The organism is Paenibacillus mesotrionivorans (assembly GCF_046098205.1).
GTDB classification, from domain to species: Bacteria; Bacillota; Bacilli; order Paenibacillales; family NBRC-103111; genus Paenibacillus_AR; species Paenibacillus_AR mesotrionivorans.
In genome coordinates this window covers 57,672-115,342 of the sequence record NZ_JBJURJ010000011.1, presented here as the reverse complement: position 1 = coordinate 115,342, position 57,671 = coordinate 57,672, and the positions used below count along the sequence as shown (strand labels likewise).

Here is a 57,671-nt window from a genome sequence, read left to right as displayed (position 1 = left end):
GAGCAAAGGGGATAGTGCATGAAAAGAGACGCTCGCCCTGAGCAAAGGGGATAGTGCATGAAAAGAGACGCTCGCCCTGAGCAAAGGGGATAATGCATGAAAAGAGACGCTCGCCCTGAGCAAAGGGGATAGTGCATGAAAAGAGACGCTCGCCCTGAGCAAAGGGGATAGTGCATGAAAAGAGACGCTCGCCCTGAGTAAAGGGGATAGTGCATGAAAAGAGACGCTCGTCCCTGAGCAAAGGGGATAGTGCATGAAAAGAGACGCTCGCCCTGAGTAAAGGGGATAATGCATGAAAGGAACGCTCGTCCCTGAGCAAAGGGGATAGTGCATGAAAAGAGGCGCTCGCCCTGAGCAAAGGGGATAGTGCACAAAAGGGGCTCCCGGAGCCCCTTTTACGCGTATACAAAACGCTGCTGGCACCAATAGCTGAAGAGGAACAGCATGGCCTCTGTCAGCAGCTTGGCTGCCAGGAGAGGGAGCCCTGCTTGTCCGAATAAGAGGGACATCAGGCCGTAATTCAACAGCAGGATGATGCCTGCTAAGGCGATATATTTGGGCATGGACCGCCCCATCGGTGTCGGTTTGCCGCTGGTGAATACGAAGGTTTTGTTCATGGCATAGTTAAAAGCTGCGCTGCACAAACGCGCCCCCCATACGGCTAGCAGCAAGCTGCCGGTGCCGGATTGGATCAGCATCAGGAGGAGGATGTCCAGCAGGGCGGAGATCAGGGATATGGAGCCGAACTTGGCGATAGGCCAGTAGATTTTCAGGGAATCTGCCAAGGGGCGGAAGTGGGAGGAGCTGTTGTGGTCGATATAGACGGTTTCTATGGGCAGCTCGCGGAAGAAATAGCCTGCTCCGGGGGCCTGTAGCAGCAGGTTCATTTCGTATTCGAACCGTTCTCCCGGCACTTGGCAGAGCCACTCCAGCATCTCCGGCGGGTATCCCCGCAGCCCGGTCTGCGTATCCTGCAGGGGGATACCCGAAAGGAAGGAATAAATCTTCCGGGTGGCCGTATTGCCTACGCTGCTGCGCAGGGGGACCTTGCCGGTAAACTGGCGGCTGCCCAGCACCATCCGGTCCGCCGCCTCCTGGGCAGCCTGGGCCACCCGCATAATATCCCTGGGCAAATGCTGGCCGTCGCTGTCCGCACAAACCACCGCATCCGCCCGGCCCATATCCAGCAGGTGGCGGAAGCCGGTTTTGAGCGCCCGGCCCTTGCCCCGGTTCACCGGATGGGCCAGTACGGTGCAGCCCTCCAATTGGGCGGCCCGGAATAAGGAGGCATAGTGTTCCCCACTTCCGTCGTCTACCACCAGAATGTCGGACATTCCGGAGGCTTTTAACTGGAGGATCAGCTCCAGCAGACGTTGGTCGGGTTCATAAGCCGGTATCAATACATGCATCTATGCCGCCTCCATTCATGTTGTGATATGCCGAACACGCGTAGGGGAAAACGCCGGAATCGGCGCAGGAGTGGGTCTCGTCAGCCAGGCCGTGGACCTCGCGAGCAAGTCTCGAGTAAGTGCAAAGCCGCCATCAAGGAGTGGCGACGTATAGAATGTCGCTGACGCCGCGTTCGGTTTCTTTGCCCAGGGGATTGTTCACTACCCGGCCCTGAAAAACCATGGTGGACGATCCTCCGCCGTCCAAATTGTACGCTTCGGTCGCCCCCAGCTCCTTGAACAGCTGGGCGAATTGGCTCAGCGTCATGCCGGCGCTGTAGCCCTCCTTACGGCCATCCACCACAACGAAGAGATAGTGGTTAGCCGAGATAAGACCGATGCCGGTGCGGGGGTTGGCCCCCTGGATGGAGCGGTTGCCGAAGTTAGTGTCGATCTTCACCTGTTCCAGGTCACTGGCTACCTTACCCTCCAATACCAGCGCAGGGCCGAAGGAATAGGTTTGCGTGACGCCGTCCGCTAAAAGAGAGGCTGCGGTTTTTTTGGTTTCGTCGTAGGATTTTATGGTGCCGTCGGCGTAAAGAGCCAGCCCTGTACGGGCAGGTTCATTCCGGTACAGGATGCCGTTGCGGATGATAACCCCGTCGCTGCGGAATCCGTAATAGTCCCCGTTGATGGCAAACAGAGCGTTGTTATTGGCGGCAATCACGGATGTATGCTCGATAATGTTGCGGCCAAAGGCGTTTTTGGCAAAGGCGGAGCTGAGACTTGCCCCATTCTGGAGCTGGACATCCGCTACATAGTAGGTGATTTTCTCCTTGCCTTCGCCGGTCTCCACCTGGCGGATGCTGATGTTGATATCGCTGCTGCGGTAGCTCCAATCGTCGGAGGAGCCTCCGCCGTTTTCCTTACCATTGGCCAGTGTGTTCTCCGCCGCTGTAACCCTCATTTCCACATGCTCGATTAAATAACGGTCTGCCAGCTTGTAGAGCACTCCGCCGATGGCAAGTAATATCAGAAGGGCTGCCAGCAGCCCCTTCTTTTTGAAGTTCCACGATTTCAAACCGGAACCCCTCCTCTCTGATGACTGTCCTTATTCTACGGCTGTGGACTTAACCCGCCCTGAGTCCCGGCTGAATGTCCGCTTAAAGAAATAGAAAAAAGCCGCCCTCCGAAGAAGGCGGCTTAACACCGTCATTATACTTGCTATTCTCCTGCTAAACGCACCAGAACTCTGCCGCGGGTGGCGGATTTGAGTATGTCCGAGAGCGCCTGGGGCAGCTCCGCCAGAGTCACCTCGCGGTTCACCAGCTTATCCAGCTGCTGCGGCTTCCAGCTGCCGGCCATGAGCTTCCACAATTCCTCCCGCTCGGCGGCGGGACACATGACTGAATCGATGCCCAGGAGGCTTACGCCCCGCAGAATAAAGGGCAGCACGGTGGCGGGCACGGCTGTGCCGCCGGTAAGTCCGCTGACGGCTACTGCGCCGCGGTATGCGATCCGGCTCAGCACTGCGGCCAGCTGAGTGCCGCCAACAGGGTCCACCGCTGCCTGCCACAGCTGCTTGTCCAGAGGCTTTACGTTCCCCCCGGCATAAACCTCCTCCCGGGACAGCACCTCGCTTGCGCCCAACTCCCGCAGATAACCGGCCTCTTCGCTGCGCCCGGTGCTGGCTGCTACCGTATAGCCCTTCTGCGCCAGCATCGCCACAGCCGCACCACCAACTCCGCCGGAGGCTCCTGTTACCAGCACCTTGCCCTTACCGGGGGAGACGCCGTTTTCCTCCAGACGTTTGATGGACAGCGCGGCAGTGAAGCCCGCGGTTCCGTAAATCATGGCCTCCCGCAAAGACAATCCCTCCGGCAGCGGCACGACCCACTCCGCCGGCAGCCGGGCGTATTCGCTGTAGCCGCCAAAATGGCTCACGCCAATCCCATAACCGGTGGCCAGCACCTTTTGACCCTCATAAAAACGCGGATCCGCCGAGGAGACCACATACCCGGACAAATCGATGCCGGGGATAAAGGGATAGCTTCTGACGATATTCCCGTCCGGTATGGAAGCCAGCCCGTCCTTATAGTTAACGCTGGAATATGCCACCTTGATGACAACTTCCCCCTGGGGCAGCTCATCTTGGGTCAGTGAGCGGATACCGACAGTGAATGCTTCGCCTTTGTTAACCTCCAGGGCCTGAAATACAGCTGTCATAACCTTCAAACTCCTTTCAACGTGCACGGTATACATAGCTGTACCCTTTATACACCTTTTGGTTAGGGGGGTCAAACTTTTTTGCGTGTCCGCCTTCTAAAAATGTGAACTTCCAAATACACTATTTCGTCTAATAAATACAGGTGGCGGTAGAGGAAACGAAACATTTGTTACGCCTCTATAAATCTATAGACCGGTCAGCCCATATCCGGTATGCTAGAGGGAACTCTGGTAGAAACCAGGCTGTCCGTTTCATCTTGCAACATCCGTTCCAAGAGGCGCTCCCTGATTTTGTAGCCAACTAAGGCAGGTAGACTAACATGAAGAAATTAGCGCAAGCGGTGCTGATCTGTGCCTCGGCAGCCCTGCTCGTAATGAGCGGATGCAGCCGGTCCGGCAACCAGGCTGCGGCAGCACCCCAGGAAGCGGCTTTATCTCCGTTCCCCACCATCAGTTCCACTGCAACACCCGCCCCGCCGGCTGCATCAGCGGAGCCGTCGCCTCTTGTTCCTTCGCCGGAATCGGGCAAGCCTGTAGAGGAGACCGTCCAGCCGGACAGCGGCAAACCCGCCCGCCGGGAATCTGCGCTGAAGCCTGTGTACGCCGTGGGTAAGAATCAGGTCGCTATTACCATCGATGACGGCCCCACCAAGGACACCGGCAAGCTGCTCAAGGTGCTGAAGGATAACGACGCCAAGGTGACCTTCTTTTTTCTGGGACAGAATGTGGAGAAGTACCATGATTCCGTCACCCAGGCTGTCTACGAGCGACATGGGATCGGGTATCACTCCGATGTACACCCGCAGATGACGAAAATGAATTATGACAGCCAGCAGAAGGAGTTTGAGACCGGGCTCAAGAAGCTGGAGAAGTGGAGCAAAACATCAGTAAAGCTGTTCCGTCCCCCTTATGGCAGCTATAATAACGATACGAAGCTGATTACCGAGGAGCACGGCATGAGCATGATCCTGTGGAATGAGGACCCCAAGGACTGGGAAGCAGGAGATGCCGCCAAAATTACGAAGAATGTTCTGTCGGAGGTCCGGTCAGGCAGTATTATTGTGATGCATGACCACCCGTCTACCATTGCCGCTTTGCCCGGTATTATCGAAGGTATCCGCAAGAAGGGCTACACCCTTGTTACGGTGCCGGAGCCCAAATAAACGACTATTTCAAAGTCCGTGCGTGCTGCGCCCCAAGCGCCGCCGCCGGGCTTTCGTTATAAAAAAGGAAGAGTGATGATGCATTATACCCGTACAGTGGAAGGGCGGTTTCTCCACCGGCCCAACCGGTTTATCGCCCTGGTGGACATCGGCGGCACCGTGGAGACGGTGCATGTGAAGAATACCGGACGCTGTGCCGAACTGCTGGTGCCCGGCGCGCGGGTGGTGCTGGAGCAGGCTGCCCCCGGCGCCCCCAGACGTACGGCCTACTCCCTGATCGCCGTGTACAAAGGGGAGCTGTTGATCAATATGGATTCCCAGGCCCCCAACCGGGTGGTGCTGGAGGCGGCTTTGTCCGGCCAACTGGACAATGTGGCAGGAGAGCCGCTTGCGGCGGTCCGGCCGGAAATGCGCTTCGGGAGTTCCCGTTTTGACCTGTATTGGGAAACCGTGAGCGGAGTGAAGGCCTTTATGGAGGTAAAGGGTGTGACCCTGGAGCAGGACGGTATTGTCCGCTTTCCCGATGCGCCCACAGCCCGGGGAACCCGTCATGTGCTGGAAATGGTGGAGGCGGTGAGGGCCGGCTACCGGGGGCATCTATTGTTCCTGATCCAAATGAACGGCGTCAGCCTCTTCGAGCCCAATGCGGTGATGGACCCTGCTTTTGCCCAGGCCCTTCGGGTGGCGGCGAGCTCCGGGGTGCAGGTGCTGGCCTACGATACATGGGTGACGCCGGATTCCATGGTGCTGGGGGAACCGGTGGAGGTTGTGCTGTAGCATCCGCTTGTACTCCTCCTTGGGCTGTGGCACAATATTCCATAGAACCTTAGAAAGGGCCAAGGGCCACAGGAGCGTGAGTTTTGATGAGTGTGTATCTCTTTTCCGCCAATAATATCCGGGGTGTGCAAGTCCCGCTGGAAAGCTATGAGGGCAAGGTGCTGCTGATTGTGAATACGGCCAGCCGCTGCGGCTTCACACCCCAGTACAGCGACCTGCAGAAGCTGTATGAAACCTACTACGACCGCGGTTTTGTCATCCTGGGTTTCCCCTGCAATCAGTTTGGGGAGCAGGAGCCCGGGGAGAATGAGGAGGTGCATACCTTCTGCCAGATCAACTACGGCGTCACCTTCCCGCTGTTTGAGAAGCTGGAGGTAAAGGGGCCGGGCAAACATCCGCTGTTCGCCTATCTGACGAAAACCGCGCCGTTCCAGGGCTTCGACCAGTCCCAGCCTACCGGCAAGCTGCTGCATAATATGCTTGCGGAGAAAATGCCGGAGGAGCTGCATAACGATGAGATCAAATGGAACTTCACCAAGTTCCTTATCGACCGCCAGGGCCGGGTGGTAACCCGGTATGAATCACCGGTGGACCCGCTGGATATCGGGCCGGATATAGAGAAGCTGTTATAGGAACTGGAAGGACCTGCCGGAGACGGTGGGTCTTTCTTGAAGAGAAGGAGGTTAACACGCGTGGCGGCAAAAGGGGAGCATTATATTCTGGCCATTGACCAAGGCACAACCAGCACCAGAGCGATTCTGTTCGATAAGAAGGGCAGGGCGGCTTATACCGCGCAGAAGGAGTTTCCCCAATATTTCCCGAAGCCGGGCTGGGTGGAGCAGAATGCGGATGAAATCTGGATATCGGTGCTGGCGGCAGTGGGCGCCGTGCTGACAGAGAACCGCATCGATCCCGTGCGGGTCGATGCCATCGGCATTACCAACCAGCGGGAGACCACGGTGGTGTGGGACAAGGCTACCGGCATGCCTGTGCATCATGCCATCGTCTGGCAATCCCGGCAGTCCGCCGGAATTTGCAGCAGGCTGAAGGATGAGGGGCTGGAGGAGCGGTTCAAGAAGAAAACGGGACTCCTGATAGATGCGTATTTTTCCGGGACCAAGATCAAGTGGCTGCTGGATGAGGTGGAGGGGGTACGGGAGAAGGCGGAGCGCGGGGAGCTGCTATTCGGCACCATCGACACCTGGCTGGTTTGGAAGCTGACAGGCGGCAGGGTTCATGTCACCGACCCTTCTAATGCATCCCGGACGTTATTGTACAACATCCACGAGGAGTGCTGGGATGAAGAACTGCTGGATATCCTGGGAATTCCCGTCTCCATGCTGCCGCAGGTCCGATCCTCCTCGGAAGTATACGGGGCAACGGCGGGGTACCACTTCTTCGGCCGGGAGGTGCCCATTGCCGGGATAGCCGGGGATCAGCAGGCGGCCTTGTTCGGACAGGCCTGCTTCACGCCCGGTATGGCTAAGAACACCTACGGCACCGGCTGCTTCGTCTTGAAGTCCACCGGACAGCAGGCAGTGGAATCGGCCCGTGGCCTATTGACCACCATCGCCTGGCGGGTGGACGGCATAACTGAATACGCCCTGGAGGGCAGCGTATTCGTAGCAGGCTCCGCCGTGCAATGGCTGCGGGACGGGCTGCGTATGTTCAAACGTGCGGGAGACAGCGAGGCTTATGCCCGCCGGGTGGCTTCCACCGACGGAGTATATGTGGTGCCGGCGTTTGTCGGGCTGGGCACCCCCTATTGGGACAGCGAGGTGCGGGGCGCTGTATTCGGGCTGACCCGGGGCACGGCCAAGGAGCATTTTATAAGGGCGGTGCTGGAGGCCCTGGCTTACCAGACCCGGGATGTGCTGGATGCCATGGAGGCGGATTCGGGCATCCGGCTGTCGGCGCTGCGGGTGGATGGAGGGGCGGTGGAGAACCGCTTCCTCATGCAGTTCCAAAGCGACATGCTGGGCGTTCCCGTGGAGCGCTCCGCCGTCCGGGAAACCACCGCCCTGGGGGCGGCTTTCCTGGCCGGACTGGCCGTTGGCTTCTGGACGGACCGGGAGGAGCTGGCCCGCCTGTGGGCGGTCAAAGAGGTCTACCAGCCCGCCATGGAGCCCGCCCGCCGGGAGGAGCTGTACACCGGCTGGCAGAAGGCGGTGCGGGCCGCCATGGCTTTCAAATAATGGATGCCCAAGCACCTTAAGGCTGAAGCAAGGCGCGGATGGCCGGGTCCAGCAAACGTATGGAATCGGGGGAAAAGTAAGCCTGTACTCCGTCATCAAACAGGGAATAGGAATAGGCAAGGGAGCCTCCGCTGTAAAACACCACCCGGTATTGGGCAGGGTCCTGATCCCTGCTCTGGGGCATGTAATTCTCCACATCCCGTCCGCCGTCCAGCAGTTGAATGAACTGGCTTTTTTTCAAGTCCTGCAGCGTTTTGTACGGCTTGGTTTCCTGGCCTTTGTACAGCTCAATATGCGTGATTGTTTCCCGGGGTATTTCTGTGTAATGGCGTTGGACGGTTTTGGCGAATTCAATCTCGGCATAAAGCCGGAAGCCCCCGATGCGTTCCGAATCCCGGGCAGCAATCAGCTCATCCTTCTTGAATCCCTTGACCTGATACAGCTCTGTTCCAATGGGGAGGAAGGCTGCGTCCCCGTTTTGGATTTTGTAGCCCGGATTGGTCACCACATCGGCTACCTTGAAGGTGGTCCGGCCTGCTTTTTTGTCCGTCACCGTCTCCGGGTCGGCTATGACGGTTTCATATAACCCCGTATAGGAACGGCCGTCCAGCATGAGAAAATCCACCCAGTCAATTTCGGCATTGCCGTGGATATTGTCTCGTCCCCCTTGGGTACAAGCGCTGAGGAGCAAACAAACGGCGATAATTGCGATATATCGGATCTTCACGATAAACCACCTCCTGCTTTTGTAGACGGAAGAAGCGAACAATATGTTACATGGCCGTACCCTTCTATATATTCCCTGACAAATTTGTGTATAATAGAACAAACGTAAAAAGTGGACATTATCAACCCGTATGAAAAGAGGTTCCTATGGAGAGCAAAAGCGCCGCATCCAATTTTATCAAAACCATTATGATGGACGACCTCAAGGAAGGCCGTGTCACCAGCATCAAGACCCGGTTTCCGCCTGAGCCCAACGGCTATCTGCATATCGGGCATGCCCGGGCAATCACTATCAATTTCGAGCTGGCCGACGAGTTCGGCGGCAAAACCAACCTGCGTTTTGACGACACCAACCCGGTGAAGGAGGACGTGGAATTCGTCAAGTCCATCCAGGAGGACATCAAGTGGCTGGGCTTCGAGTGGGACGGGCTGCATTTCGCGTCGGATTATTTCGAGGAGATGTACAACCGGGCTTTGGTCCTGATCCGCAAAGGGCTGGCCTACGTGGACGACCAATCGGCGGACGCTATCCGCGAAACCCGCGGCACGCTGACCCAGCCGGGCACTGAAAGCCCCTTCCGCAACCGCACCGCAGAGGAAAACCTGGACCTGTTCATCCGCATGCGGGCCGGCGAGTTCAAGGACGGCGAACGGGTGCTGCGGGCCAAAATCGATATGGCTTCCCCGAATATCAATATGCGGGACCCGGTGATTTTCCGGATTTCCCATACCCATCACCACAACACCGGAGACAAGTGGTGCATCTATCCCATGTATGCCTACGCCCACCCGTTGGAGGATTCCATCGAGGGTGTGACCCATTCCCTGTGTTCCCTGGAGTTTGAGGACCAGCGTCCCTTCTATGACTGGGTTATCCGGGAAACGGAGATGCCCCATGTATCCCGCCAGTATGAATTCGGCAAGCTGAAGATCGCCGGTACCATCATGGGCAAGCGCTACATCAAACGCCTGGTGGAAACCGGTGTGCTGGACGGCTGGAACGACCCCCGGGTGTTTACCATCAGCGGTATGCGCCGCCGGGGCTTTACCCCGGAGGGGATAAAATCCTTCATCCGCGAAGCCGGTGTGTCCAAGAGCAACGGCACTGTCGACCCCCGGATGCTGGAGCACTTCATCCGGGAGGATCTGAAGCTCAAGGCGCCCCGGACCATGGGCGTGCTGAAGCCGCTGAAGGTGGTTATTACCAACTATCCCGAGGGCCAGGTGGAAATGCTGGACGCCGAGGTCAATGCCGAGGTACCGGAAATGGGCATGCGCAAAATTCCTTTTTCCCGGGAAATCTATATCGAGCAGGATGACTTCATGGAGAATCCGGTGCCCAAATACCACCGGCTGTTTCCCGGCAACGAGGTACGGCTGAAGCATGCGTACTTCATCAAGTGTGAGGAAGTGGTCAAGGACGAGGCGGGCAATGTGGTAGAGCTGCGCTGTACCTATGATCCGGAAACCAAGTCCGGCACCGGCTTTACCGGCCGCAAGGTGAAGGGAACCATCCACTGGGTGGAAGCCACCACCGCCATTCCGGTGGAATTCCGGCTCTACGACCAGCTGGTAGCCGAAAAAACCGATGAGGAAGAAGAGGAAGAGGGCGGAGACGATCTCTTGTCCGGCATCAACCCCAAGTCCTTGGAGATTGTGCAGGGCTTCATTGATCCCGGCATCAAGGATGTGCAGCCGGAGGACAGGTTCCAGTTCTTCCGCCACGGCTACTTCTGCGTGGATTCCCAGAACTCCACACCGGACAAGCCGGTATTCAACCTGACCGTATCGCTGAAGAGCTCCTTTAGTGTATAAATGTTAACCTTCCTGGCTTCACCTGAGCATATATGTTCAGGTGAAGCTTTTTTTTTGATGCTTATGGACAGCAGGTTTACGAGTCCAAGCATCAAAATACAAGGGGGTACATACAGTAGGAAGACAAAGGCGGAAGAAAATTCCCTTCCCGCAATTGGATTTATATAAATAATAAAGGTGGTTCGGACCATGAGTGCTTGGACGAAATACAGTCCCATTTTTGAAAGCGATGCATATGATCCGGAGATTCTATCCCAGTCCGCGTGGCGTGGACACCGGAAATTTGCCTATGACCTTGTGCGCAATCTCCAGCCTCAAACCATCGTAGAGCTAGGCACACACTATGGGGCTTCATTTTTCAGCATGTGCCAGGCCGTTAAGGATGGGAAGCTGGACAGCAAATGCTATGCGGTGGATACCTGGACCGGTGACCAGCATACCGGGGCGTACACCAATTCAGCTTATAAAGCAGTGAAAAAGGTTACAGAGTCTGCTTTTCCGGAAGCCGCTGTAATGCTCCAAATGACGTTTGATCAAGCCCTTAATGAATTTGCGGATGAAAGCATCAATCTTCTGCATATTGATGGCTTTCATACCTACGAAGCAGTCAAACACGATTATGAAACATGGCTTCCCAAGCTTGCGCCCAACGGAGTTGTTCTGTTCCATGATATTGAAGCACGTTATGTAGGCTTTGGTGTTTACCGGTATTGGGATGAACTCATTGTCCAGCATCCTGCAGTAAAATTCGAGCATTCCCATGGACTGGGCATTCTGCTTCCTAAAGGGATAGACGAAAGGCTATTATCGCTGTTGGCAGGGTGGAATGTGAATAAAATCAGCTACTTCAGCTGAATGCACATAGAAGAAGCTCTACCTCGGGTAGGGCTTCTTCTATATATTCGGTCTTCCTACTCCAGCGAATTGCTGGCTTCGTCCTTGACCTCGCTGCGGAAGCCTTCGATGCTTTTTTTGCGGCGTTGGTTTTTCTCCTGGATACTGCTGCGTTCCTCGTCGCTGATTTCAGAGGAGAACTCGTTTAAATACTCCTCCGCCTCATGCAGGTTCTTCTGGGTATTTTGGATACTCTGCTGCAGATGCTCCACGTTGTCCGCCCGGTTATCCGGTTTTGCCATGTGAATCGCCTCCTTAAAGGGAATACGCCTGACTCGGCGCTACCGGATAGCTTGATCGGCCGGAAGGATTCTTATGCGTTAGGTACCGCGGAGCGGATTTTTTCGGTATACCCATATTCCACTTTCCGCCACCTCTTTATTTTGCGGTTTGGCTCGGGTATACTAATCGTATTCACAACCGGAGGTGGTACTCATGGCAATCAGAGATTGCCGGATTGGAAAAGCCTCATGCAAAGCCTGATAGGAGGCGAACCTTTGCATGGGTGGGCCGGCTTTATACGTGTCGCCTGAATACGCAATGATCGTTTTCTAATAATGGCTTTGCACCTTATTTGCTTCAATCAATTGAAAATAAGGGGCTGAAGTCCATGTGCGGACCATTTATTAGAAACTACCAATATAACGTTATTAAGAATCAAGCCGATTCGGTGCTGCGCGCCATTCGGACAGTTGGGGACCCCAAGGTCCTGGAATCCGTCAGATTGACTGCCATCGCCAAGGTGGAGGAACTGTTTCCGGATGTGAGAGACAGCCGGAAAACCATGCTGGATTCCATCGCCAACCTGAAAACGGCAGAGGATTTCCATACGTATATCCAGGCGCTGGAGCCGTATATGCTGGAATTCCCCCGGATCACCGAGAAGCAGATTCAGAAGCTGTTCCCGAAGAACAAGAAGCTGAAGCTGCCCGACCTGGAGCAGACCGATTGGCGGTATGTGACCTATCTGAGCTGGACCGATATCTCCACCAACAAAATGTTCCTCGTATACCATAACGGGGAACAGTTCGTCGGCGTAGAGGGACGGTTTACGGTCACCAACAAAAAAAGCTACTGCTTCGCGTGCAACCGGTTCGAAGAGCTGGTCCTGTTTTCGGCCATCTCCAAAAAGAAACCGGCCCAGTCGCTTCCGGACTATTACAAGTCCGTAGGCAACTACATCTGTATGCACGGGCATAACTGCAACAAGAACATTACCGGTCTCGCTCCGCTGGAGGCATTCATCGGATCTGTATTGGGTTGAAAAAGAAAGCCGGTTCCCGCGGGAACCGGCTTTTTCTATTACATTCTTCGGATTGTACGAAGCACTGCAGTCCGTTACACGTCCTTATACTCCGATTCCAGGATGGAGAGGATGGTTACCGACACATACTCCCCGTCCACCAGAATGGAGTCCCGGAGCGTACCCTCCACCTGGAAGCCCTCACTCTCATACAGATGAAGGGCCCGCGGGTTATTGCTGCGCACATCCAGCCACATCCGGTGGGCGCTCCAACGGTTGAAGGCGCAGCGTTTCACCAGGCGCAGCACATCCCGGCCAAGACCTTGGCCCTTCTCCGTAATCACCAGACGCTTCAGCTCAATGCTGCGCGCCGGATTCTCCAACCCCGCAATGATGGCATAGCCGCATGACTCCAGATCCGCCTCCACAATCAGGTGAACCGTATCCGTATCCTCCTGGGCGTTCCGGTGCTGCTCCTTGGTCCACTGGTTGATGAAATCCCGGTTGTCCGGATGATTCTCGGCTTGAAGCACATAGTCCAAATCATGGGGCCGCGATACCCGCAGCCGTATCCGTTCCGAGCTTGCCAAAATCATGGCCATGCCTCGTCATCTCCTTTTTACCATCATATCACAGGACCGGCACAATTGGGCAAGAGCAGGTGCGGACCATCCTGGCAGCATCAGGAGAATGCCCAGTTGCCCTTGCGGAAGACGGGCTCCAGGGTTCCGTCGGCGGTTTCTCCGTCAATGTCCAGCTCACCGCTGCCCATCATAAAATCCACATGGGCCAGGCTGGTGTTAGCGCCGCGGCTGGCCAGCTCGTCCTTGTTCATGGCGGTGCCGTTCTCCAGCGTGAAGGCATAAGCATTGCCCAGCGCCAGATGGCAGGCGGCATTTTCATCGAACATGGTGTTGTAGAAGGTGATGCCCAAATTCGAGATCGGAGAATGGTGGGGAACCAGGGCAACCTCACCCAAGCGGCGGGAGCCTTCATCCATTTCGATGAGGCTCTTCAGAGGCTCATAACCCTCCTTGGCGGAAAAGCCGGTCACAGCCCCATCCGTAAAGGTCAAGGAAAAGCCGTCGATTACACGGCCTGCGTAGGGAAGCGGCAGTGTGCTGGCTACCGTTCCGTTGACCTCGTCCTTATGGGGCATGGTGAAAATTTCCTCTGTGGGCATATTGGGCAGGAACACAATGCCGTCAGGTGTCTCAGAGGTGGCCGCTTTCCAGATATGGCCTTCCGGCAGACCGATGGTCAGGTCCGTGCCCGGTCCCTTGTAATGCAAACGGCGGTAGCGTTTCGCATTCATGTAATCCTTGCGCCGGTTCAGGGCCGCCAGGTGGGCCTCCCAGGCAGCTGCCGGGTCCTCTTCATAAACCCGGTTCACCTGAAAAATCCGGTCCCATAGTGCTTCCTCCGCTTCCTCCCAGGACAGCTCCGGGAATACGGCGGCGGCCCAGGCCGGAGTAGGGACAGAGGCCATGGACCAGGCATTCAGGTTCTGGTTGACGTACCGGCGGAAACCCTGCATGGCTTCCGCTTGAGCCTTGTTGCCGATGGCGAGCCGCTCCGGAGCAATTCCCTTCAGAAGCGAAGGGTTGGGGGCGTAAATCTGCAGAAAGGAGCCGCCTGCTTCCATATGCGCCTCCATGGCCTTGGTCCGCCATTCCGGGGGTGTGCGGAGGGAATCCTCCGGGGCAAGCTCGTATCTGATGCGGGTCGAGGCTTCATCCACCCAGTCCATCTGCACATGGGCCGCTCCCGCTTCGTATGCTTTGGTGGCCAGCAGGCGGGCAAAGGGGGCGCTGTCCAGGTTGGAATTGATCCACAGCGACTGCCCCTTCCGGAGCGCTGCCCCGATTTTAATCACCAAACCGGCGTAACGTTCCAGACAAACTTCGAATGACGGTTTCATATTCGGCATCTCCTTTATGCCTGCTGCATGCTTGTACTACAATCCTCAACAGGCGCTTTTTCCATTGTAGCACAAAGAAGGATGCGGGTTCCTGCTCTGCTGGCCGCCGGCGGGATGGCTGAACCTTCTTGTACGCTGTGGCATACAATGGTTACGAATCAGAATCGGACAGGGGAGTGTGCATATGGGAAAGACGCCAGACAATGTCTATTGGGTAAACCGCAGGGCGGCGGCTGATAGAATGGCCGTCATTGCAGGCCTCGGTAAAACCCGGAAGAATAGCCGAACCTCTCCCGGCAGACGGGGCAAACGGGCGCCGGTCAAAACGGTGACGCTGGCTTATATGCTGCAGCAAACCGGACGGAAGATGGAGCCCTTTTACCGCCGGGTAGCCACCGATGAGTCCTATGCCCGCCGCTTTTGTGAGGCGTTGGCAGAGTCGGATTTGGAGAAGATCGAACAGATGCTCAAGGAAGCGTCACCCAAAATCGGCCACACTTACCCCGGGACCGCGGGAATCGGTATCTTTGTAGGTCTGCCCTTCGGCAAGCCGATCGAGATCTATACCAACGGGACCACACTTTCTCCGGGTACGACGCAGCTCACCTTCCAGCCGGAGGCCTTCCAGCGGATAGCCCGGGCTATTCTTCCTCTGTATCACCGCTTTGCCAGGTATCCTGTGTATACGGGCAAGCTAGCCCGCGCTTTGCAGAAGAAGGATCCGGAGGCGGCAGTAAAGCTGTTAAGAGCCGTGGTCAGGGATGAGGCGCTTCGTTCCATGACGGTGGTGGATTCCGGAGTGATCCTTAGGTTCCGTTTTCCCTTCACCCGATATACCTGCCTCCATATGCTGACGCCGGACGAGGTATAGCCTGTTGATCCGGTCAATGCCAACCTACTAAGAACCGGAAACCGGGCAGCTGTGGCTGCGCCGGGATCCGGTTTTTATGATGCCGCTTTATTTTCGCCTTTCGCAGGGCTTGTGCTACAATGAGGGAAGGATTACCGGGTTTCAATCCATTAAAGGAGTGATGAAGGCGAATGATTGCATCATTGTCTGATACAACCCGTTTGAACAACGGCGTGAATATGCCCTGGCTGGGGTTGGGCGTATGGAAGGTGGAGAATGGAGGCACGGTGGCGCAAACGGTTAAATCGGCCATCCGCCTGGGGTACCGTTCCATCGATACGGCGGCCGTGTACGGCAATGAAACTGGCGTAGGCCAAGGCATCCGGGAGTGCGGTGTTCCACGGGACGAGCTGTTTATCACCACCAAGGTTTGGAATTCCGAGCAGGGTTATGATTCCACATTGGCGGCATTCGACGCGAGTCTGGAGAAGCTGGGTTTGGACTACGTGGACCTGTATCTGGTACATTGGCCGGTGAAGGGCAAGTACTTGGAAACCTGGAGGGCTCTCACCCACCTCTACAAAAGCGGACGGGTCAAGGCTATCGGGGTCAGCAACTTCCAGATTCATCATCTGGAGGACATTATCCGCGAGACCGGCGTTATTCCGGCGGTGAACCAGGTAGAGTTCCATCCGTATCTGACGCAAAAGCCGCTGCTTGCTTTCTGTAAGGACCAAGGCATTCAATTGGAGGCATGGAGCCCCCTGGCCCAAGGCGCGTTGACCAGCCATCCTGTTCTGGACGAGATCGGTGCCAAGTACGGGAAGTCCGCTTCCCAGGTGATTCTGCGGTGGGATCTGCAGAATGGCGTGGTGACCATTCCGAAGACGGTGACCGAAAGCCGCCTGAAGGAAAATGCCGATATTTTCGATTTTGTTCTGTCACCATCGGATATGGAAGCCATTGATGCATTGAACCGCAATGAGCGCAAGGGCTCCGATCCCGATAACTTCAATTTCTGATTCTTCGCCAAGAGACCCGAGGACCGCTTCGCCGCCTGCCGGACAAACCGGAGGCAACGGAGCGGTTCTGTCTTCATAATAGGGAATTGCCGGAGAGCGGCATCTACATGGTTTTGTGCAGCGTATGCAGGAAGTAAATATGGGCGGCCACTACAATCAAGTAGGCGGCGACCACGAGGCCAACGGCAGGTCCGGTGGTTCCGATGAGGGCTAAACCGAGCAGGAGAGTACCATACACCCAAATCATCAGATCATACGCCTTGGCCTTCGCCTGATGGTTGAGGGAGATGTTGCGTTCATCCTTCTCGAGAATGGCTTGCTGCTTCGCCAGCTGGGGATTTTTGCGGGCGGCCTGTTTGGTCAGCAGGATACCGGCTTTGGAGCCGAAAAGCCCGCAGCCCAATCCGGTCATGATGCCCGGCAGGGCGCGGAGTATGCCTTCCGCTTCCGTGCCAACCGCCAGCAGGGCCACTCCCGCTATGGCCAGAAGTAAGCCGATGGTGCCCCAAACGGCGTATTTGATCCATGTGTTCCGTTGCATAGGATTATTCCTCCTCATAAATAAAAATGTCTTCAATGGGCAAGCCAAAATAACGGGCGATGCGGAAGGCAAGCAGGATCGAAGGGTTATACCGGCCATTCTCCAGGGAGCCGATGGTTTGCCGGGAAACCTCCAGCGCCACGGCCAGATCCTCCTGATTGAGGCCGCGGGCCTTGCGGATTTCCTCCAGTCTGTTTTTCATTGGAACCTCCTCACGGCTTCATTAATGTAAAGCTAGCTTTACATTAATTTTACTGTGAAAAATTTTAAATGTAAAGCCTGCTTTCCATCTATATTCTTTTCAACCTGGCTACATTAAAAAAATTTTTCAACACTATAGAAAAGAAATTGCCGGGCGGGGAAGATGATGTTAGAATATATGACAGTAAATAAGGGGGTGGGACTTATTCCCATCGCCGGGCAAATTGTGCTGGTCATGTTTTGTGACATGGACATGCCGGGATAGGGCGGTTTGCCGCCAACAGCAGCTATTCCGCATGTTATCAGGGCTTTTTGTCCGGCTCCCGGCTGCTTTACGCCGAGCATGTAGGCGATCTGACCAATGTGGGGGGATACATAGAAGAGGAACATACTGGGAAGGGTAAAAGTGAATTGGAGCCGGTTTGTATTTTACCAATAGAGGAATATTATTGACGGCCGGTTAAAAATAACGATAAGATGGAAGACGCATGGCGAAGAGATTGCGACGAAATGAAGTACCGCTAATTTGATGCCAAAACTCCTAAAACCGTGGAGATTTTGTCATCAAAAGCGGATACTAAATTCCTCGCAACTCTTAAATCTTAATGAATCGAGGGGACAGGTTATGAAAAAGATAGGGATTATTTTAACGGCGGCATCCTTGGTGCTCGTGTCTGCACTTGCCGGCTGCGGCAAGAAGGAGGACAACACGCAAGGAGCAGCTTCCATTGCTCCTACTACAGCGGCTTCTGCTGCGGCTACCGCCACTCCTTCCACCAAGGGTAAAGGCTTCAAGGTCGGTATGGTCACCGACGTAGGCGGGGTCAACGACAAGTCCTTTAACCAATCCGCTTGGGAGGCTCTGCAAAAGCTGAAGACCGACACCGGCGCAGAAGTGAAATATCTGCAATCCAAGAACGATACCGAATTCCAGCCGAACCTGAACACCTTCGTCAAGGATAACTATAACCTGACCTGGGGTATCGGCTTCATCATCGGCGACGCCATGAAGCAAGTGGCTGCTGCCAATCCAAATGCCAAGCTGGCGATTATCGACGAGGTTGTGGAAGCTCCCAATGTGAAGTCGGTTACCTTCTCCGAACAAGAAGGCTCCTACCTGGTAGGCGTTGTGGCCGGCCTCATGACCAAAACCAACAAGGTTGGTTTTGTAGGCGGTATGGACATCGTGGTTATCAAGCGTTTCGAAGCAGGCTTTAAGGCAGGCGTAGCTGCTGCCAACCCCAATGCCAAGGTATCCATCAACTATACCGGCGCATTCGACAAGCCTGACCTGGGCAAGGCTGCTGCCGCCACCATGTACAACGACGGCGTAGACATCATCTTCCATGCTTCCGGCGGAACCGGAACCGGCGTCTTCAACGAAGCCAAGGACCGTGTGAAGGGCGGCAAGAAGGTTTGGGTAATCGGCGTGGACAAGGACCAATCCGTTGAATTCGGCAATGATGTGACCCTGACCTCCATGATGAAATACGTGGATCAAGCGGTATACAGCGTGTCCAAGAACCTGATCGAATCCGGCTCCTTCGACACCAAACCGGTTGTGCTGGGCCTGAAGGATAACGGCGTAGGTTTGCCGGCCAACAATCCCAATGTCCCTGCAGATGTGCTGAAGAAGGTTGACGAGTACAAGGCAAAGATCATCAGCGGCGAAATCAAAGTTCCTGAAAAGTGAGCGTGATGTCATGAACCGAGCGGCACTGGACCCCACGGCTCCCGTGGTGATCGAAATGCGGGGAATCACCAAACGGTTCCCCGGCATTGTTGCCAACGACTCTATCTCCCTTACCCTGCGCAAGGGTGAAATCCATGCGCTTCTGGGGGAGAACGGCGCCGGCAAGTCCACGCTCATGAATATCCTCTTCGGGCTGTATCAGCCCGATGAGGGGGATATTCTTGTGGGCGGCGACAAGGTCGTCATTGACGGGCCGAACAAAGCGATAAAGCTCGGTATCGGAATGGTGCATCAGCACTTTAAGCTGGTGCACCCTTTTACCGTAGCGGAGAATATTATCCTGGGCAGCGAACCCGTAAAAGGCCTGTCCACCGATGTGAAAACGGCGGCCAAGGAAGTGGAACGGCTGTCCAATCTGTACGGTCTTCAGGTGGACCCCTATGCGAGGATCGAGGATATATCCGTGGGCATGCAGCAGCGGGTGGAAATCCTGAAGACGCTGTACCGGGGAGCGGACATTATCATTTTTGATGAGCCTACCGCCGTATTGACGCCCCAGGAAATTGACGATCTGCTGAACATCATGCGCAATCTCATCCGTGAGGGCAAGTCTATCATTCTGATCACGCATAAGCTGAAGGAAATTATGGCTATCTCCGACCGGGTGACCATTATCCGCCGGGGCAAGGTGGTCGGTTCCGTGGTGACGGCAGAGACGTCGCCGGATGCGCTGGCCGAGGCGATGGTAGGGCGCAACGTATCCTTCGAGATCAATAAGGCCGCCTCCAAACCCGGTGCGCCGGTGCTTCAGGTGGACAAGGTGTCTTTGAAGGATGACCGTGGTGTCCGTGCATTGGACGGTATTTCCCTGCAGGTGAATGCGGGAGAGATTCTGGGTGTAGCCGGCGTGGACGGCAACGGCCAAAGCGAGCTGATTGCGGCCCTGACAGGCCTGCGCAAGGTGGATTCCGGCCGGATTCTGCTGAAGGGTGTGGAGGTGCAGAACCGCTCTACCCGTCATATCGGCGAAGCGGGGCTGTCCCTTATCCCGGAGGACCGGCACAAGCACGGTCTGGTGCTGGATTTTACCCTGCGGGAAAATATGGTGCTGAACACGTATTTCAAGGCTCCGTTTAACCGCAGCGGCTTTATGGATGAAAATGCCATGGAGGTCCATGCCCAGAAGCTGGTGAAGGACTTCGACGTCCGGGGCTCGGGCACCGACGCCAAGGCGCGCTCCCTCTCGGGAGGCAACCAGCAAAAGGCGATTATCGCCCGGGAACTGGACAAGGACCCGGATCTCCTGATCGCAGCCCAGCCTACCCGCGGGCTCGACGTAGGCGCCATTGAATTCATTCACCGGCGGCTGGTGGAGCAGCGGGACAAGGGCAAGGCGGTGCTTCTGGTTTCCTTCGAGCTGGATGAAATTATGAAGCTTTCCGACCGGATTGTCGTGATGTATGAAGGCAAGGTGGTGGGCGAGGTACGTCCGGAGGACACCAATGACCAGGAGCTGGGCCTCTTAATGGCGGGCAGCAGAAGGGAGACAGCAGCGCATGAATAAATGGATGAAGGTGTTCGTTAAGGACTCCGCCTATATTCCGCTGGTGGCGATTCTTCTGGGGCTTATTGTCGGCGGGCTGATTATGGCGGTCGGCGGCTTCAACCCCTTCGCAGCGTATGGCGCGTTGATCAATAAAGTCGTGGGCACGCCTTATGATATCGGGGAAACCCTGCGGGGCATCACCCCGCTCCTGCTGTGCGGACTTTCCGTCGGCTTCGCTTACCGGACAGGCCTCTTCAATATCGGTGCGGAGGGCCAGGTTACCATGGGTATGCTGGGTTCGGTCTGGATCGGTATTGTGCTGGATCTGCCCCCTTATATCCACACTCCGCTGGCTGTTATCGTGGGGATGCTGTGCGGCGGCCTATGGGGCGCCATCGTGGGGTGGCTGAAGGCCTCCCGCGGTGTCAATGAGGTTATCACCAGCATCATGATGAACTGGATCGCCCTGTATCTGGCCAACTATCTCATCGGCCACTTCCTGCTCCAGGAAAAGACACAGCGCTCCAAAATCATCGAACCCAGCGCCTCCATCACCTCCAGCTGGCTGTCAGGCATGTTCGGCGATTCCCGGCTGCACTGGGGCGTGCTGCTGGCACTCCTGGCGGTTCCGGTCTACTATATCCTCCTGTGGAAAACCCGGCAGGGTTACGAGCTCCGTGCGGTGGGGCATAATCCCCACGCTGCCCAATATGCCGGCATTAACGTAAACGGCAACGTGGTGAAGGCCATGTTCATCAGCGGCTTGTTCGCCGGTTTGGCCGGCGTGACCGAGGGCCTTGGGGTATTCGGCTACATGACCCGGGCGGCAGCCAGCAGCGGGCTGGGCTTCGACGGGATCGCGGTGGCACTGCTCGGGGGCAACAACCCGGTGGGTATTCTGCTTGGCGCGGTTCTCTTCGGCTCTCTGAACTATGGCTCCGCAGGCATGAGCTTTGAAGCCGATGTGCCGCCGGAGATTATCCGGGTGGTTATCGGTCTGATCATCTTCTTCGTAGCGTCCAGCGGACTTGTCCGGTGGGTGCTGAAGCCCTTTATGGCCAAGCGGAAAAAGGAGGCGGCAGGATGAATTTAGCGGAGATTATCAACATCACCCTGGTGTTTTCCACCCCTCTGATTCTGGCAGCTCTGGGCGGTATTTTCTCGGAAAAATCCGGCGTAGTCAACATCGGGATTGAAGGCCTGATGGTGGTCGGAGCCTTTGCCGCGGCACTCTTCGGCTATTATGCCGAGGAAGCGGGGATGGGTGCCTTTTCGCCTTATGCGGGGATGCTTGCCGCAATTGTGCTGGGGGTTCTCCTGTCGGCTGTCCATGCGGTGGCGTCCATTACCTTTAAGGCGGACCAGACGGTCAGCGGTGTAGTTATAAACTTCCTGGCCGCAGGACTCTGCGTGTATCTCGTGAAGGTGCTCTTCGACGGCTCCGGCCAGACGGAGACGCTGCAGGAGGTATTCAGCAAGGTGAAGATCCCACTGTTGGGGGATATCCCGTTTATCGGGCCGGCCTTGTTCCAGGCGTATCCGCCCACCTATCTGGCGTATATACTGGTGTTTGTGGCCTGGTACGCGCTCTACAAAATGCCCTTCGGGCTCCGGCTGCGGGCGGTGGGTGAACATCCCAGCGCCGCGGATACAGTGGGCATCAAGGTGCTGCGCACCCGTTATATCGGGGTGTTCATCAGCGGCGCGCTGTCCGCTCTGGGCGGCGCTACCATCACCATGACCACTACGGCCAGCTTCACCCATAACACCATCTCCGGCCAAGGCTTCATCGCCATTGCGGCCATGATCTTCGGCAAGTGGAATCCCTTGGGCGCCTTCGGCGCGGCGGTATTCTTCGGCTTCGCCACCTCCCTGCGGAACGTGGTGCAGCTGTATGACTGGTCCGCCCGGATTCCCCAGGAATTCATCTTCATGCTGCCCTACGTGCTCACCATTCTGGTGCTGGCGGGAGCGGTCGGACGTGCCCGTGCCCCGGCGGCGCTGGGCGAACCGTACGATCCGGGCAAGCGGTAGGAGCTTATGCAGTTTTTGTAGAATCCCTTCGTCCCGGTGCTCCTTGATTGGAGTGCCGGCCGGGGGATTTTTTATATGGGGACAGGGAGTACGCAGCCAGTTTGATTAGGGAAGGGAGCTGTTTAAGTCTTGTACGAACTCAAAACCAAGGAAACAGACAACAGCGTCATCGAATTTATCGAGATGGTGGAGAATCCCCAAAAACGGGAGGATGCCTATATCCTATTGGATATTTTCGCCCATACCACGGGATACCCCGGTAAGCTTTGGGGGAACAGCATCATCGGTTTCGGCTCGTACCACTACAAGTACGCCTCCGGTCATGAGGGCGATGCGCCGCTGGTGGGCTTTTCCCCGAGGAAGGGGAAAACCAGCCTCTATTTTGCTGTGGGAGATACGAAGAGAGAGGCGCTGCTGCAGGAGCTTGGCAAACATACATCTGGCAAGGCGTGTGTGTACATCAACAAAGTGGCCGACATCCAGGTGGAGGTGTTGAAGGAGCTGATTGTTGCATCGGTCAATTTTCTGAAGGAAACGTATCCTGACGGTATTGGCGGCGCTGCTGCTGCGGTTAATGAGGCGGGGGAATAGAAGGAGGGGAGCGGCCTGGGCTGGGGCTGCTCTTTTTTTGCGTATTCAGGTAGTTCGGATAGCTGAGGATTGGTTGGTTTAAGGGTTAGGCCTGGTTATATGCGAAAAATCATATACAATTCTCGGAAAAGTCACGATGGAGCCGATTGTATTCGAAAATTCATATATAATTTATAGCTTGGCAGTGCTGCCGGGGAAATGTATATGAAATTTCATATAGAAGCGGCTAAATCTAGCAGGTTAGGGGGGGTTAGACTCGAAAAATCATTTACGTACCAGCACCCTTTCCGCCTTCAAAACCTCTGTGCGATTTTGATAGGCGCAGCAGAAATAAAAAGCAGATTTTCATAAGCAGGACAAAATTTTATAAAAAAGCATTTATATTCTCGAAAACTTGGTTTATAATGGTTCTGTTAACGTGAAACATATAACTACATGTTTTGTCGTATGATAGTGAAAACGTTAACATGGTTCGACAAGGAACCTGCTTGTCCGCTTTATCTCTACGAATTTCAACGAAGGAGACGTGAACATGAAAAAAAGAAAGCGCATTCTTCCGGCCCTATTAGCTTTTCTTCTGTTGCTGACCACAGCAGCACTTCCGGTTTATGCGGATACGGGGGACTCTTCTACTAGTGACTGGCAGTTTAAGGCGTTTGGAGGAGGTGTAAGTGAAGTTAAGAATCCTGCGCCAATACCTGATGATAATGGAGCAGGAACGGTAACCCTTAAAGCCTCGGATAAAGGCGGAAAAATTTCTTCCTCAGAAATAGGCGTTTCTTTTTATCACAAGGAGTTGCCTTCCGAAGGTAACTTTACGTTATCTGCAAAGGCAAAAGTAAATACTTATCGCTCAGACTCCAAAGATACAAACATAAAGCAGTCTTCATTTGGGGTATTGCTTGTTGATAACATTCAAGATGGAAAAAATAACAATTACATTGCTGTGGGTGATGATAATTTATCCATCATTCCTTTTTATGGTAAATATAATAGTGCTATTAGTTCCCCCAAAATTGAGCAAACTAAATTGTCTTTTGCCTCGGTTCAGCAGCCAAAAGTTGGAAGTTCCTATGAGTTTTCTATTCAAAAAAGTGGAAACGCATATAAACTTTCATTAAACGATCAAAGTACTACCATCTACCTAGACAACTTGTTTTCAGACACCCTGTTTGCCGGGTTGTACGTCGCCCGTGATGCAGAGGTGACCTTCAGTGATATCTCTCTTCAGGTGGAACAGCCTGCGCAAGGGCTGCAGGTATCCACGACCAAAACTCAGTATCTGCTTACTCAGCCCTTGGACCTGACTAGCCTTACGGTGACAGCCCAGGTTTACGGCACAGGTGAGGATAAGGTGCTTCAGCCGAAAGAATATTTGGTCACCGGCTATAACCCGAATCAGTTGGGTGATCAGACGGTTACGATCAGCTATAAGGGTGCCGAGACGCAATTTGATGTAAATGTGATGAAGCTTGATGTAGTGGATATGCGCATCAAATATCTTCCGGCCAAAACCGTGTATTATATCGGAGATGCCTTCGATAGTGCGGGCATGGAGGTAACGGGAGATTACAATAATCACACGACTGCCGAAATAACCAAGGACAAGTATACGTTGTCTATTACGGGCGCCACTGCAATCAGCGGAGCGACTGTAACGGATACGGTATATACCTTCCAGACTCCGGGTACACAAACAGTAACGGTAAGGTCTTTGGAAACACCAAGCAAAACTGCGGCATTCGACGTTTTGGTTAAATCCGATGTCCTTACCGGCTTGGAGATCGCCAAACAGCCTGCCAAAACCAGCTATTTCCTGAATGAAAGCTTGTCCCTGGACGGCATGATCCTATATGCCAACTATAACGATGGCAGCAAGGTCAGACTGATGGACGGGGAGTATCATGTAAGCGGACCGGATATGACGACAGCCGGAGCTTATTCTGTAGTGGTTTCCTTCCGGGGAATGGAAACGACGTTCCCAATTACGGTGAAGGCGAAGTCCGTAACTGGACTGGAGGTGCAATCCTATCCCAAAACCACTTATTTGGTTGGGGAAAGCTTTGACACTCTCGGTTTGAAGGTCGCTAAGGCATATGACAATGGGGATCGGGATACGTTGATCTTCGAACAAGATTATACGTTGGATATGACTGCTTTTGACAGCAGCAAACCCGGCACCTATGAACTGCCCATCACTCCAGTCGTTGAGGGGCCAGCACCTACTGTATTGAAGGTAGAGGTAAGGCAGCAGCAAGAGGCTGTTTGGAACAGTATCGTATTCGGTCAATCTACCTCCTCCAGCAAAAATACGGTTACAGTCGGCAGCGACGGTAAGGTTGAACTGGTTGCTTTGGAAGGAGCAGGTAAGGTTACCGGCGACCACGACGGTATCAGCTATTATTACACTGAATTGGATGCGGAAAAGGACAATTTTGAGCTCTCCGCTACGATTAATGTCAAAGCATTCGCCAAAACGCCTTACGACGGACAGGAGTCCTTCGGCATTATGGCCAGAGATGCCATCGGAACGGCCAAGGATTCCAGCGTATTCGCCTCCAATATTGCCGCCATCGGCGGTTTTAGCGGCGGTACGGGAAATCCCATCGGCACGCAGCTGTTTGTCCGCACGGGCGTAACCACGACCGACGGCGCAGGCAGCAAGGGTATTCAGAAAATCATGCTAAACAGCGCAAGACCGGGACCGGACAACACGCCTTATGTGCTGACCCTGGGCAAGAACAACAGCGGATTCTATGGAAAAATCGGCAACGGCGATAGCCAGATGTTCTTTGTGCCGGATATTCTGAAGGTGCAGGATTCCAAGATGTATGTGGGCTTTTATGCGGCACGTCTGGCTACCATCGAAGTGAGCAATATTAAGCTTCAGGTCACCTCGGCAGCAGCGGATGCCCCCAAGGTGGAGCCACCCCTTCAGCCGATTCAACCGTCCTTTGACATTATGTCCCTGAACAAGGTTTCCACGTCGGACTACAGCTTCCGGGTAATGGCCAATGTGAACGGCACCTTGACGCTGCGCAAGGGACAGGATGTAGTCAAACTGGATGAGCCTGTGCAGGCAGGCGTGCAAACCATTATCCCTGCCACGCTGGTTCAAGGGGATAACAACTTCAGCGTGACCTTCCTGCCGGATAATACACAGTACCTGACCTCGGAAAGCCCGGTTGTCAAGAACTTCACTGTTACGATGAAGTCCTTCGGCAGCGGCAGCGATCTGATCGTTACTCCGCTGGGAACCGCTCAAGGAACAGGCACCGCAGAGAGCCCGCTGGATTTGAATACGGCCATTGATTTTGTTCAACCAGGGCAGCGGATTGTCCTTCAAGAGGGCGTCTACAAACGCAGCGCTCCGCTGTACATTAACAAGTACAACGATGGAAATGCGGACGCTCCGAAATACTTGGTGGCGGCTCCGGGAACCCGTCCGGTTATCGACTTCGACAAAAAGTCGGAAGGGGTTATCTTGGGAGGCAGCTACTGGCATGTGAAGGGTATTGATTTCGTCCGTTCCGCTGACAATACCAAGGGCTTCACTGTTGGCGGCAGCCATAACATTGTAGAAGACAGCCGCTTTTATGAACATGGGGACACTGGTCTGCAAATCAGCCGTACTGACGGCTCCGAAAACCGTGCAGATTGGCCGTCCTATAACCTGATTTTGAACAGCACCTCTTTCGATAACCGTGATCCTTCTGAAAATAATGCCGACGGTTTTGCCGCCAAGCTGACGGTGGGCGAAGGAAATATCTTCCGGGGCTGTATTGCCCACAACAACATTGATGACGGCTGGGACTTGTACACCAAGGCCGGAACTGGCGCCATTGGGGCCGTGCTGATTGAAGACAGCATCGCTTACAACAATGGTACTCTGACCAACGGCCAAGTTGGCAGCGGCGACAAAAACGGCTTTAAGCTGGGCGGCGAAGGCATCCACGTGCCGCACATCATCCGCAACAGCTATGCCTTCGGCAACGGGGCATACGGCTTTACCAGCAACAGCAACCCGGGCATCATTGTTCGAAATAACATCGCTTTTGATAATGCGAGAGGCAACCTGAACTTGTCCACTTATACGGGAATTACTGCCGATTTCCAACTGGAGAGCTTTATCTCCTACCAGAAATCCTACACCGCGGCGGACACATATCCGTCCTCGTTGGCTTCTGACAGCAATTATCTGTTCAAGAGCGGCAAGTCCTCCAACAAATCGGGGGTAACCTTAACCGACAGCAACTTTAAGAGCCTGACGCCTGTAACTCCGACCCGTGATGCACAGGGGAAAATTGTACTTGGTGATTTCCTGAGCTTTGTGGCATCAAATCAGGAACCGTCAACACCGACACCGACGCCAACGCCAACGCCAACACCAACGCCGACGCCAACACCGACACCAACACCGACACCGACGCCGACGCCGAGTGACGATTCTGACTCTGATTCGGGTCCATCAGTACCGACGCCGACACCAACACCGTCTGCAACGGCAACACCCACTCCATCTGTTCCCGGCCCGACCCAACCGGCTGAAACCAAGCCTGTGCTGGAAGGTCCCAACGGTCTCGAGCTGACCAAGGAGTCTGTACCGTACCTGAGCGGCTACGAAGACGGATCGGTTCGTCCGGACAACCGGATTACCCGTGAGGAAGTATTGTCCCTGTTCTACGGTCTGCTGGTGAACAGCGACAAGGGTCAAACCACCGGATCAGCTTCCTTCAAGGATCTGTCCGCCTCCAACTGGTCTACCCCGGCTATTCAGTATTTCCTGCAAAAAGGGCTGGTCAACGGTTATGAGGATGGTACCTTCCGTCCTGCCGCTGCTATGACCCGGGCCGAACTGGTCGCTATTCTGGTGCAATTCCTGCCGAAGACTAGCGGTCAGGCAGCAACAAGCTTTAGCGATTCCGGCAGCCACTGGGCTAAGTCGGCCATTGAGCAAGCGGCAGCCGCAGGCTGGGTGAACGGCTACGAGGATGGCAGCTTCCGTCCCGACCAAAGCATCACCCGTGCGGAAACCGTTGTGCTGTTGAACCGGGCCTTGGGCCGCACTCCGAATCCGGAGCAATTGACAGGCAAAAAAGGCTTCTCCGACTTGGATTCCGGACACTGGGCATACTACCACCTGCTGGAGTCCTCCAAATAACACCTGTAACGCCGCTTCCGTTTCCGCGCTATGCGTGGAGACGGAGGCTTTTTTATTTTGGCAAATTGGTACGTACCAATAATTGTGTTTTGCCGGGGTTCACGATAGAATAAAAGCAAGAGAACGGTTGAATTCGAACATACGGGAGGAAGTCCGATGCTCCTTGGCATTGATTTGGGCACCACCAACAGCAAAGCCGGGTTATTCGCAAAAAACGGCAAGTCGGTAGCCATTGCAAGCCGGCCCACCGCCACCCATCAGAATGAACGGGGCGAATTCTATTATGACCCCGAGGAGATGTGGAAGCTGGTGTCCTCTGCCATCCGGGAAGTGACGCGCGGCGTAGACCCGGAGGAGATTAAAGCGGTAGGCATCACCAGCATGGCCGAAAGCGGACTGTTAATCGACAAAGAGACCGGAGCTCCTTTGTCTCCCTTTATGCCTTGGTTTGATACCTGCTCCAAGCCCCAAGCGGAGCTGATCCGCTCCCAATGCGATACCTATGAACGTTTTCAGGCCAGCGGCCTCCATCTAAGCTTCAAACTGGGCTTGTGCAAGCTGCTATGGCTGAAGGAGCATGTGCCGGAGGCTTTTACCCCCAATGCCCGCTGGCTGTCCGCCTCCGGTTATATCGCCTACCGGTTGTGCGGGGAGCTGGGTTTTGACTATTCGCTGGCGGCCCGCACCTACGCTTTTCGCATTGACGAAAAAACCTGGGATGAGCCATGGCTCCGGAGCTTCGGGATTGACCCGGCCATCTATCCGAACGTACTGCCCTCCGGCACAACCCTCGGCGGTGTGACTGCCCAGGCGGCTGCCTCCACCGGGCTCCGCCAGGGTATGCCGGTAGCCATCGCCGGGCATGACCATGTGGTTGCCGCACTGGCGGTGGGCGCCATCACCAAGGGTGTCATCTATGACTCTATGGGAACGGCAGAGACGCTGGTCGGCACCATGGAGGAGAAGCCCCTTGGCCGCAAGGAGTTTGAGTCCGGTCTGTCCTTCGGCTGCCACGTGGCCAAGGACCGTTATTTCTGGATGGGGGGCAATTCCTCCTCCGGCGGTTCGGTGGAATGGCTGCGCACCCTGTTAAGCGAGGAGCAGCTGTCCTATGAGCGGCTGCTGGCGCTTTTGGAGGAAACAGACCCTGGGCCAACCGGCATCCTGTATTTCCCTTATCTCACCGGCAGCGGAGCGCCTGCCCCGGAGACCCGAGCCAAGGCTGCGTTTATCGGGCTGAACAAGGAGCATGGGCAAGGGGACATCATCAAGGCTGTGCTGGAGGGCACCGCTTACCAGCTGGAGGCCATCCGCCAGTCGGCGGAGGAGATTGCAGGCAGTCCTATTGAGCGGCTGCAGGTGGTCGGGGGAGGCACCCGGAACAAACATTGGCTGCAGGTGAAGGCGGATGTGTCCGACTTCACTCTGGAGCTGCCGCCTATCCCGGAGGCGACTCTTCTGGGAGCCGCTATGGCCGCAGGCATCGGTGCCGGAGTGTACGAAAGCGCGGAAACAGCGGCAAACGCTATCGACAAGAACGGCACGGGGAAGGTTACGGCAGACCCTGGCCGCCACCAAGCCTACCAAAAGCTCTACAACAACGGTTATGCGGCCCTGCAGGAGCCCTTGCGCCGATATTACCTGCAGCAATAACGAATTTTTGATGAAAATAGAGACGGTCTTTCCTCTCCAGGAGGAATGGCCGTTTTTGTGCATTCGGCGGTGTTCGCTTGCCGTTCCCCCGGGATTATGGTATTCTCTTAGGGTTAAATCCAAAATTAACCAATTATTGAATACCCGCAAAAACAGGTATACTGATGATGAGGATAAATTTGGGCAAGGCTTAAAAGAAGGAGTGACCAGCTATGAGCTTTTATGAAACACTAAGCCGTTATTATGACGATATTTTCCCATACTCCCCGGATCAACACCGGTTTGTGGAGCAATATATGCCTGCCCAGGGGCGGATTCTAGATGTGGCCGCAGGAACGGGCAATCTTGCCGCGGCGCTTGCCGATTCCGGCTATGTGGTGACAGCTCTCGATGTAGACCCGTCCATGGTGGAGCGGATCCGGGTGAAGCAGCAGACGGGCAAGTCGCCGGCTTTTGATACCCTGTTGATGGATATGAGAGGACTGGACCGTCTTCCGGCGGAACACTACCATGCGGTGCTGTGCGTAGGGAACTCCTTGGTCCACTTGAATGATCTGACGGAAATCGCCGACTCGGTGATTCAGATGTACGACCGGCTGGTGCCGGGGGGCACGCTGATTCTGCAGAACGTCAATTATGACCGCATCCTGCGGGACAGGGTGAAGGAGCTGCCGGTAATTGAGCGCAGCCTGGCCGAGGGGACGCTCACCTTCAGGCGTTTCTACGAGCTGGAGGAGGACGGGATTCAGTTCCAGGGGCGGCTCACTCTGGAGATGGAAGGTGCACAGGAGGTATATGAAAACAGTGTGCGTCTTCTGCCGATGCAAAGCGAGGAGCTGCTGCATATCGCCGAGCAGTATGGGCTGCCTGTGCCGGAGCTTTACGGGGGGTACAAGCAGGAGCCGTACCAGACGGGCTCCACCGCGCTGGTGGCGGTGTTTCGGAAGCCCGAGTAACTTGGCAGAGTAGAGAGAGTGAGTATACGAGCAGCCTGCCCGAAGCGGATCGGGGAGCTGCTCTTTTTGTGTGTAGATGGGCGGGGAAGACTTCTGCTGCCGGATAAGCAGCGTGCTTCGTTTGAAATAGCCGGAGTTCCGCCGCCAACGGACACAGAAGCCGCTATTGGGCGAAAAATCGGCTTTTTCGGGTGAACGCGGACTGTAGAGCCGCTAATGGGCGGCGAAAGGGCGTTTCGGCGGCAGTACCGGCAAATAATGAATCGTCAGTCCGTAAGGTTGGAAAAAGAGCAGGTTTTTGCGAAATAGCGGAACGTCGGTCCGTAAGCGTACCACGTGAAGGGGGTGTTCGTACACTATCCCTTCAGCTCAGGAAATGGAGGAAATTCCTCCCCATGGGGAAGACTTAGAAGACCCTAATGAAACAGCTCCAAAAACCGCTCCGCCGGGGAGGACAGGTACTTGTCCTTGTTCCAGATGGCGGCTACGCTGGTGGTCAGCTCCTTGCAGCGGATTTCCTTGTGGAGCAGATTCCGGTTGCTGCCCAGTCCAAAGGCTGAACGGGGCACGATGCCGATGCCCAGCCCCTCATTCGCCCACTGGAGAGTGGTGCGGGCGTCGTCGTTGCGGCAGAAGAAGGCGGGTTCGAAGCCGTGGGACAAGCAGCTTTCGCGGATGAGGGACTCGAAACGGTGGTAAATGATCAGCGGCTTCTCCGCCAGCTCCTCCATCTCCGCATGGCCGCAGCCGGGACTCCAGTCCAGGTCCGCTGTCATAACGGCGATCATCGGCTCGGGGGACGCATACTTGCAGCCCAAATTCCCGGGGTTAAAGGGAGTGCGGACGATGCCCACCTCCACCAGTCCCTTGCCCAGCATCTCGATGATGCTGAAGGTGTTGCCTTCGCGGATTTCGAAGCTTACCCCGGGGTACAGCCGGTGAAACTCGGATAACCCCCGCTTCAGCAGCGCCTCACCCGAGGAGGAGACGGTTCCGATGGTCAGGGTTCCGTTCATGCCTTTGGCCAAATCCCGGATTTCCCGGGCGGCAGCGTCGGTCAGGTCCAGAATTTCCTGGGCCCGGTTGCGCAGGATGGCTCCTGCATCCGTAAGTTGAAGGCTGCGGGGTCCCCGGTCCACCAGGCGGGCCCCCAGCTCCTCCTCCAGCTGCTTCAGCTGCTGGCTTAGCGGAGGCTGTGCCATACGCAGCTTCCGGGCGGCGGAGGAAATTTGCCCTTCCTCAGCGATAGTCAAAAAATATCGGAGCTGGCGGATATCCATGATAGCCTCCTCTTGAACCGTAAGTAATGTTGTTTTCATTATAGCCTCTCCTTATATACGATAAAAGTATGGCGGGCATATAAAACAAATATTTTTCATATATCACCATCTATGGGATAATGCAAAAGCAGGCGGAATGCCTCAGACTACAGAATTTGACGTTAGGTGTGATGCAAACATGTTTAAGCTCGTGGGCTTCCTCAAGCCCTTTCGGAAAGAAACAATCGCAGGCCCGTTTTTTAAGCTGCTGGAGGCGATTCTGGAGCTGCTCCTGCCTACAGTGGTGGCTCTTATCGTCAACAACGGCATTGGCCGGGGCGACAAAACCTATGTGCTGCAAATGGGCCTTTTAATGATCGGCATGGCCATTCTGGGCTACGGCTGCTCGCTGGTCTGCCAGCATTATGCGGCACGGGCCTCCCAAGGCTTCGGCACGAATCTGCGCAACGCCCTGTTTAAGCATATTTCCTCCTTGTCCTATACGGAGCTGGACCGGTTCGGGACACCGTCCCTCATCAACCGGCTGACCAGCGACGTGAACCAGCTGCAGCTGGCAGTGGCCATGCTCATCCGGCTGGTGATCCGCGCACCGTTTATCTGTGTCGGGGCCATCATCATGGCGATGATTCTGGATCTGAAGCTGTCGCTGATTCTGCTGGTGGCGGCGCCGATTATCGGAGTGATTCTTTATTTCATTATCAGCCGGACGGCTCCCCTGTACCGCCGGTACCAGGGCAAGCTGGACCGTATGGGCTCGGTTCTGAGCGAAAATTTGACGGGGGTCCGGGTTATCCGCGCCTTCGCCAAGGGCAGAGCGGAGCAGAAGCGGTTTAAGGAAACCTCGGAGGATCTTACCGGTACAGCCATTCATGTGGGGCGGATCGCCGCTTTGCTGAACCCCGCCACCTCCCTGGTGGTCAACGGGGCCATTATCCTGATCCTCTGGGCAGGAGGCCTCCATATCGACAGCGGCTCCTTGTCCCAAGGGGAGATTATCGCCTTCATTAACTATGTCACCCAAATCCTGCTGGCTCTGATTGTAGTATCCAATCTGGTTATTATTTTCACCAAAGCCGCCTCCTCCGGAGCACGGGTCAGCGAGGTGCTGGCCACCGAGCCCTCCATCGCCGATGGAAAAAGGATAGCCGGAGCGCCTGCCAGGGTTGAGTCTTCCAAGGGAACCTCCACTCTGCCCGCTGACGGGGCACAGTCAAGTGTCACCCCAGTCTCCAACCAACCGGCCATTGCCTTCGAGTCCGTCTCCTTCGGCTACAGCGCCACAGGCGAATTGGCCCTGGACGACATCTCCCTCTCCATCGCCAAAGGGGAGACCATCGGGATTATCGGCGGCACCGGCTCCGGCAAGTCCACTCTGGTGAACCTGATCCCGCGGTTCTATGATGCGGTGAAGGGGAGTATAAGGGTGAACGGCATCGATGTAAAGGATTACCAACTGCAGGAGCTGCGCCGCCTCATCGGTGTGGTCCCCCAAAAGGCCATGCTGTTTACCGGAACCGTAGCGGAGAATATCCGCTGGGGCAATCCGGGCGCAACAGCGGAGGAGGTAGCCGAGGCGGCCCAAACCGCACAAGCGGCGGAGTTTATCACCAAGCTGCCGGAGGGCTATAACACCGTGCTGGTGCGCGGGGGACTTAATCTCTCCGGCGGCCAGAAGCAGCGCCTGACCATCGCCCGGGCTCTGGCGTCCAAGCCGGAGATTCTGATTCTGGATGACTCCGCCAGCGCGTTGGACTATGCCACCGATGCCGCTCTGCGCAAGGGCCTCCGGGAAACCGCCGGGGACAAAACCCTGCTGATCGTATCCCAGCGCGTCAGCTCGGTCCGTCACGCAGACCGCATTCTGGTGCTGGATGACGGCAAAATCGCCGGTTTGGGCACCCATGAGGAGCTGCTGGAAACCTGCCAGGTGTATCAAGAGGTTTGCCAATCCCAGCTCTCCGGAGAGGAGGCCGTATCATGACCACAAGACAAATTTGGACCCGGCTGCTGTCCTATGTAGGCCGTTACCGTTCCATCCTGTATTGGTCGGCTGTTTGCGCCATACTGAGTGTAGCCTCCAGCCTGGCCGGACCTTATTATATCGGTAAAGCCGTAGATGCCATGGCCGGAGCGGGGAAGGTGGATTTTCCCGCCGTGTTCCGCATCCTGGTGATCCTGGGCGTGATCTACGGGACGGGCAGTCTCTTCGGCTGGCTTCTGGCCTATCTGATGAACCGGGCGTCTTACAGAACTGTAGACTCCCTCCGCCAGGATCTGTTCGCCCATATCGGCAAGCTGCCCCTTTCCTTCCATGACAACCATCCCCACGGGGACAGCATCAGCCGGTTTATCAACGATATGGATATGATCTCCGACGGGCTGCAGCAGGGTTTTTCCTCCCTGCTCACCGGCATTGTCACCATCGTCGGCTCCATTGTGCTGATGCTCTACATCAGCCCGCTGATGACCCTGATTGTGCTGTTGTCCGCGCCCGCTGCCTATTATGCCGCCCGTTATGTCACCACCCGGTCCCAGAAGCTGTTCCGGGAGCAGGCCAAAACCCTGGGTGAGCTGAACGGCTATGTGGAGGAAATGGTAGGCGGCCAGAAGATCGTCCAGGCCTTCCATTACGAAGAGCAGGCTATGGGGCAGTTTCAGGAAAAGAACAACCGTCTGTACGAAGCTGGTGTGAAGTCCCAGTTCCTGGGCTCCCTGGCCAACCCCACCACACGGCTGGTGAACAATGTGACCTTCTCTGTCATCGCCATGGTGGGTGGCGTAGCCACCATAATGAACCAGATTACCGTGGGCGGGTTGTCCAGCTTTTTGATCTACGCCAACCTGTTTGCCAAACCCTTTAATGAAATCACCGGTGTGCTCACACAGCTGCAATCAGCTACTGCCTCCGCCCAACGTATCTTCACCATTATGGATATGCCTCCGGAAAAGCCGGAGCCTGCAGATGCCGTAACGGTGGAGCCTGCTCAAGGGACAGTGGAGTTCAAGCATGTGGCCTTTGCTTACAACCCGGTCCGCCCGCTGATTTCCGATTTCAGCCTGACCGTTGAACCGGGTACCCGAGTCGCCATTGTAGGCCAAACCGGAGCGGGGAAAACCACTCTCGTCAATCTCCTGATGCGGTTTTATGATGTGGACCGGGGAGAAATCTCCCTGAATGGTGTGAATATCAAGCACATGACCCGGGACAGCCTGCGCCGTTCCTTCGGCATGGTGCTGCAGGACACTTGGCTGTTCGGCGGCACCATTCGCGACAATATCGCCTACGGCAAACCGGACGCCACCGATGCCGAGGTGGAGGCAGCGGCCCGGGCGGCCAATGCCCACAGCTTCATCCGCCGCCTGCCCGACGGCTACAGCACCGTCATCAGCGGTACCGGAGACAGCCTGTCCCAGGGCCAGAAGCAGCTCTTGACTATTGCCCGGGTAATGCTGGTGGACCCGCCTATGCTGATTCTGGACGAAGCCACCAGCAGCATCGATACCCGTACGGAGCTGCGTATCCAGGAGGCCTTCCTGCGGATGATCGCCGGCCGCACCAGCTTCGTCATCGCCCACCGGCTGTCCACCATCCGGGAAGCGCACCTGATCCTCTATATGCAGAACGGCGACATCGTGGAGGCAGGCAGCCATGATGAGCTGCTGGCCCAGGGAGGTGCTTACCGCCGTCTGTACGAAAGCCAATTCGCGGCGGGGTAATCCCCTGCAATCAGAAGAAATCCCGGAGCTTATGGAAAGCGTCCGGGATTTCTTTATGAAAAGACTATTATGCGGATGAGAGCCGGTTGATTAATCTTCCCAGGATACCTCACAGCCTGAGGTTTGCAGATTACAGTATTGTTCGATTTCTTCTATAATCTGATCAGCCTCTTCCTCGGATGACGCATTATAGACCATGGTACTCTTGATGCCGGTGCCCTTCAGCGCCTCGGCATGACGGAAGCCCACCGCATCCACGCTTATTTCCGTCAGCTGCGGACACCTGGCAACCAGCTGCATATCGCTTATGGGATAGTTAAGCTCCTGCAGCTTGCTCATACCGCAAAAGACCTCCACTGCGTTTTCATCGTGTGCTTTCCGATCTGTTTTGAATCGCTTCAGCTTTTTCAAATTCCGCAGAAATTCCAGGTCTGGTATATCGAGGCCAGCCAGCTTCAATACCGACAGCTTGGTAAGTGCGGAGAGGCAGGATAAATCAACGTTTTCCAATTTGTCTACACTTAGCTCATTCAATTGGGTCAATGTGGCCAGTGAGGTCCAATCCAACAGGGGCATGTTATGGAGACTGAGTATCCGCAGTGCTTTCAGCTTCCCGACTGGTCAGGGTGAGCTGCTTGATCGTCCCTGGTTCGGCTAAGAGGTTTAGATCCGCCTCGGCAAAGGCAGCACTCCCGATCACCAGCTTCGCCAAGGAGGGGATCTCCCGCAGAGGTCCGAAGCTCGTGATATTATTCGCGTGAATAATCAGCTCCTTCAGATTCACCATGTGCTTCAGCAGATCAAGGGGCACCTTATCGAACTTTTCCGAAGCGTCTCTTTTGATAAAAACCATCTTCATACTGGCCAGTATCTGGAGCGGAACCTTCCCGTCTGTCAGGTCATGCCGGAAGAAGTCCGCCCAAAATCCGTCAACCTCAATGCCATCGGCGCTTGCTGCCGTTCCGGTCAGGGCCAGAACATCATCCAGCAGATGCCCTTCCTTCCAAAGGAGCACAGCTATATCCTCATCCTCCTCCTGAGAGATGGAGAGATCACCGCTTAACAGTCCTTTTTCAATAAAAGCCAAAAACTCACTCAGACTCCCGGCAATCACATAGGAGATATCCGAATCATGGTCGATGGTGATAATCTGCCCATAGCTTCCTTCCGGGCCCGGGGCCAGGTCCATCACAAGAAAGGAGCCTCCTCCGTCATCCCCGAAGGGAATCCAGCCCTTTTGACAAGCGCCTTCCCTGATTTCACCGGGTTTATTGGATACTATGGAATAAGCCGCCTGCTGCAGTGCTTTCCACTCTCCCAATACGGCTTCAAGCTTCATGAATCCAAATCCCGCCAAAAAGCCGCTGAGGCCTTCGCCTTCCCCGTTGTGACTGCGGTAAAGCAGCCGGAATTCTTCGGGCAGCGTGATGCCGGTTGCCCTCTCCAGCTGATCCAGCTCGCTTTCCTCCACCCCCGGGTTAAAAAGCGCTTCGTTATCCGGGATACGTTCCTTCAAACTGCTAACCAATCGTGTAAAGGCTTCCATTATGCTCCTCCAGCCTCTGCTTCATTGGATAAAAATCTATTTCCTGCTAACAATTGCTGTATTGATTATCCCTCCGATGACCGTCATTGTCCAACAATATATGGACGGCGGTCAGCCGGGTTTGGCAGGCCGGTTGGAAATCGCCGGCGAAATTCGTTAAGATAGGGGAAGTAAAAAAGGAAAGGGCTGGAATGATGATGAGGCTTAAGGGGCGTCGACCGGGATGAAAAGGGTACTGGTGATTATTCCGGCATTCAATGAAGAAGCAGCCATTCTCGATACAGCAGCCAGGGTCCGGGCCACAGGCCGGGCGGATTGCCTGGTAGTGAACGACGGGTCCACAGACCGGACGGAGGAGCTTCTGGCCGCTCACGGCATTCCCCATGTGCGGCTCCCGGTTAATCTGGGCATCGGCGGAGCGGTGCAGACCGGCTACCGGTATGCAGTCGATAAGGGATATGATTATGCCGTCCAGTTAGACGGGGACGGGCAGCATAACCCTGAGGATCTGGACAGGCTGGTCAGGGCCATGGAGGATGGCGGAGCGGACATGGTGATCGGCTCCCGTTTTGTGGAGGACAGCGGCTACCGGGGCAGCCGGGCAAGGCGGTTGGGCATCCGCTACTTTTCCATGCTGATCCGGCTATTGACCGGTTTGTCGGTCACCGATCCCACCTCCGGCTACCGGATTGTGAACCGGCGGCTTATGGAGCGTTTTGCCGTGCGGTATCCCGGCGACTATCCCGAGGTGGAGGTGCTGGTGGATATGGCCCGTGCGGGTTACCGGGTAAAGGAGCTCAGTGTGCGGATGAATTCCCGGCAGGGGGGCGTCTCCTCCATTACCCCCGTCAAGTCCATTTATTACATGACCAAGGTGACGGTCTTTTCCCTGCTGCGGCGGGTGGCATAAACCAATCCAACGGGAAGGAGCTGAGGGTGGATGGACCGGATTCAGGTGATATCGATCGGTGTGGCGCTGCTGTTTTTTGTCCAGGTGCTCTGGGTGGTGCGGCGCCAGCGCTTTCGGGAGCGGCAGGCCTTCGTATGGCTGATGCTGGCAGCCTCGGCCGTGGTGACGGCGGCGGTGATTCCGCTGTTGAACCAGGCTGCAGCCAGGCTGGGCATCGCGTATATGCCCGCGCTGATTTTTATGCTGGCCTTCTATGTGGTGATGAGCCTGCTGATGCTCCATGCCGCCCAGTCCTCCCGGGAGGAGGAGCGGCTGAAGGTCCTGACCCAGGAGCTGGGGCTGCTCCGCAAGGAGCTGGAGGATGTGAAATCCCAGCTGGCAACGGGACAGGCAGCATGTTCGAATGAAGATACGGAGGAACCATCATGGCACTGATCAATGTGGTGCTGATCCTGATTAATACAGTGATTTTGGTCAGCGGGCAGTTTCTGTGGAAAATGGGAATGCAGCAGAACCCGGACAGCTTCGGGTCCCTCATGGGCATTCTCCGGCTGTTCCTGTCCCCCTATGTGCTGACCGGGCTGGTTATGTACGGAGCGGCTACGCTGCTGTGGTTTTTTATTCTGTCCCGGGTGCCCTTGAGTTTGGCTTACCCGCTGCAGAGTGTGGCGTATATTCTCGCCGTGTTCGGCGCTTATTTTATTTTTCATGAGCCATTATCGGCGGCCAAAATCGGCGGATGTCTGCTAATCCTGGCGGGCGTGGCCCTGATTGGCTGGAAGGGGTAGAGAAATTGAATACCAAAAGATGGCTGGCCGTGCTGCTGCTGGGGGCATTCGTACTGAAATGCCTGCTGGTTTTGCTCCACGGCAGTTATTACGATTACGGCTCCGATGACCGGGGCTATTTGGAATCCGCGCGCATTCTGGCGGAGGAAGGCAAATTTACCTATAATGACCCGGACCGGCCCACCTTCTTCATTACACCGGCGCTGCCGGGGGTTTTGGCTGTGGTGTATAAGCTGACGGGAAGTCTTGCGGCAACCGCCCAGGGCTTCCGCATTCTTCAGGCGGCTATGGTGGCCGGGGCGCTGGGACTTCTGTATGTGTGCGCCCGGCGCATCTTTAATGAGCGGACGGCCTTGTGGACGGTGGGTATAAGCTCCTTTTATCCGCCGCTGTGGCTGATGTCCTTGTTTGTGTTTACGGAGTCCATGTTCCTGCTGGCCTTGATGCTCCTGTTGTATACGGCACTGCGGGCGATGGAGCGCCCCACCTCGGGCTGGGCGGTGGCCTTTGGCCTGATTTGGGCGGCGGCGGTGTATGTAAGGCCCACCATTGCCCTCTGGCCGGGACTGATCTTCCTGTATTATATCTACGGGGCCAAGCTGCCCTGGAAAAAGCTGATCCGCTGCGGGCTCATTACGTCGGCGGTGTTCGTCCTGTGCCTGACACCCTGGTGGGTGCGCAATTATGAGGCGTCGGGGGGCCATTTTATCCCTTTGACCAAAGCGGGGGGCAATCCTCTATTATTGGGGACGTATCCCTTTACCGTGCCGGCGCTGTTCATGGAGGAGCAAAAAACCTGGCACACCACCAATGACCAGTGGGTGAACGATGAGCAGGATACCGCCAGGGCCAAGGAGCGGATCAAGGAGGGCTTTACCACCAAACCCCTCTTGTACACCGCCTGGTATACCGTAGGCAAGTTCGCCCTGTTCTGGGGGGATGTGTTCTATTGGATGGCGCTGCCCGGTGTCCCCTTAATCGCCGCGGTGGTTTACCATTATCTGCTGCTGGCCGCAGGCATTGCCGGTCTTCGCAAGTGGTGGCGGCTTCCCGGAGCGCAGCTGATTCTGCTGCTGTTCGGGTACATGTCCCTGCTGCATATGCTCTACCTGGCCCATTCCCGCTACTCGGCACCGCTTATGCCCTTGGTGGCTATGTTTGCAGCGGCTTACATAACGGACAGACTGGAGAAGAAGCGGGGTGCTGTGCCGCAATGAAACGACCATTTTCCTCTGCAGCGTTAAAACCGTCTTCGTCCCATAGATCTCTGTGGAGCCGCATCTACTTGCCTTTGCTGTTTGTGGGAGCGGCCGGTGTCATTTATGCCATTACCAGGGTGCAAAGCTGGAGCTGGCTCTGTGTGCTGCTGTTGGCGGCCGCCTTAATCGGCGTCCGGAAGGATACCCGGGCCATAAGCTGGATTCATTATTTACCGGCGGGACTGCTGACTCTGACGGCCTTCTATCTGATCTACCAATACGCCAATCCCTTCTGGCACAGGGTGGTGGGCTGGCAGACGGAATCGATGCGCCATATTTTCAACTGGAACGATTGGTTTGGCCGGATTCCGGGCAATGACGCTGCGTTTATGCGGGTGTGGCAACCCTGGTGGCTGACCCGGTATATGCAGTGGGTGTATTCGTACGGCTTTACGCTGTCTTATTGGATCTGCATTATCCGTGCATTTTTTACCAAGGATGTGACCCGGCTGGGCCGTTATGCGCTGGCGGGTTACCTCTTGCAGGTGCCGCTGATCCTGCCCTTCTACAACACGATTCTTCTGCAGGAGGTATGGTATGTGCAGGGCACACCCGATCTGCTGGAGCGGATGATGAGCCCGGAGGTGGCGTACCAGACGGTGCTGAACTGTTTTCCCAGCATGCATACCTCCATTGCTTTTGCGGGGCTGCTCTTGTCACTGCGGGAAAAAAGCCGCTGGTACAAAACGGTGCTTAGTGTGTATTGTATCTCCATCATCATCTCTACCATGTATCTGAAAATTCACTGGACCCTGGATGTAGTGGGCGGAATGCTGTTTGCCGCAGGCTGCGTCTGGCTGGCGGACAGGATGGTGGGTTCGCGGGCGTTTCGTGCATTTACGGTCAAATTCGAGGGTCTGGGACAACGCCTGGAGCGCAGGATGTTTCCTGCAGCCGGGGAAGGGGGGGACTGACGCAAGATGCGACGTTGGTTAAAAGTAGAATATATCGTAGCCCTTGCTGCCGCGGTTGTGCTGGCTTGGCTGTTGTTATGGAAGCCGGTTATCGGAATGGCGGATAACGGGGACTTCCTCCGTATTATGGGAACGGTGGGGCTGGATTACACGGATCCTTCCTTACCCTATGAGCAAAAATATTTCGGCTGGTTCATCCGGGAGTTTGCCATGAAGGAGATGGGGTTGGGCGGTTATGTCAGCACCTCCCTGCTGCCTGTGATGATCGGAAAGCTGCTCTGCCTGGTTGTGGGCAAGGAGCTGTTCGATATGCGTGCGGTGGCCATTGTGTACGGGGCGCTGTTTGTAGCCGGTGCGTGGCTATTGCTTCGTTACTGCAAGGGAAGGAACGTCTGGGGGAACGCGCTGCTTGGCATTCTGTTTGTGGTGATGTTCGCCGACGTCGGTTATACCGCTTATTATAATTCCTTGTTCAGCGAGCCTATGGCCTACGTGGCCATGCTTCTTACGCTGGGGTTTGTGCTGGCGCTCTTGCGGGGGGCCCAGCCTATGAGCCTCTATCTCTGGGGTTTTGCCATTTCGTCGGTGCTCCTGATCGGCGCCAAGGTGCAGAATGCTCCGGTGGGGATTCTGCTGGCGCTATTGTGTCTGCGGCTGGGGACCCTGCGCAAGGGCGGGGGCTGGCGGAGGAAGGCCGGTTGGCTGGCGGTGGTGCTGGTTGCCGCTTCCGCGGCTATCTACTTTTCCTTGCCCAAGGAGATCAAAATCATCAACCAGTACCAGACGGTGTTCTTTGGGGTGCTGAAGGGTTCGGAGAATCCCGCGGCGGATTTGCGGGAGCTGGGATTGCCGGAGAAGCTTGCGGTGAATGCGGGGACCAACTATTTTGAGCCGGCGCCTATTGACCAGCATGATCCTGTATTCGCACAGGAATATTACCCGGCGTTCAGCCACTTAAAGGTGGGATTATTCTACCTGAAGCATCCCGGGCGGTTCTGGGATAAGCTGGAGATTGCCGGGGAACACGGAATGACCATCCGGCCGTATTATTTGGGCAGCTTCGAGCAATCGGAGGGGTTAAAGTCCGGGGAGGTTTCGTACGCCCTCAGTCTGTGGAGCGAGTTCAAGCACCGGGTGCTTCCTAATAAGCTGTGGTTCATTCTGCTGGTGTTTGTGCTGTATTATGTGATGCTAATCCGGCGGTACCTGAACGCCTTCCGGCTGCGGGAGCGGATCCGGCTGGAGGTGCTGGCGGGGTTGGGGCTGGTGGCCTTGTTCCAGTTCGTGACACCGGTGGTCGGCGACGGGGAGGCGGATCTGGCCAAGCATCTGTTTGGGTTTAATGTCTCCTTCGATTTGATGCTGTGGTTCGGCGTGCTGCTGCTGCTGGAGCATTTGCCCGGGTGGCGCCGCGGGGCGGGAGAACGGGCTGATGGCGGTACAATCAAGAGATAGTTTTCAGTAATAAAACAGGCGGACACGACTGGAGAGTCGTGATCCGCCTGTTTTTTGTATTTGTGGTAATTGCCGGTGCGGCTTGTTTCCTCCGCGGCGGCGGGTTGCCTGGGGTAACGGACTTAGGAGACCTTATTCCGCGGAAAACAGGGGGTTGCGCTTAGTCGCGGACTGAGGAGCCGTTATGTTGGTGAAATCAGCCAGTATGGCGGCCGATACGGCCATATAAGGGCTCCTGTGTCCGTAAGATTCCTGGATCCGCGGAAATCGGGCAAATAGCGGATCGTCGGTCCATTTCGTTTCGTCACCCGGTAATCATTAGGAAAAATATTCCTGAACCTTCGGATTATTTGGATTTCCGCGTCCGGATGATGCCCAAGCCGGAAACGAGCATCAAAAATCCGGCGAACAGGTAGGGAACCCGGCTGGTTTCCCCGGTTTGGGGCAAGGTGCCCAGCGGAATGGCATCCTCCAGAATCAGCTCTTCACCGGCTTCCTCGGTTTGTGCCGGGGAAGGGGAGGGCGAGGCTTGCGGAGAAGGTGCGCCTCTTGCGACAAGGTCATCGGCAATTACAATTTCTCCATCTGCTTGCGAGGCGGCTGCCGGAGTCGGAGACACGGTTGCTGCAGGCGTTACTGTTGCAGAAGGCCTGGGAGTTGCGGTCGGTGTAACACTTGGCGACGGGCTGTTTCCTCCCAGCGGAGTAGTTTCTTCAGGAATTTCAACCGTATCATCAGGATCCGGAGTAGACACCGGAGTCGGAGACGGCGTCGGTGTCGGTCCAACAGACGGAGACGGAGTCGGCTCGGAAGACGGAGACGGTGTCGGCTCGGAAGACGGAGACGGAGTCGGCTCAGAAGACGGAGACGGAGTCGGCTCAGAAGACGGAGACGGAGTCGGCTCAGAAGACGGAGACGGTGTCGGCTCAGAAGACGGAGACGGAGTCGGCTCGGAAGACGGAGACGGCGTCGGCTCAGAAGACGGAGACGGTGTCGGCTCAGAAGACGGAGACGGTGTCGGCTCGGAAGACGGAGACGGTGTCGGCGTTGGTGTCGGCGTTGGTGTAGGCGTCGGTGTCGGCGTCGGTGTCGGCGTCGGTGTCGGCGTTGGTGTAGGCGTCGGCGTCGGTGTCGGTGTTGGAGTCGGTGTCGGCGTCGATGTCGGAGTAGGTGTCGGTGTCGGTGTCGGTGTCGGCGTCGGTGTCGGTGTCGGCGTCGGCGTCGGTGTCGGCGTCGGTGTCGGCGTCGGTGTAGGTGTTGGCGTCGGTGTAGGTGTAGGCGTTGGTGTAGGCGTCGGCGTCGGTGTAGGTGTCGGTGTAGGCGTCGGCGTCGGTGTAGGAGTCGGTGTAGGTGTAGGTGTCGGTGTCGGCGTCGGTGTCGGTGTAGGCGTCGGCGTAGGTGTCGGTGTCGGCGTCGGTGTAGGTGTAGGCGTCGGTGTAGGTGTAGGCGTCGGTGTCGGCGTCGGTGTAGGTGTCGGCGTCGGCGTCGGCGTAGGTGTCGGCGTCGGTGTCGGTGTAGGCGTCGGTGTAGATGTCGGCGTCGGTGTAGGTGTCGGCGTCGGTGTCGGCGTAGGAGTAGGAGTCGGTGTAGGTGTAAGCGTCGGCGTAGGCGTCGGTGTAGGTGTCGGTGTAGGTGTCGGTGTAGGTGTAGGTGTCGGTGTCGGTGTAGGCGGCTTTGGTTCCTCCGGTATGGTGCCTTCAAATGGATAGTGATGGGTTTCGCCGGAGGAGCCTTTCATGGAGCTGGCGATAACCGTCCCGTTGATTTGTCCATTGGAGAAGGACAGGTCCGCCCAAGGCGCAAGCACGGAGCCCCGGATTTGCAGCCCGGACATGGAGATGGTTTTGGCTTCATAGAAGTTGTACAGCACGTAACGTGCCCGGTTGGAGTTTTGGTCCAGGGAGGGCATTCTGGAGATGCTTTCGCCGCTTACATTTACAATGACGGTAGCGCCGTTGGGAATGTTTTCGATGTTGAAGGTATGGGAGGAGGCAAGCATGCTGCCCGGCACGGCAAACACGGTAGCGCCGGCATTGGTACCCTTCAAGGTAATGGTGCCGTAGCTCTCCAGGGTAGTCCCATTGGCAGTAAGCTTGGATAGGTCTGTAGACAGGGTCCGCAGGTGTGTAAAAGCAGCGTCAAAATCAATGGGATTGTCCTTGCGCCATGTGCCATAACGAACAGTGACGCTGTTGTTCAACTTTCCCCCGTATACGGCATTTCCAAAAAAGACCTGCCCGCCGTTGTAGTTCACATCCCCGCCAGCAACGAATACATCCGTTCCGTTGGCAGATGAATCCAGCTTGTCACCCACGCCGAAATTGCTGAGGGTGGCATTCCCTCCCACGGCCAGTCTGCCCTCTGTATCCGAGGATTGGTTGATGTTCCCAAGCAGGAAGATATTGAAGTCCTGGGCAATACCAAGCGGCTTCGCCGTAGAGGCTGCCCCGCCTTCGGCCCATACTGCAGGGACACTGCTGAACATTAAAGCCCCTGCCAGAAAAACATGCAGCACACCTTTCATTTTCTTCATCGGCCTTCCTCCTTCCAAATAATTACAATCCGCACTAATGTTCTTAATAAAGAATAATTCTAATTCTAGCATCCTGCTCTGAACAAATACTGAACATCGAAACCTGGGTAAAACGGTAAAAATTTGTTGAACTTTTCCGACAAAAGTTCCTATTCACTCTATCAACCGATATACTAATATAGAAGAAGCCAAAAAACTTGAAGGAGTGCCGCATATGTTTATCCGCCTCAAAGCCATCGCAGCCAAAACGGCACTTACCCTCTGTGCCATCATGCTCCTAACGCCAACCCATGCAGGTGCCGCAGGAACGAATAACGGTGCTTTTACCGATATCAAGCAGCATTGGGCCCGCCAGACCATTGAGTGGGCAGCCTCCCAAGGCATTGCCGACGGGTATGAAAATGGTGCCTTCCAGCCGGACGGAAAGGTATCCGAGCCGGAATTTCTTGCTATGCTGATCAGAACCCTTGGGCCCGGGGAGGTTTTGGCGGGTGCCAGTGATCCGTGGTACAAGCCATATTATGTGTATGCACAAGAGAAGCATTGGATGCTAACTCAAGCCTCCGGTGCTGATTCCTATAACCGCGGGCATGTGGCCAGGCTGATGGCATCTGCCCTGGGACATACGCTGCCCCTGACAGAGGCGGTACAGTACCTTTTGGATGAGGGCTTATCCCAAGGCAAATATGCTGCTTCCGTGGAGGGGTATGCCTCCGAAGAGTCCTTGACCCGGGCGGAGGCGGTTCAATTCCTGCGCAATGCCAAGGAACAGGGACTGGTGTTGAAGGCCGCTCCGGAAGCACCCGCAGGACTCCAAAGCGGGCTCCAGGCAAGAGGTATTTCTCTGGGGGATTCGGCGGCCTATGTACAGGCCGTATTGGGAGAACCCGACCGCAAGGATGCCAGTATTTACGGTTTTGAATGGCAGGTTTTCAGCCGGGATCTCCGGCAGTATACCTTGGTTGGCCTCCGGGACGGCAAGGTAGCCGGGCTGTACACCTCGGGAACCGATTGGCTGGCCCCCGGCGGAGTAAGCGCCAACAGCAGCAAGGCCCAGGTAACGGGCAAGTGGGGAGAGCCCCTTTCGCGTATATTGAAGGGAAATACGTGGTATTCGCTGCAAAATGCAGGCTACTCCCAGGTGTTCGAGCGGGACGACGCTTACGTTACCTTCTATTACGACCTGCAGAATGAGGGGCAAATCAGCGGGATGAAGCTGGTAGCCAAGGCAGAGGAGGAACAGGCTGCCTCCCGGAACGGGCAATCCGGAGACTTGCTCAGGGAGGCCTTCGAGCGGGAAACCCTGGATCTGGCCAATGCCGAACGGGTAAAGCGTGGACTTGCCGCTTTATTATGGAACGATACGGCCGCTGCGGTAGCCAGAGCACACAGCTCCGACATGCAGTCCAATGGATATTTTGCCCATGACGACCAGAGCGGACGTATGCCTTGGGACCGCGCGGAGGATGCGGGACTTTCTTACCGCCTCTTCGCCGAGAATATTGCGGCAGGCCAGACGGATGCGCTGGCGGCCCATTACGGCTGGCTGAATTCCACTACCGGCCACCGGGAGAATCTGTTGGGGAGCAATACCCATTTTGGAGCGGGAGTGGCATTTGGAGGCAAATTCGGCGTTTATTATACGGAAAATTTCTATACCCCGTCTTGAGGTTAGTCAGGTCAGGCCGTTTGAACGCAGGCCGACCGGTCGTTTATTCGCAGCATGGAGGGATTCTAGTGTGCAGTATATTGGAGGTTTTCCGAAACCGTTACAGCTGCCGCGCCTATAAGGCGGATCCGGTAGAGGAGGAGAAGCTGGCTGTGATCCTGGAGGCCGCCCGGCTGGCGCCCACCGCAGCCAACCGGCAGCCTTTCCGGCTGGTGGTAGTGAAAACAGAGGGCCGGCAGGAGGAGCTGCGGCGGATTTATCCGAAGGCGTGGTTTGTCCAGGCGCCCCTCATCGTTGGTGTATGTGCACTGCCCAACAAAGCATGGGTCCGGCGGGACGGCAAAAACTATGCGGATGTGGACGTGTCCATCGTCATGGACCATATGGTTCTGGCTGCTTCCGCACTTGGCCTGGGCACCTGCTGGGTGGGTGCCTTCGACGCCGGTATCACCCGGGAAATCCTCGGGTTAGACCCGGAGCTGGAGCCGGTTGCGTTCACACCCTTGGGGTATCCTCTTGATGCCCCCGCAGCCAAGGTGCGCAAGCAGCTGGAGGAGCTTGTGCTTTACAGATAGTCCTCTCCGGCGGACCTCCGTTTTTTTCGTTCAGCTTTGTAAAAGATGTGTAAAAAGCCTAATCCGGGGCCAGCCCGATTCCGATAAAGAAAGATGTGGAAAAAAGCCGGATGCTGCAACACGATGACGAAAGGGAGATGAATTCATGCAATTGAAACGGGTCATGCTGGTTATGCTGTTGCTTGCCCTTATAACCAATACTATCGGCCTTGGTGCGACAGCCGCAGTGGCTGCCACTACATCAGAAGAAATTTCCAGCCTTGTGCTGAACAAGAATGAATTGACTATGGAAGTGGGCAGTACCGCTGCGCTGACGGCTACCGCGGTCTTTGTCAACGGCTCTACCTCTACGGTAACGGTTAAGACCGAATGGAATTCGGGCTCTCCCGCAGTGGCTTCGGTTTATGCAGGGACTGTTTCGGCCAAGTCCGAGGGCAAGGCAGTTATCACCGCCACGTACCTGGGACAGACCGTAGTGGTGAATGTAACCGTTGTGAAGCGTGTGCGCACACTGGTGAAGGACAAGCAGACCGTAGATTTGCGCAAGGGGGAAGACGAACAGGTCACCCTGACCGCCTATTATGATGATGGAACCACCGAGGATGTAACCAAAAAGGCTGAATGGAACAGCGATTCCAGCTCCGTTGCAACAGTAGTCAACGGCTTGATCAAAGGCCAGAATTCAGGCCGGGCTGTGGTCACGGCAGCATACAATGGCCAATCCGTTTCCATCCCTGTCGATGTTGAGATTGTGAAGCGGATCGATTCCAACAAACGGGAGCTGTCTCTTCTGTTGAAGCAGAGCGAGAAGCTTACGCTGACCGCCACCTATCCGGATGGCAGCACAACGGATGTCACCGACCTGGCGGAATGGGAATCCAAGGACCCGGATATTGCCGATGTCATCAAGGGCGAGGTTAAGGGCTACGGCTCCGGCCAAACCCAGATTACGGCTACCTACGGCACCAAAACCACCACCATCCGGGTGGACGTGGACCTGGCGGTAAAGCTGAGCTTGAACAAAACCAGTCTCTTCCTAAAGAAGGACACCTCCGAGGATCTGATTCTCACCGCTACCTATGCGGACGGAACCACGGACAAGGAGCTGGCTTCCCGGGCAACCTGGACCACCAGCGATCCTGCAGTAGCTACAGTCACCAAGGGTAAAATTATTGCCAACGGCACAGGTGAAGCCACCATTACCGCTACCTACGTGGACAAAACTGTATCCGTAACAGTGGATGTGGGCGTGGCCCGGCTGTTGACTGCAGATAAGGAGGAGCTGTTCCTCCAGGCGAACCAAACGGACAAGCTGAAGCTGACCGCTACCTATGCCGACGGCAAAACCGAGGATGTAACGGAAAAGGCGGACTGGGCTTCAGCCGACTCCTCCATTGCTTATGTGCAGAAGGGTTCCATTACCACCTATAAAGCCGGCAAAACGGAAATTACTGCTACCTATGGCGGCAAAAGTGTCAAGATTGCCCTGTCGGTGGATGTACCCACCAAGCTTTTGCTCAGCGCCACCAAGGTTAACTTCCAGATCGGCAGCACGGAAAGCCTGAAGCTGGAGGCATTGTTCAGCGACGGTACCCAAACGGATGTGACCGGCTTGGCCAAATGGAGTACCAGTGATGCCGCTATAGCCGATGTGACCAAGGGAATTGTGTCGGGTATCGACACGGGGGTCGCGACGATTACTGTGGAATACGGCACCCGCAAAGCAACGGTGACCGTCTCCGTTGGAGTGCTGAAGAGCCTGACCAGCACGAATGAACAGAAGCTGACCTTAGCCAAGGGGGATACCCGGGATCTGAAGGTTGCCGCCACCTTTACCGACAGCATCAAAAAGGATGTGACCGGTGAAGCGGTGTGGGCCAGCAGCAATGCCAAGGTAGTCACGATTGATGAAAACGGCCATCTGATTGCCGTTGCATCAGGGACTGCTACCGTTACCGCCACCTTCGGGGGCAAAACCTGCGAGTTCGACGTGCAGGTGGATACCGCTCAAACCCTGACCGCAAGTCCCACAGTTCTGGTTTTCGATTTGGGCGAGGTGAAGAGCATCGCGCTTACAGCCAAGGACCGGGACGGCAAAACCACCAATGTGGCGCCAACGGCTGAATGGAGCACCAGCAATGCCTCCATTGCTACCGTGGATAAGGGTGTCGTTACTCCCGTTGCCCGTGGCAAGGTGACAATCACCGCCAAGTACGGCGGCCAATCCGTCTCTGTCACCGCGGAAATCGGTGTGGCCCAGGCGCTGAATGCCAGCAAGCGGGTCATCAACATCAAGTCCGGAGAGAGTGTGCAGATCACCCTCAGCTCGCAGCTGTCCGACAACACGAAGAAGGATGTGGATGCTACCGCTGCTGTGTGGAAATCCGGCTCCTACAATGTGGCGGACGTGGTAGACGGCCTGATCACCGGTATGGGACCGGGCACTACGACAGTAACGGCCACCTTCGGGGGCAAAAGCGTCTCCATTACGGTAAACGTGGACACCTTGAAGTATCTGCAGACTGACCATGTTCTGGTAAACATGAGCGTCGGCTCCACCATGAAGGTGAAGGCAACCGCCACTTATGCGGATCAAACGGAGGAGGATGTCTCCGTAGCGGGCCTCTGGACCACCTCCAACATTAAGGTAGCGGATGTGAAGGACGGTGTCATCCGTGCCATCGGCAAGGGCAAGGCTACCATTACCATCACCTTTGCCAAAAAGAAAACGTATGTCTATGTAACCGTAAATTAAGCAAATTAGCCCATAAAAGAAGCCCCCGGTCCATAAAACCGGGGGCTGTTTGCTATGTCCGCAAAAGCTGGCTGTATCGCTCATATCTACCCCCGAAGGGCCTTGAATTTGCAAGGGTAATTGGTGATAACGGCGTCCACACCGGCAGCGGCCATCCGGCGGTAGTCCTCATCGCTGTTGACGGTCCAGGGGCGGACCTTCACCCCTGCCATATGGGCATTCATGACAATTTCAGGGGTGACGGCCAGGTAATGGGGATGAAGGCTGCGGGCGCCCACGAAAGCAGCGTATTCCCAAGGTCTGTACAGCCCTTCGGCGTAGAGGACTGCCGATTCTATATCCGGTGCCATCGCTGCCAGCCGCGCGACACTGTAATGGTTAAAGGAGGAGAGCACAATGCGCTTTTCCATGCCGTACTGCCGGACCATTCGTACAACGAGCTCTTCCATACCCTCATAAGGAACAATGCCGTTCTTCAGCTCAATGTTCAGCTCCAGCTGCGTTGGGGCCAGAAGCTCCAGCACCTGGGCCAGCAGCGGGATACCTTCGCCCATGTATGCCTCCTGGCCGAAGGACGCATCCAGCCCGCGCAGCTCCTCCCAGGTCCGGCTGTACACCGGTCCCGTGCCGTCGGTGGTCCGGTCCAGGGTTTCATCGTGAATAACCACTACCTGTCTGTCTGCGGTGAGCTGTACGTCCAGCTCGAGGCCCTCAGCACCTTCCTCCAGGGCCAGACGGAAGGCGGCCATGGTGTTCTCGGGTGCGTGGCCGGATGCCCCGCGGTGGGCGTAAATCAAAGGGTACATTGCGGTTCCTCCTTTAGGTACGGGATTCACTTGCTATGGATTGGGGCGCATACACTCCCTACGCCAGCGGAATGCTCCAGTCGGCAGCGGCTATCCACTCCTTCTTGGAGAATTCCCGCCCTCTGATATCTACCGCCCCCTCATACACCTGAATAAGCAGGCCTTGGGACAGCTCGCCGCGGGTACGGGTGACAGAAGCGTTCATAAACCAGTGGAAGCTCTCCTTGGTATACCGGTTGGGCAGATTCAGGTCCTGATGGGTATGCCCGGAGAAGACGAACAAATTGGGGTAGGGCAAAAGAAGCCTGCGGAACTCGGTGGCGCGGATAAGCCGGTGGTTGCCGCCCTCAGAGCCGATGGCGGGCAGAGGCTGATGGATAAAGATGAGAGCGGGGCTGCCGTCCGCATGGGGCTTCAGCGTCTCCTCCAGCCAAGCCAGCTGCTCATCGGAATACCAGGCTCCCTCCTGGACATCCGGCTTCTCCTGGACGTAGGCTTCCTGGGAAACCATAATCAGGTGCACACCGTTCACCCAGGCATCCGCATAGGGCTTATCCATACCCATAAATTTCTGGAAGCGGTCCCTGGCACCCTTGTCGGTTTTGCCGTTGGGCACCGTTTCGGTGCTCCAGGCGCCTTCCTTGGTCAGCCAGATATCGTAATATTCATGGTTGCCCATATTGCCGTACAGCGGCGGCAGCTTGTATTGGTTGAAGGTGGTCCGGAGCAGCTTGTAGTCCAGCTCCCGGGCATAGGTGGTCAGGTCCCCGCCCAAAACGATGGCGTCGGAGGTTTCCTTCAGAGAGGTCAGATCCTTGAGGGCGGTGTGGACCTTGTCCACAACAGGCTGGGAATCGATCATGTGGATGTCGCTGAGCAGAAATACAGTGGCCAATAGCTTCCCTTTTTCCACGGGTGCCGCAGGGGCTGGACTGGAGGTGGGGGAGGCAGAGGGCTGCGCTGCTTCGGGAGTAGGTGCTTCCGCGGCGTTAAGCGGCGGTGTTCCACCATCCATGAGCTTGCGCATAAACACCGACCCGGATGCTGCCACAAGCGCAATGCCGGCCAGGAGCCACTTGACGAAGCTTCTTCGGTTCATAGGTGATCGGTGCCTCCTTGCCTTTGCAGGCTGTAGATAGTTCTATTTTACTTGCTAAGCAGACGCCAGGCAATTGAAACAGGAGACACCAAAAAGAGTCCCCCACACGCTTGGATCGCAAGCATGGAAGGACTCTTATCGGACAGCTTATTCTGCCCGCTCATACGCATCCAGACGGCTCCGGAGCTCCCGGATCTCTCTGGACAGGATTTCCTTTTCCTTGCTCCAGGAAATCTCCGGCACCGCTGCCGGTGCAGGCTCCCGGGTGTCAAAGCCGTATGCCCGGGAGGAGGGCACATACATGTATGCACCAGCGGGCATGGCGTCTTCAACGGGAAGCAGCATAGCCGCAATGACATATACCAGCAGGAGGAGCCCGCCGGTGAAAATAATGCCAACGGTAACAAAGGCCCGGACCCAGGCGGAGTTTACCCCCAGGTTAGCTGCGATCCCTCCGCATAGCCCAAACAGTTTTGCATCTGTTCTCGAACGTGCCAGCTTCATGATTTAGGCCTCCAATTCCAGCGGATTTTTGTTCCGGAGCAGGGACAGCCCGTATGCGATGGCGCCTGCTGCCGCAGCGATGGCGATGATGCCGCCGAACTGGCTGAGCAAAGCCACGCCCAGTATGCCTGCAAGAAGAAGGGAGACAGTCCGGGCCCGATTACGGCTTGGTTTTTTCATTTCTGACATAAGGGATTCTTCCTTTCGATACGCCCCCGGTTCGGGAGAAATCCGACGGCGGTATTATTGGTTTATTCTTTTATGTATTTTTGAAGGCGAGAATGGTTCGCGCTGTTGTGCTTGATACCTTTATGGTAATGGAAAACCGGTCCGGCCAAAACCGTCCCGGGCAGGTAATTGGCACTGGACCTAAGGCGGGGGCTCCCTCAAACCGGGGGCGGTTCAAAAAAAATTTTTGGTGTTTTTTTGAAGCGTTTTAACCCTCCGCGAAGCCTTTATTTTGGCGGAAATTAGGCCGAAAATGATGTGGGCAGAGGGGGCTGGAGGAGGCTGAAAACCGTCTTTGGGGCCAAAAAAGGGGAGGACAATCCTCTTGGAATTTGCTATAGTCCATAGGTAGGCTTTTTGCTAGGGTGCTATTTATGCATTGACAAAACACCAATATATTGATTAGAATTTGATAAGTGACCACAAGATATAGTTTTGATCAGGTATTCGGAGGGTAAGTATAGACTAGCAAGCTCTTCGAATCTAAGAGGGAAGCCGGTGCCAAGCCGGCGCGGTCCCCGCCACTGTAGCGGTGCTTAAACCGACTGGACTTTTTGCCACTGGCGTACTGCCGGGAAGGCGTCCTCGGAGCTCATGCACCGGAGCCAGGAGACCTGCCTGATCATGAGCATTTTTTACCCACGGAGGATGGGGCGGTGTTCGAATACCCAGGAAATTCCTGCAGGCATTCCGGACGGGATGTGCTGCATCATCCAAAGCGTATTCGCGCGTCTTTCGTCTCCTTCCGGCAAGAAGGAGTCGGGGGGCGCCTTTATTTCCCCCTATACGGCAGTTTATTCCTACTACATATCACACTAGGAGATGTTGGAGCTTGATTACCACTATTCGCAAAAGAGACGGCCGTGAGGCGCTGTTCGCCATCGACAAAATCACCAACGCGATCATGAAGGCCACTTATGCCACCAAGGAAGCCGATCCGGCGCAGGCAATGAGCTTGGCCATGAAGGTGATGCAGAGTCTGGAGGGCAAGGATGGCGCTGCCGTTCCGTTCGTGGAGCAGATTCAGGACACCGTGGAGGAGGTTCTGATGAATGAAGGGCTGGTCCACACGGCCAAGGCCTACATCCTCTACCGGGCGGAGCGTTCGCGGATCCGGGAGATGGACACGCGCCTCATGAAGGTGTTCGAAGAAATTACCTATCAGGACGCCTCTAACAGCGAGATCAAGCGGGAAAATGCCAACATCGACGGCAATACCTCCATGGGCACTATGCTCAAGTACGGCTCGGAGGGTGCGAAGCAGTTTAATGAGCTGTTTGTACTGAAGCCGGAGCATGCCGCCGCCCACAAGGACGGGGATGTGCACATTCACGATCTGGATTTTCTGACCTTGACCACTACCTGCTGCCAGATTGACATCGAGAAGCTGTTTAAGAGCGGCTTCGGCACCGGTCACGGCCAAGTGCGTGAGCCCAACGATATCCAGAGCTATGCGGCCCTGGCCTGCATCGCCATCCAGTCCAACCAGAACGACCAGCATGGCGGCCAAAGCATTCCCAATTTCGACTACGGTCTGGCAGCGGGTGTAACCAAAACGTATTCCCGGCTCTACCGCAGCAACCTGCTGAAGGCCCTGGAATGGCGCTGGAGTGTGGATGCGCAAGGGCTGGAGCGACTGGCTGAAGCCTTCGGCGCATGGAGTGCAGACGGATCGGTTTTCCCCCGGATGAACCGGGATGAAGCCGAAGCGGAGCGGGAGTTTGCCCTTCTGGCCGAGATTCTGGGCAGCCCGGCGGCAGCAACCGAGGCTCAGGCGATGGCCGTGCGCCAAGCTATGGCGGAGACTGAACGCAGCACCTACCAGGCCATGGAGGCGCTGATTCATAATCTGAACACCATGCACAGCCGTGCCGGAGCGCAGATTCCCTTCAGCTCCATCAACTACGGCACCGATATCAGCCCCGAAGGACGGTTGGTGGTGATGGGCATTCTCCATGCCACCGAACGGGGATTGGGCAACGGCGAAACGCCGATTTTCCCGATCCAGATTTTCCGGGTGAAGGAAGGCGTGAATTACAACCCTGGAGATCCCAACTACGATCTGTTCCAGCGGGCCTGCCAGGTCAGTGCTAAACGGCTGTTTCCGAATTTCTCCTTCCAGGACGCACCGTTCAATCTGGAATTCTATAAGGAAGGCTCTCCGGAGTCCGAGATCGCCTATATGGGCTGCCGGACCCGTGTGATCAGCAATGTCCATGACAAGGACCGCCAGATTACCTTCGGCCGGGGGAACCTGAGCTTCACCACCATCAACCTGCCGCGTCTGGCGCTGGAGCACCGTGGGGATGTAGAGGGCTTTATGGCGGCCCTGGAGCAAAAGATGGAGCTGGTTATCGAGCAGCTGCTGGAGCGTTACGAAATTCAGGCCCGCAAGCGGGTGAAGAATTTCCCGTTCCTGATGGGCCAGGGGGTTTGGATCGACTCCGACAAGCTTTCCCCTGACGATGAAATTCGCGAGGTGATCAAACACGGCTCCTTGTCGGCAGGCTTCATCGGGCTGGCGGAGTGCCTGAAGGCTCTCATCGGCAGCCATCACGGCGAATCCGAGGAGGCCCAGGAGCTGGGAATCCGGATCATCAAGCATATGCGCCAAAAAATGGACGAAACCGCAGAGCGCACCAGGATGAACTTCTCCCTGCTGGCGACTCCGGCGGAAGGAACGGCAGGCCGGTTCGTGCGGATGGACCGCAAGCGCTATGGCTCCATTCCCGGCGTTACCGACCGGGATTATTACACCAACAGCTTCCATGTGCCGGTGTATCACGGGATTACCGCTTTTGCCAAGATCCGCAAGGAAGCTCCGTATCATGCATTCACCAATGCAGGCCACATCACCTATGTGGAGCTGGACGGCGATCCGGTGCATAACCCGACGGCTTTCGAAACCGTCATCCGGGCTATGAAGGAAGCCGGCATCGGCTACGGCTCGGTGAACCATCCGGTAGACCGGGACCCGGTCTGCGGCTACACCGGCGTCATCGGCGACCGCTGCCCGCGCTGCGGACGGCGTGAGCATGAGGGGCCGGTAGGCTTCGAGCGGATCCGGCGGATTACCGGATACCTGGTGGGCACCCTGGACCGGTTCAACGACGCCAAACGGGCCGAGGAACGGGACCGGGTGAAGCATCTGTAAGATGTACGAAGAGAAAACTGATGAAGGCTCTTAGGAGGCACCAACATGGAAAGGCAAATCGGCATGCTCCGGCTGGCGGGAATCGTGCAGGAATCCATCGTGGATGGGCCGGGCATTCGAATGACGGTATTCGGGCAGGGCTGCCCCCATGCTTGTCCGGGCTGCCATAATCCCCATACCCACAGCTTTGAGGGCGGCACACTCCGCACTGTGGAATCGATTCTGGCGGAGATAAGGGAGAACCCCCTGCTGGCGGGCATAACGCTAAGCGGCGGAGAGCCCTTCGGGCAAGCGGTGGAATTCGCCCGTCTAGCCCGGGGTGTGAAGGCCATGGGCCGATCGGTGATCACCTACACCGGCTACACCTTCGAGGCGCTGCTGGCCCAGGCGGACCGCCATCCCGGATGGCGGGAACTGCTTGCCGCCAGCGACTATCTGATGGACGGGCGCTTCATTGAAGCGCGGCGCACCTATGACCTTCCCTTCCGGGGCTCGGATAACCAGCGGTTTCTGGACGCTGCCGAATCCATGCGCCAAGGCCGGGCGGTTTCCGCCGAAGCGGTGGTGGGCACGCTGGCTGTATCCACGGCCTAAATGATCCCCCAAAAGTGACGTGAAGCTCTGAAGCGGAATCCGATACCTTTTGGGGGAGCCCCCGGTAAACATATCTTAATCAAGAGGAGGGACAGCGATGCTGATCGTATATGATTCCCGGACCGGCAATGTCCGGCGTTTCGTCAACGGATTGGGACGGAGGGCAGTAGCGGCGGCAGAGGCAGGGGAGCTCCAGGAGCCCTTCGTGCTGGTGACCTACACCACGGGCTTCGGCCAGGTGCCGGACAGCACAGCGCGCTTCCTTCAGAAGAACGGCCACCGTTTGGCGGGCGTCGCCTCCAGCGGCAACCGCAACTGGGGGGACGGCTTCGCCAAAGCGGCGGACCGGATCGGCGCCCAGTACCGGGTGCCGGTGCTGGCCCGGTTCGAGCTCTCCGGCACCGCCAAGGAGGCGGCGCAGTTCCTGGAGGAGCTGGACCGGCTGGCGGTAACAGCGGATGTGCAGCGCACCGTGCAGACGGGCCGGGTTTAAACGAGTTTGTTTGGATTCGCGGTGATCCGGCCGCCTGCGATTTCGCCGCATTTGGGCTATCCCGCACACTGCCGGATTTTTAACGGAAGTGAGCGCCCTTATTTGCTTCAAAACAGGGCTGCTGGAATTCTAACGGAAGCAGGAGACGTTAATTGCACAAATCAGGGCCTCCCGGAGGCGATTTGGCCCCAATAGCGGCTCTGGCCGCCGTTAGAATTTACGAAGTGGCCAAAACCCGGAAATAACGGCGCTCACCGCCGTTAGAATCTGCCATAGCCCAGCGGCCAGCATCGGAAGTGAAAATGCCGGGTCCAGGCGCAACATTTTGCCCAAAACCCACCCATAATTTCTCCCGGCTACTGCCGGAGATAGATACGGCCTGCGGAATACAGCAGTATTCCACGGTCCCCTGCGAAACGCAACAGCATTTCCACACTCATTATTGTTCTTGCACGGGAGCTTCGACTAACACGACGTTTCCCCTACATATATACCTCCCCAACAGCCAAAACCGGGGAGTATCACACCCTTGACTGAGAACCTTTCTCACACTCGCATACGAACTAAAGGAGGCGGAAGCCAGATGCGCTATTTGGAGTTGAACAATCAGCTGATGCAACGGGATGCCGACGGCTTCTTCCGTCTGGATAAGGACCGCGAAGCCGCCGATGCTTTTATGGAGGAGGCTGCGGCCCGGAGCAAGACCTTCAGCAGCACCGCCGAAAAGGTTCGTTACATGATCGACAACGACTATTATGAGGATGTGTACGCCCACTATTCCGAACAAGCGGTAGAG

Annotated in this window: 50 protein-coding genes and 1 riboswitch (1 of these 51 only partly in view); of the genes, 33 read left to right on the top strand and 17 right to left on the bottom strand. The window is 56.0% G+C overall.

What is annotated here, in order from left to right:
• Positions 1-395: 395 nt before the first annotated feature.
• The 3 genes from ACI1P1_RS17315 to ACI1P1_RS17305 all read right to left on the bottom strand — a co-directional run bounded on the left by ACI1P1_RS17315 (position 396) and on the right by ACI1P1_RS17305 (position 3,614).
• Complete coding sequence (locus tag ACI1P1_RS17315; RefSeq protein WP_416217683.1) at positions 396-1,409, bottom strand: GtrA family protein; 1,014 nt, start codon at positions 1,407-1,409, stop codon at positions 396-398.
• A 133-nt stretch (positions 1,410-1,542) separates the two neighbouring features.
• Positions 1,543-2,469 carry a phosphodiester glycosidase family protein gene (locus tag ACI1P1_RS17310; RefSeq protein ID WP_416217682.1) on the bottom strand — a complete coding sequence of 309 codons (927 nt, stop codon included), beginning with the start codon at positions 2,467-2,469 and terminating at the stop codon, positions 1,543-1,545.
• Positions 2,470-2,612: 143 nt separating this feature from the next.
• Positions 2,613-3,614, bottom strand: coding sequence for an acrylyl-CoA reductase family protein (locus ACI1P1_RS17305; RefSeq protein ID WP_416217681.1), 1,002 nt, complete (start codon positions 3,612-3,614; stop codon positions 2,613-2,615).
• Positions 3,615-3,934: 320 nt separating this feature from the next.
• Between ACI1P1_RS17305 and ACI1P1_RS17300 the strand changes: the two genes are divergently transcribed.
• From ACI1P1_RS17300 to glpK, 4 genes are all read left to right on the top strand, one after another.
• Positions 3,935-4,777: a polysaccharide deacetylase family protein gene (locus ACI1P1_RS17300; RefSeq protein ID WP_416217680.1), complete on the top strand. Its 843-nt coding sequence runs from the start codon at positions 3,935-3,937 to the stop codon at positions 4,775-4,777.
• A gap of 75 nt (positions 4,778-4,852) precedes the next feature.
• Positions 4,853-5,554, top strand: a complete 702-nt coding sequence (sfsA, locus tag ACI1P1_RS17295; RefSeq protein ID WP_416217679.1) for a DNA/RNA nuclease SfsA — start codon at positions 4,853-4,855, stop codon at positions 5,552-5,554.
• Between the two features lie 86 nt (positions 5,555-5,640).
• A complete protein-coding gene (locus ACI1P1_RS17290; protein ID WP_416217678.1) occupies positions 5,641-6,186 on the top strand; it encodes a glutathione peroxidase in 546 nt (181 codons plus the stop codon).
• Positions 6,187-6,246: 60 nt separating this feature from the next.
• Positions 6,247-7,749, top strand: a complete 1,503-nt coding sequence (gene glpK / locus ACI1P1_RS17285) for a glycerol kinase GlpK (RefSeq protein ID WP_416217677.1) — start codon at positions 6,247-6,249, stop codon at positions 7,747-7,749.
• A 16-nt stretch (positions 7,750-7,765) separates the two neighbouring features.
• On the opposite strand, the gene ACI1P1_RS17280 is transcribed toward glpK, so the two are convergent.
• Complete coding sequence (locus ACI1P1_RS17280) at positions 7,766-8,476, bottom strand: hypothetical protein (protein WP_416217676.1); 711 nt, start codon at positions 8,474-8,476, stop codon at positions 7,766-7,768.
• Positions 8,477-8,622: 146 nt separating this feature from the next.
• On the opposite strand from ACI1P1_RS17280, the gene ACI1P1_RS17275 reads away from it, so the two are divergent.
• Together ACI1P1_RS17275 and ACI1P1_RS17270 are read left to right on the top strand one after the other, a co-directional pair.
• A complete protein-coding gene (locus ACI1P1_RS17275; protein WP_416217675.1) occupies positions 8,623-10,290 on the top strand; it encodes a glutamine--tRNA ligase/YqeY domain fusion protein in 1,668 nt (555 codons plus the stop codon).
• Positions 10,291-10,479: 189 nt separating this feature from the next.
• Positions 10,480-11,145, top strand: a complete 666-nt coding sequence (locus tag ACI1P1_RS17270) for a class I SAM-dependent methyltransferase (RefSeq protein ID WP_416217674.1) — start codon at positions 10,480-10,482, stop codon at positions 11,143-11,145.
• Positions 11,146-11,201: 56 nt separating this feature from the next.
• On the opposite strand, the gene tlp is transcribed toward ACI1P1_RS17270, so the two are convergent.
• Positions 11,202-11,426, bottom strand: a complete 225-nt coding sequence (gene tlp, locus ACI1P1_RS17265) for a small acid-soluble spore protein Tlp (protein ID WP_416217673.1) — start codon at positions 11,424-11,426, stop codon at positions 11,202-11,204.
• Positions 11,427-11,794: 368 nt separating this feature from the next.
• Between tlp and ACI1P1_RS17260 the strand changes: the two genes are divergently transcribed.
• A complete protein-coding gene (locus ACI1P1_RS17260; protein ID WP_416217672.1) occupies positions 11,795-12,448 on the top strand; it encodes a FusB/FusC family EF-G-binding protein in 654 nt (217 codons plus the stop codon).
• 74 nt (positions 12,449-12,522) lie between these two features.
• Here ACI1P1_RS17260 and ACI1P1_RS17255 read toward each other — a convergent pair whose 3' ends face one another.
• Entirely contained in the window at positions 12,523-13,029 is a 507-nt protein-coding gene (locus ACI1P1_RS17255) for a GNAT family N-acetyltransferase (RefSeq protein WP_416217671.1), read from the bottom strand.
• 80 nt (positions 13,030-13,109) lie between these two features.
• Positions 13,110-14,348, bottom strand: a complete 1,239-nt coding sequence (locus ACI1P1_RS17250) for an aminopeptidase (protein WP_416217670.1) — start codon at positions 14,346-14,348, stop codon at positions 13,110-13,112.
• A gap of 184 nt (positions 14,349-14,532) precedes the next feature.
• Between ACI1P1_RS17250 and ACI1P1_RS17245 the strand changes: the two genes are divergently transcribed.
• Both ACI1P1_RS17245 and ACI1P1_RS17240 read left to right on the top strand, forming a co-directional pair.
• Entirely contained in the window at positions 14,533-15,219 is a 687-nt protein-coding gene (locus ACI1P1_RS17245) for a hypothetical protein (RefSeq protein ID WP_416217669.1), read from the top strand.
• Between the two features lie 170 nt (positions 15,220-15,389).
• Positions 15,390-16,220: an aldo/keto reductase gene (locus ACI1P1_RS17240; protein ID WP_416217668.1), complete on the top strand. Its 831-nt coding sequence runs from the start codon at positions 15,390-15,392 to the stop codon at positions 16,218-16,220.
• A gap of 103 nt (positions 16,221-16,323) precedes the next feature.
• Here ACI1P1_RS17240 and ACI1P1_RS17235 read toward each other — a convergent pair whose 3' ends face one another.
• Entirely contained in the window at positions 16,324-16,761 is a 438-nt protein-coding gene (locus tag ACI1P1_RS17235; protein WP_416217667.1) for a hypothetical protein, read from the bottom strand.
• 4 nt (positions 16,762-16,765) lie between these two features.
• Positions 16,766-16,963 carry a helix-turn-helix transcriptional regulator gene (locus tag ACI1P1_RS17230; protein WP_416217666.1) on the bottom strand — a complete coding sequence of 66 codons (198 nt, stop codon included), beginning with the start codon at positions 16,961-16,963 and terminating at the stop codon, positions 16,766-16,768.
• Positions 16,964-17,587: 624 nt separating this feature from the next.
• Here ACI1P1_RS17230 and ACI1P1_RS17225 point away from each other — a divergent pair.
• The 8 genes from ACI1P1_RS17225 to ACI1P1_RS17190 all read left to right on the top strand — a co-directional run bounded on the left by ACI1P1_RS17225 (position 17,588) and on the right by ACI1P1_RS17190 (position 30,596).
• Positions 17,588-18,655: a BMP family lipoprotein gene (locus ACI1P1_RS17225; RefSeq protein WP_416217665.1), complete on the top strand. Its 1,068-nt coding sequence runs from the start codon at positions 17,588-17,590 to the stop codon at positions 18,653-18,655.
• Positions 18,656-18,665: 10 nt separating this feature from the next.
• A complete protein-coding gene (locus ACI1P1_RS17220; protein ID WP_416217664.1) occupies positions 18,666-20,219 on the top strand; it encodes an ABC transporter ATP-binding protein in 1,554 nt (517 codons plus the stop codon).
• The gene (locus tag ACI1P1_RS17215) at positions 20,212-21,288 is read left to right on the top strand and encodes an ABC transporter permease (RefSeq protein ID WP_416217663.1); all 1,077 of its coding nucleotides are present in this window, start codon (positions 20,212-20,214) and stop codon (positions 21,286-21,288) included. Before ACI1P1_RS17220 ends, ACI1P1_RS17215 begins: the two co-directional genes overlap by 8 nt.
• Positions 21,285-22,235, top strand: a complete 951-nt coding sequence (locus tag ACI1P1_RS17210) for an ABC transporter permease (RefSeq protein ID WP_416217662.1) — start codon at positions 21,285-21,287, stop codon at positions 22,233-22,235. Before ACI1P1_RS17215 ends, ACI1P1_RS17210 begins: the two co-directional genes overlap by 4 nt.
• A 129-nt stretch (positions 22,236-22,364) precedes the next feature.
• Positions 22,365-22,826: a DUF1801 domain-containing protein gene (locus ACI1P1_RS17205; RefSeq protein ID WP_416217661.1), complete on the top strand. Its 462-nt coding sequence runs from the start codon at positions 22,365-22,367 to the stop codon at positions 22,824-22,826.
• Positions 22,827-24,030: 1,204 nt separating this feature from the next.
• A complete protein-coding gene (locus ACI1P1_RS17200) occupies positions 24,031-27,987 on the top strand; it encodes a bacterial Ig-like domain-containing protein (RefSeq protein ID WP_416217660.1) in 3,957 nt (1,318 codons plus the stop codon).
• Between the two features lie 156 nt (positions 27,988-28,143).
• Complete coding sequence (locus ACI1P1_RS17195; protein ID WP_416217659.1) at positions 28,144-29,640, top strand: FGGY-family carbohydrate kinase; 1,497 nt, start codon at positions 28,144-28,146, stop codon at positions 29,638-29,640.
• 212 nt (positions 29,641-29,852) lie between these two features.
• Entirely contained in the window at positions 29,853-30,596 is a 744-nt protein-coding gene (locus ACI1P1_RS17190) for a class I SAM-dependent methyltransferase (protein WP_416217658.1), read from the top strand.
• A gap of 416 nt (positions 30,597-31,012) precedes the next feature.
• Here the strand turns inward: ACI1P1_RS17190 and ACI1P1_RS17185 are convergent, their stop codons facing one another.
• Positions 31,013-31,876, bottom strand: coding sequence for a LysR family transcriptional regulator (locus ACI1P1_RS17185; protein ID WP_416217792.1), 864 nt, complete (start codon positions 31,874-31,876; stop codon positions 31,013-31,015).
• 178 nt (positions 31,877-32,054) lie between these two features.
• Between ACI1P1_RS17185 and ACI1P1_RS17180 the strand changes: the two genes are divergently transcribed.
• Together ACI1P1_RS17180 and ACI1P1_RS17175 are read left to right on the top strand one after the other, a co-directional pair.
• On the top strand, positions 32,055-33,857 hold the full coding sequence (locus tag ACI1P1_RS17180) for an ABC transporter ATP-binding protein (RefSeq protein ID WP_416217657.1): 1,803 nt from the start codon (positions 32,055-32,057) through the stop codon (positions 33,855-33,857).
• Positions 33,854-35,593 carry an ABC transporter ATP-binding protein gene (locus tag ACI1P1_RS17175; RefSeq protein WP_416217656.1) on the top strand — a complete coding sequence of 580 codons (1,740 nt, stop codon included), beginning with the start codon at positions 33,854-33,856 and terminating at the stop codon, positions 35,591-35,593. The genes ACI1P1_RS17180 and ACI1P1_RS17175 overlap by 4 nt, the downstream gene beginning before the upstream one ends.
• Positions 35,594-35,683: 90 nt before the next feature.
• Here the strand turns inward: ACI1P1_RS17175 and ACI1P1_RS17170 are convergent, their stop codons facing one another.
• Complete coding sequence (locus ACI1P1_RS17170) at positions 35,684-35,932, bottom strand: hypothetical protein (protein ID WP_416217655.1); 249 nt, start codon at positions 35,930-35,932, stop codon at positions 35,684-35,686.
• Between the two features lie 238 nt (positions 35,933-36,170).
• Positions 36,171-37,139, bottom strand: a complete 969-nt coding sequence (locus tag ACI1P1_RS17165) for an SMI1/KNR4 family protein (RefSeq protein WP_416217654.1) — start codon at positions 37,137-37,139, stop codon at positions 36,171-36,173.
• Between the two features lie 223 nt (positions 37,140-37,362).
• Here ACI1P1_RS17165 and ACI1P1_RS17160 point away from each other — a divergent pair, with 223 nt between their 5' ends.
• The 6 genes from ACI1P1_RS17160 (at position 37,363) to wsfD (ending at position 42,465) form a co-directional block, all read left to right on the top strand.
• Complete coding sequence (locus tag ACI1P1_RS17160; RefSeq protein ID WP_416217653.1) at positions 37,363-38,049, top strand: glycosyltransferase family 2 protein; 687 nt, start codon at positions 37,363-37,365, stop codon at positions 38,047-38,049.
• Positions 38,050-38,079: 30 nt separating this feature from the next.
• Positions 38,080-38,484 (top strand): DUF2304 domain-containing protein, encoded by a 405-nt coding sequence (locus ACI1P1_RS17155; protein WP_416217652.1) that lies wholly within the window; start codon positions 38,080-38,082, stop codon positions 38,482-38,484.
• Positions 38,475-38,837, top strand: a complete 363-nt coding sequence (locus ACI1P1_RS17150; RefSeq protein ID WP_416217651.1) for an EamA family transporter — start codon at positions 38,475-38,477, stop codon at positions 38,835-38,837. Before ACI1P1_RS17155 ends, ACI1P1_RS17150 begins: the two co-directional genes overlap by 10 nt.
• Positions 38,838-38,842: 5 nt before the next feature.
• Positions 38,843-40,054, top strand: a complete 1,212-nt coding sequence (locus tag ACI1P1_RS17145; RefSeq protein WP_416217650.1) for an ArnT family glycosyltransferase — start codon at positions 38,843-38,845, stop codon at positions 40,052-40,054.
• Between the two features lie 68 nt (positions 40,055-40,122).
• Positions 40,123-41,010 carry a phosphatase PAP2 family protein gene (locus ACI1P1_RS17140; RefSeq protein WP_416217649.1) on the top strand — a complete coding sequence of 296 codons (888 nt, stop codon included), beginning with the start codon at positions 40,123-40,125 and terminating at the stop codon, positions 41,008-41,010.
• Positions 41,011-41,016: 6 nt separating this feature from the next.
• The gene (wsfD, locus tag ACI1P1_RS17135) at positions 41,017-42,465 is read left to right on the top strand and encodes a glycan biosynthesis hexose transferase WsfD (RefSeq protein WP_416217648.1); all 1,449 of its coding nucleotides are present in this window, start codon (positions 41,017-41,019) and stop codon (positions 42,463-42,465) included.
• A 346-nt stretch (positions 42,466-42,811) separates the two neighbouring features.
• Here the strand turns inward: wsfD and ACI1P1_RS17130 are convergent, their stop codons facing one another.
• Positions 42,812-44,998: a choice-of-anchor A family protein gene (locus ACI1P1_RS17130; protein ID WP_416217647.1), complete on the bottom strand. Its 2,187-nt coding sequence runs from the start codon at positions 44,996-44,998 to the stop codon at positions 42,812-42,814.
• A 214-nt stretch (positions 44,999-45,212) separates the two neighbouring features.
• On the opposite strand from ACI1P1_RS17130, the gene ACI1P1_RS17125 reads away from it, so the two are divergent.
• The 3 genes from ACI1P1_RS17125 (at position 45,213) to ACI1P1_RS17115 (ending at position 49,997) form a co-directional block, all read left to right on the top strand.
• Complete coding sequence (locus ACI1P1_RS17125) at positions 45,213-46,667, top strand: CAP-associated domain-containing protein (RefSeq protein WP_416217646.1); 1,455 nt, start codon at positions 45,213-45,215, stop codon at positions 46,665-46,667.
• Positions 46,668-46,735: 68 nt separating this feature from the next.
• Positions 46,736-47,242, top strand: coding sequence for a nitroreductase family protein (locus tag ACI1P1_RS17120; RefSeq protein ID WP_416217645.1), 507 nt, complete (start codon positions 46,736-46,738; stop codon positions 47,240-47,242).
• 145 nt (positions 47,243-47,387) lie between these two features.
• A complete protein-coding gene (locus ACI1P1_RS17115; RefSeq protein ID WP_416217644.1) occupies positions 47,388-49,997 on the top strand; it encodes an Ig-like domain-containing protein in 2,610 nt (869 codons plus the stop codon).
• Positions 49,998-50,083: 86 nt separating this feature from the next.
• On the opposite strand, the gene ACI1P1_RS17110 is transcribed toward ACI1P1_RS17115, so the two are convergent.
• The 4 genes from ACI1P1_RS17110 to ACI1P1_RS17095 all read right to left on the bottom strand — a co-directional run bounded on the left by ACI1P1_RS17110 (position 50,084) and on the right by ACI1P1_RS17095 (position 52,595).
• Positions 50,084-50,803, bottom strand: coding sequence for a glycerophosphodiester phosphodiesterase (locus ACI1P1_RS17110; RefSeq protein ID WP_416217643.1), 720 nt, complete (start codon positions 50,801-50,803; stop codon positions 50,084-50,086).
• Between the two features lie 58 nt (positions 50,804-50,861).
• Positions 50,862-51,902, bottom strand: coding sequence for a metallophosphoesterase family protein (locus tag ACI1P1_RS17105; protein ID WP_416217642.1), 1,041 nt, complete (start codon positions 51,900-51,902; stop codon positions 50,862-50,864).
• A 147-nt stretch (positions 51,903-52,049) separates the two neighbouring features.
• Complete coding sequence (locus tag ACI1P1_RS17100) at positions 52,050-52,406, bottom strand: PspC domain-containing protein (RefSeq protein ID WP_416217641.1); 357 nt, start codon at positions 52,404-52,406, stop codon at positions 52,050-52,052.
• 3 nt (positions 52,407-52,409) lie between these two features.
• Positions 52,410-52,595 (bottom strand): hypothetical protein, encoded by a 186-nt coding sequence (locus tag ACI1P1_RS17095; protein WP_416217640.1) that lies wholly within the window; start codon positions 52,593-52,595, stop codon positions 52,410-52,412.
• A gap of 463 nt (positions 52,596-53,058) precedes the next feature.
• Positions 53,059-53,270: riboswitch (cobalamin riboswitch) on the top strand.
• Here ACI1P1_RS17095 and ACI1P1_RS17090 point away from each other — a divergent pair.
• From ACI1P1_RS17090 to nrdE, 5 genes are all read left to right on the top strand, one after another.
• On the top strand, positions 53,259-53,453 hold the full coding sequence (locus ACI1P1_RS17090) for a hypothetical protein (protein WP_416217639.1): 195 nt from the start codon (positions 53,259-53,261) through the stop codon (positions 53,451-53,453). It overlaps the preceding riboswitch by 12 nt.
• Before the next feature lie 13 nt (positions 53,454-53,466).
• Entirely contained in the window at positions 53,467-55,788 is a 2,322-nt protein-coding gene (locus tag ACI1P1_RS17085; protein WP_416217638.1) for an anaerobic ribonucleoside triphosphate reductase, read from the top strand.
• A 45-nt stretch (positions 55,789-55,833) separates the two neighbouring features.
• On the top strand, positions 55,834-56,382 hold the full coding sequence (gene nrdG, locus ACI1P1_RS17080) for an anaerobic ribonucleoside-triphosphate reductase activating protein (protein WP_416217637.1): 549 nt from the start codon (positions 55,834-55,836) through the stop codon (positions 56,380-56,382).
• A gap of 97 nt (positions 56,383-56,479) precedes the next feature.
• Positions 56,480-56,875, top strand: a complete 396-nt coding sequence (gene nrdI / locus ACI1P1_RS17075) for a class Ib ribonucleoside-diphosphate reductase assembly flavoprotein NrdI (RefSeq protein ID WP_416217636.1) — start codon at positions 56,480-56,482, stop codon at positions 56,873-56,875.
• Positions 56,876-57,458: 583 nt separating this feature from the next.
• Positions 57,459-57,671, top strand: partial view of a class 1b ribonucleoside-diphosphate reductase subunit alpha gene (gene nrdE / locus ACI1P1_RS17070; RefSeq protein ID WP_416217635.1) — the start only. Its footprint extends 1,872 nt past the window's final position; 213 of the gene's 2,085 nt are visible here — the first part of the coding sequence; it begins with the start codon at positions 57,459-57,461; its stop codon lies off the right edge, out of view.

Coding starts and splice junctions, on each gene's coding strand:
- ACI1P1_RS17315 (WP_416217683.1), bottom strand. CDS start 1,409: ATGCATGTATTGATACCGGCTTATGAACCCGACCAACGTCTGCTGGAG.
- ACI1P1_RS17305 (WP_416217681.1), bottom strand. CDS start 3,614: ATGACAGCTGTATTTCAGGCCCTGGAGGTTAACAAAGGCGAAGCATTC.
- ACI1P1_RS17300 (WP_416217680.1), top strand. CDS start 3,935: ATGAAGAAATTAGCGCAAGCGGTGCTGATCTGTGCCTCGGCAGCCCTG.
- sfsA (WP_416217679.1), top strand. CDS start 4,853: ATGATGCATTATACCCGTACAGTGGAAGGGCGGTTTCTCCACCGGCCC.
- ACI1P1_RS17290 (WP_416217678.1), top strand. CDS start 5,641: ATGAGTGTGTATCTCTTTTCCGCCAATAATATCCGGGGTGTGCAAGTC.
- ACI1P1_RS17275 (WP_416217675.1), top strand. CDS start 8,623: ATGGAGAGCAAAAGCGCCGCATCCAATTTTATCAAAACCATTATGATG.
- ACI1P1_RS17270 (WP_416217674.1), top strand. CDS start 10,480: ATGAGTGCTTGGACGAAATACAGTCCCATTTTTGAAAGCGATGCATAT.
- tlp (WP_416217673.1), bottom strand. CDS start 11,426: ATGGCAAAACCGGATAACCGGGCGGACAACGTGGAGCATCTGCAGCAG.
- ACI1P1_RS17260 (WP_416217672.1), top strand. CDS start 11,795: ATGTGCGGACCATTTATTAGAAACTACCAATATAACGTTATTAAGAAT.
- ACI1P1_RS17255 (WP_416217671.1), bottom strand. CDS start 13,029: ATGGCCATGATTTTGGCAAGCTCGGAACGGATACGGCTGCGGGTATCG.
- ACI1P1_RS17250 (WP_416217670.1), bottom strand. CDS start 14,348: ATGAAACCGTCATTCGAAGTTTGTCTGGAACGTTACGCCGGTTTGGTG.
- ACI1P1_RS17245 (WP_416217669.1), top strand. CDS start 14,533: ATGGGAAAGACGCCAGACAATGTCTATTGGGTAAACCGCAGGGCGGCG.
- ACI1P1_RS17240 (WP_416217668.1), top strand. CDS start 15,390: ATGATTGCATCATTGTCTGATACAACCCGTTTGAACAACGGCGTGAAT.
- ACI1P1_RS17235 (WP_416217667.1), bottom strand. CDS start 16,761: ATGCAACGGAACACATGGATCAAATACGCCGTTTGGGGCACCATCGGC.
- ACI1P1_RS17230 (WP_416217666.1), bottom strand. CDS start 16,963: ATGAAAAACAGACTGGAGGAAATCCGCAAGGCCCGCGGCCTCAATCAG.
- ACI1P1_RS17225 (WP_416217665.1), top strand. CDS start 17,588: ATGAAAAAGATAGGGATTATTTTAACGGCGGCATCCTTGGTGCTCGTG.
- ACI1P1_RS17220 (WP_416217664.1), top strand. CDS start 18,666: ATGAACCGAGCGGCACTGGACCCCACGGCTCCCGTGGTGATCGAAATG.
- ACI1P1_RS17215 (WP_416217663.1), top strand. CDS start 20,212: ATGAATAAATGGATGAAGGTGTTCGTTAAGGACTCCGCCTATATTCCG.
- ACI1P1_RS17210 (WP_416217662.1), top strand. CDS start 21,285: ATGAATTTAGCGGAGATTATCAACATCACCCTGGTGTTTTCCACCCCT.
- ACI1P1_RS17195 (WP_416217659.1), top strand. CDS start 28,144: ATGCTCCTTGGCATTGATTTGGGCACCACCAACAGCAAAGCCGGGTTA.
- ACI1P1_RS17190 (WP_416217658.1), top strand. CDS start 29,853: ATGAGCTTTTATGAAACACTAAGCCGTTATTATGACGATATTTTCCCA.
- ACI1P1_RS17185 (WP_416217792.1), bottom strand. CDS start 31,876: ATGGATATCCGCCAGCTCCGATATTTTTTGACTATCGCTGAGGAAGGG.
- ACI1P1_RS17180 (WP_416217657.1), top strand. CDS start 32,055: ATGTTTAAGCTCGTGGGCTTCCTCAAGCCCTTTCGGAAAGAAACAATC.
- ACI1P1_RS17175 (WP_416217656.1), top strand. CDS start 33,854: ATGACCACAAGACAAATTTGGACCCGGCTGCTGTCCTATGTAGGCCGT.
- ACI1P1_RS17170 (WP_416217655.1), bottom strand. CDS start 35,932: ATGAGCAAGCTGCAGGAGCTTAACTATCCCATAAGCGATATGCAGCTG.
- ACI1P1_RS17165 (WP_416217654.1), bottom strand. CDS start 37,139: ATGGAAGCCTTTACACGATTGGTTAGCAGTTTGAAGGAACGTATCCCG.
- ACI1P1_RS17160 (WP_416217653.1), top strand. CDS start 37,363: ATGAAAAGGGTACTGGTGATTATTCCGGCATTCAATGAAGAAGCAGCC.
- ACI1P1_RS17155 (WP_416217652.1), top strand. CDS start 38,080: ATGGACCGGATTCAGGTGATATCGATCGGTGTGGCGCTGCTGTTTTTT.
- ACI1P1_RS17150 (WP_416217651.1), top strand. CDS start 38,475: ATGGCACTGATCAATGTGGTGCTGATCCTGATTAATACAGTGATTTTG.
- wsfD (WP_416217648.1), top strand. CDS start 41,017: ATGCGACGTTGGTTAAAAGTAGAATATATCGTAGCCCTTGCTGCCGCG.
- ACI1P1_RS17130 (WP_416217647.1), bottom strand. CDS start 44,998: ATGAAGAAAATGAAAGGTGTGCTGCATGTTTTTCTGGCAGGGGCTTTA.
- ACI1P1_RS17125 (WP_416217646.1), top strand. CDS start 45,213: ATGTTTATCCGCCTCAAAGCCATCGCAGCCAAAACGGCACTTACCCTC.
- ACI1P1_RS17115 (WP_416217644.1), top strand. CDS start 47,388: ATGCAATTGAAACGGGTCATGCTGGTTATGCTGTTGCTTGCCCTTATA.
- ACI1P1_RS17110 (WP_416217643.1), bottom strand. CDS start 50,803: ATGTACCCTTTGATTTACGCCCACCGCGGGGCATCCGGCCACGCACCC.
- ACI1P1_RS17105 (WP_416217642.1), bottom strand. CDS start 51,902: ATGAACCGAAGAAGCTTCGTCAAGTGGCTCCTGGCCGGCATTGCGCTT.
- ACI1P1_RS17100 (WP_416217641.1), bottom strand. CDS start 52,406: ATGAAGCTGGCACGTTCGAGAACAGATGCAAAACTGTTTGGGCTATGC.
- ACI1P1_RS17095 (WP_416217640.1), bottom strand. CDS start 52,595: ATGTCAGAAATGAAAAAACCAAGCCGTAATCGGGCCCGGACTGTCTCC.
- ACI1P1_RS17090 (WP_416217639.1), top strand. CDS start 53,259: ATGAGCATTTTTTACCCACGGAGGATGGGGCGGTGTTCGAATACCCAG.
- nrdG (WP_416217637.1), top strand. CDS start 55,834: ATGGAAAGGCAAATCGGCATGCTCCGGCTGGCGGGAATCGTGCAGGAA.
- nrdI (WP_416217636.1), top strand. CDS start 56,480: ATGCTGATCGTATATGATTCCCGGACCGGCAATGTCCGGCGTTTCGTC.